Raw genomic sequence first — 40,711 nt, forward strand, 5'->3', positions numbered from 1 at the left:
CTATAATGTCCCGTTGCACATGATTGGTGACCTCGTCGCTCCCCACACGGGAGCGTGGACTGCTTCTGCTCTTTCTGTTTTTTACACTTCACGATCCACCGCTTTTTTTCGTGATCTACCTTTTCTGCAGACTCAGCGATATTCTGGACGTACATGTCGCGCGGAAAGCAAAAATAACCATATCCGTTATCCTGTGGATCGGGGAAAAGGGCCGGGTGTATACACAGATTTTGATGTTACAGCCACCAAGCGGAAAAACCATGAATCAACATAGAAAAAAGGCCGTAAAAGCGGCCTTTCCCATTGTAAAATATTGTCTTGTACGGCGGCCGTCAGGCCGTTTTCTTTTTATAAACGCTATTCCCTGGGCTTGATTTTCAGATAAAGGCTGAGCGCGATTCCAAGCAGTATGCACAAAGCGGCTGTAAGCATTCCAACAACATAGACGGGCATCTGATTCCCGATAATATAAACATTCCTGCCGCCGTAGCCGGCTGCATTGGGCTGGGCAGCCGTCGGCGCCGCCTGCGGCTGAGCCTGATTTTCCGCTTCCGCAGCCGCCGAAAAACCGTCTTCCTCCCGCGCCGTCGTCTCCGCCGTTCCCTTTTCGGACAGTTTTGCCTGATTGGAAGCCGTTTTTTCCTGCCCGGATGCCTTTCCAGCGGAACGCGGCGGGTCCGAGCTGAGCCCTACAGCCCCGGCGGGCTTTTCGGCCCGGCTGACGAGGACGACATACTGCACCTGATTTGTTTTATCGGCGGAAGTGACCGTCGCGACAATGGGCGTATCCGTGCCGGGCCTGAAAAGGGATTTCCGATTGATTTTGACCGTCCCGCCTTCTTCCGCGCGGGCGTAAAATTCCACTGACTCCACCGCGTAACCGACGGACAGCCGGTATCGATAGACGTCGGGGGAAAATTCCGGCACCAGTTCGCCGTTATACGGGGCCAAACGGGAAAGCGCCGCCTCGTCGGAGGGCTCTTCCTCCGGCGGCTCGATGGAAACGGTCAGGTTTTCCTCAATATCCACATCCAGCTGCTTCGCCGCATAATTGCAGACTTCGTCGATATGCGCGTCGATCACTGTATCGCCCGAAGAAGCGCCGTCCCTGACCTGAAACACAAAGGAAATGATATTCCCGGAAAGCTGCGGCGCGGCGCCCTGATCCACATTGCACACATATACGCTGCAGATCGGGTTCGACACGCTGTTTGTGACCATCGTCCCGCTTTTGATCTGCGAGGACGTCTCGGTACGGACAAAGCTGAGCGCTTCGGCGTGATACCTAATCCGCATCCGGAATCCGGCCGCGGTGTCGGGAACCTGTCCCGCGTTGATCTGCAGCTTGACCAGTTCCCCGCGCGCGGCGGAGGGCTTGTCCACGCTGTATGTAAAATAGGGTACGGTAGCGGCATACGCAGGAATCCGTAAAAGGACCGGAAGCAGAAGCAAAAGCAAAAAAGCGCGAAAATTCTGTTTTTTCACGGACGGCTCCCCCCAACGGCAGATAGACAAAAACCAGCTGAGCTGGTTTTCCGGCAAAGCTGATTTTTAAAAAGCATTTGGTTTGTCAAGCGGTAACGGTCTGCCCCACTCCGTTCGCGCGCAGATCGCGTAAGAGTTTTTTACGCAGGATCTGCAGCCGGAAACGGTTGTACCGCTGGATGATGGCAAAGGGCAGGTTCCCGAGCATAATCAAAAAGGAAAATACGATTCCCACCAAAAAAGGGTTGATCAGCATGGTAACGACAATACAGATACAGTTTTTCAGATGTACCCACTCGCCCCTGCAGGTTTCAAAAATAAACTCGTCGACGTAATCAATGGAAATATCCGTAAGATGCTCTTTGGAAAAGCCGTCTTTGCCGATATGCTGCGGCACCCTGTCCTTCCAAAGCTGGATCTTCAATTTATCCCTGTACCAACGCCCGCCGTGTTCCCATTCCTTCGGCGCGTAACGCTCCTTCCGGGAAATGGAATGGGGAAGCTTGACACCGGCCAGAAAGACCGTCAAATGCCAGACGCCGATAATAAAAAGATTCCATAGAAACATGTTGAGAAATGACAGATTTTTCAGCATTTGTAATCCCTCCCCTGCAAAAATGAAAGTCCGGTCAATCATAATATGCATGTGATAATATTAACATATACATATTATAATACAATTTACAGGCATGTGCAAGATGAAAGCCGGTCAGCGCTCCCTGTATTTTTTGACAATCATGTTCGCGCATTTGTAAACGTCGCCGCCGCCCAGGGTAAGGATCAGATCGCCGTCCTCCGCGTTGGCGGTCACGTACTCCGTGATTTCCTCAAAGGTTTTAAACCATATGCTGCCCGGGATTTTGTCGGCCAGATCCTTTGCGTAAATATGGTAGGTGTTCTCCTCGCGCACCGCGAGGATTTCGGAAAGGACAACCCTGTCCGGGATGGAAAGCGCCTTTGCGAATTCGTCCAGAAGCAGGTAGGTCCTGGAATAGGTGTGGGGCTGGAAAACCGCCCACACGCGCCGGAAATTCATTTTCATGGCGGCGGAAAGGGTCGCCGTCAGCTCCGTGGGGTGGTGCGCAAAGTCGTCGGCGACCGTAATCCCGCCAAACGTGCCGAGGATTTCAAAACGCCTGTGGACGCCGGTAAACTGGTGCAGGCTTTCCGCGATGATGTCTGCCTTCACGCCCATGCTGTCCGCCGCGGCAAACGAAGCCAGCGCGTTGTAGATATTGTGCTTTCCGGGGATACTCAGCGTTACATCCGCGAGCTTTTCCCCGTTTTTCATCACCGAGAAGCATTCCCTCGCCCCTTTTGTGTCCGCGATATGGTCGGCGTAATACTCGTTGGACGGGTTCAGGCCGAACGTAACGACGGACGCATTTTTTATGCCCTCCACCGCCTTCATGGTGTTGGCGTCGTCGCCGTTGACAATGAGCGTCTTTGACGTCTGGAGCGCAAACTGGTGAAAGGATTTAATGATATTCTCCACCGTTCCGAAATAATCCAGATGGTCGGCGTCTATGTTGAGGATGATCGACGTTTCGGGGTTCAGCTGCAAAAAGGTGTCCACATATTCGCACGCCTCGCAGACGATGGTGCCGGATTTGCCCACACGCCCGTTCCCGCCGATCAGCGGGAGTTTTCCGCCGATCACGGCCGAGGGGTCTTTTCCCGCGTGAAGCAGAATCTGGGTGATCATCGCGGTCGTGGTCGTCTTGCCGTGCGTGCCGGAAACCGCCACCGGGTGCGGATAGCGGCGCGTCACCATGCCGAGCATGACGGAGCGCTCCACGACCGGGATTCCCTTTTCGCGGGCGGCGGCAAGCTCCGGGTTGTCGGCCTTGACGGCCGCCGTGTACACGAGCATTTCGGCGTCGCCTATGTTTTCCGGCCTGTGACCCATTGAGACGGGAATTCCGTAGGAACGGATCCTGGCGAGCGTATCGGACTCGCTGGTGTCCGACCCGGTCAGTTCATAGCCGCGGTGGTACAGGATTTCAGCGATCGGGCACATGCCGGAACCGCCGATTCCCACAAAATGTATTTTCTTAACCTTGGATAAAGTATCTTGATAATCCATGCTTGTTGAGCTCCTTAAAATGAGATAATGTGACAGCGTTTCCAATTCAGCCGCAGCGTTTTTGGTTAAATCGCTCCCCACCTTCCGTGGGGAAAAAACCGTTCGGTCCCGTGACCCGGCGCAAAGGAAACCGCCGCAAAATATGGATCCTCTCTATTATATTGCCATACCTGTTTATAATAAACATTTTTTCGGATATTTGCAATAAAAAATAAAATCAAAACGGAAAACCGAGCAATCACAACGGGCGTTCCATCTCCATAATATGGGGAAAGAAGTTTATGGAGGTTTGTACAATGGTCGATATCAACAGTTTCGGCGTACTGGGCGGCGACAAACGCCAGATTGCGCTGGCCGAATCCATCGCGTCGGACGGGTACACCGTCTATGTCTACGGATTTGACAGCATTGAATTTTCCAAGGACGTAAAAAAAGCGGATCTTGAGGAAATGATCCTCCGGTGTGAAAATATTATCCTTCCGCTGCCGGTCACGGCGGACGGCAGTCATCTGAATATGGTTTACAGCGAAAACAGCATCGAGCTGAACGACAGCTTTGCGGAACGGATGAGGAACAAACAGGTTTACGGAGGAATGATGGGAAAGCTTTACCCGACCAGCGACGTGTGGGATTCCATCGACACCTACGATTATTATACCCGGGAGGAATTCGCCGTACACAACGCCGTTCCCGCCGCGGAAGGCGCGATCGAGATCGCGATGCGCGAATACCCCGGCACCGTCAGCCAGAGCAGATGCCTTGTCGTCGGCTACGGAAGAATCGGAAAGATCCTGGCGATGATGCTGCGCGGGCTGGGCGCCACGGTGACGGTGAGCGCCCGCAGATATTCCGATATCGCCTGGATCGAATCCTTCGGGTATTCCTCCGCCCTGACGGACAAAATCTGCGACAAGGATCAGTACGACGTTATTTTCAACACGGCGCCCGCTCTGATATTCAACCGGCGCATGCTTTCGAAGATGCGCTCCAAACCGCTGATCATCGACCTTTCGTCCCCGCCCGGCGGCGTCGATTACGATGCCGCGCAGAAATTCGGCATCAGGGCGATCCACGCTCTTTCCCTGCCCGGAAAGGTCGCTCCGAAAACCGCCGGTGAAATCATCAAAAATACCATTTATAATATGATGGAGGAGTGAAAGATGAAAAGCCTTACTTTCGGTTACGCCCTCTGCGGTTCCTTCTGCACCTTCGACAAGTCGATCGAGCAAATCCGCGTCCTTGTGGACGCGGGATACGACATTCTGCCGATCATGTCGCAGAACGCCGTGACGACGGACACCCGCTTTGGAAAAGCGGACGATTTTATCTGGGAGATCGAAGACCTCTGCGGTAAAAAAATCATCAAAAGCATGGTGGAGGCGGAACCCATCGGGCCGAAAAAGATGGTCGACCTGATGATCGTCGCTCCCTGCACCGGCAACACGCTGGCCAAAATCGCGAACGGGATCACCGACACCACCGTGACTATGGCGGTGAAGTCCAGCCTGCGCATCGCCAGGCCGGTGCTGCTGGCTCCCGCCACGAACGACGCGCTCGCCGCGTCGGCGCAGAATATCGCAAAATTACTCAATACCAAAAATATCTATTTCGTTCCTATGAAGCAGGATGATCCGGGTAAAAAGCCGGCCTCCGTGGTCGCGGACTTCAGCCTGATCCAGCCCGCGGCGCTTGCCGCGCTGGAGGGAAGGCAGCTTCAGCCCATCCTGCTGTGAGGATGGATATTCATAAATATTTATGCGGATTTCTTGTAAGTTAGTCAATAAATGTGATATGATAAAACAATGAAACAGAGGTGAGAGGAATGCTGTACTGCCCTAAGTGCCAACTGCTCATCGACAGCGACGCCGACCGCTGCGCCGCGTGCGGTTCCAAAAAGCTGCGGGAGCCCGGACCGGACGACCCGGTGCTTTTGCTGACGACGGACGAAACGAATACCACCATGATCCGGTCCGTCTTTCAGGAAAACGGAATCGTATTTGTCGAGCAGGACAGCGGCTTCGGTTCGCCCCCCTCCATATTGCTTGGAAGCAGGCCGTTTTACGGGAACCGCAATATTTTTGTGGCTTTCCGGGACCTGGATACCGCCAAAGAGCTGCTGAACGGGATCGGAATCGCGGACGCGCAGGACGCGAAGCTGGAAAGCGGCTCCCCTGCGCCGGAAGAAGAGCCCGAACCGGAAGAAGAACCGATGAGTTCCCGCAAGCGCTTTTTCTGGCGGATCGTTTCGGCAATGATGTTTATTCTGATCGTTTGGGGCGTTGTGGCGGCGGCCGACTTTCTGGCCAACGCGCTGAAAGCGTTCTTCACAAAAGGCGGATTTTAAAGTGAAAGGAAAATTCCATTGAACCATTACCATCTTGATACGGACTGCATCCACGCGGGCTACGAACCGGGAGACGGAGAACCGCGCGTACTGCCCATTGTGCAGAGCACAACCTTTAAATACGACAGCGCGGAAACACTCGGCGAGCTGTTCGACCTGAAGGCCGACGGATTCTTTTACACCCGCCTGGGCAACCCGACCATTGACGCGGTGGAAAAAAAGATCGCCGCCCTGGAAGGCGGCGTCGGCGCGCTGCTGACCTCCTCCGGTCAGGCGGCTTCCCTGATATCGGTGCTCAACATCTGCCCCGCGGGCGGCCACGTGGTCTGCTCCAGCGCAATTTACGGCGGCACCTTCAACCTGTTTGACAAAACCATGCGCGAAATGGGACTGGAATTCACGTTCCTTGCCCCCGGCTGCACGAAGGAAGAGCTGAACGCCGCTTTCCGGCCGAACACGCGCTGCGTATTCGCGGAGACGCTGACCAATCCTTCGCTCGTCGTAACCGATCTGGAGCTGTTTGCGAAAGCGGCGCACGCGCACGGCGTCCCCCTGATTGTAGACAACACCTTCCCCACTCCCATCAACTGCCGCCCGTTCGCTTTCGGCGCCGACATCGTCACCCATTCCACCACGAAATACATGGACGGCCACGCCGTTCAGGTCGGCGGAGCGATTGTGGACAGCGGGAATTTCAACTGGGAAAACGGAAAGTTCCCCGGCCTAACCGAGCCGGACGAATCCTATCACGGAATCGTCTACACAAAGCAGTTCGGCAAAGCGGCTTACATTGTCAAAGCCCGCACGCATCTGATGCGGGACCTTGGCGCGCAGTCGAGCCCGAACAACGCGTTCCTGCTCAACCTGGGGCTGGAAACGCTCGCGCTCAGAATGGAACGGCACTGTTCCAACGCGCTCGCCGTGGCGGCGCATCTGGAGCAGAACGACAAAATCGCGTGGATCAACTATCCCGGCCTGAAAAGCAGCCAATATTACGAGCTTGCGAAAAAATATATGCCAAACGGCACCTGCGGCGTGATTTCCTTCGGGATAAAGGGCGGGCGCGAAGCCGCCGCCAGATTTATGGAAGGCTTAAAGCTCGCGTCCATCGTCACCCACGTGGCGGATCTGCGCACCTGCGTGCTCCACCCGGCCAGCACGACCCACCGCCAGCTGAGCGACGAGCAGCTCCGGGAGGCGGGCGTCGCCCCCGACCTGATCCGGCTGTCGGTCGGCATCGAAAACCTCGCGGATATCCTTGAGGATATCGACCAGTCGCTGAATAACCTGTAAATCATAACATACGAAAAGGCGGGGCAGCTGCTCCGCCTTTCTATATTTAACCAAATTTGCTGAATCGGGAACTCCCTCAGCAAATTCCCGCCTTCCCCCGTACGTTCGTCAATGAAAACCACGAAGGTACCGTGCCACATAGAGACATTTTGGGGATACCCCGGGGGTCCGGGGGGATTTTATGGAACCCTCCCGCCGTTACTTAGAACGACGGAATTAGCGATCCATTCATCTTTTTGCTTGCAGTCGAGTCCGCCGTAGGCGCTTCCCGACCGGTAGGTCCGGCAGCCTGCGCTTCAGTTAAATGTATAGAGCGATTGATACGGGTTCTTCGTATTGGGCGTTAATACATAGAAGCTTTTGGAAAGCACTTCCCGCTTATCGATATGGAAAATACCGCAGAACTCGTCGAGATAGCCGTCGATTGCCGCCATGTCCTCCGGGGAGGCGGGGGCCGCCTGCACCTGCTTCGGCAGATCCTCCGGAAGCGCCTCGCAGCGGAGGTAAATTTTTCCGCCGTGCATTCCTGTTCCGCAAAGGCTGCCCACGGGCACCTTCTTTTCGGAGCCCAGGCCCAGCACGACGATGGTGCCGCCCGCCTGGTACTCGCCCAGAAAGCTGCCGGTCTCGCCGCCGATCATGATCAGCGGCTGGTGCGTCTGATACGCCTTCATATGGATGCCCGCGCGGTACCCCGCGCTGCCCCGCACGAGGATTTTCCCTCCGCGCATCGCGTAGCCGGTGGCGTCGCCGCTGGAACCGCTGATGATGATGGTCCCCTCGTTCATGGTGTCGCCGGTGGCGTCCTGCGCGTTGCCGTTTACCCGGATGGTGGCGCCGTTCAGATAGCAGCCCAGGTCGTTGCCCGGCACCCCGTTGATCGTGATGTTTTTTCCGCTCATGCCGGAGCCGATGTAGCGCTGCCCAAGGCAGTTTTCCACCGTGATCTCCGTTTCCGAGGAGACACGGATTTCGTTGTTCAGGTCTTTGAAATGTTGATGGTCCGCATTGATTTTCATTCTTTGACACCTCCGAGCTTAACGGCCCTTTCCGACGCGGTAAACGCCATGAGCTGCGGTTTTTCCTTAATCAGTTCGTAATCGACGGTGTCGAGCGGAGTCCTTTCGCGGATCAGCGAAGTGTAGATTCCCGCCCTGGCGACGTCGCCGATCAGGATGAAGCCCTTTAACAGATTGTCTTTCGAGACCAGCTTTTTATAGGTCCGTTCGGTCCGCACCACATAGGCTTCTCCGTCGTAGCTTCCGGCGGTGATGATATGCAGCCCGAAAAATCCGATCGCGTTCATCGGGATAGCCTTGTCGTAGACCTTTTCCCCGCCCGCCATATTGATGCCCGCGGCCTCTCCCTGCATATACGCGTTGGGCAGAAGGGCGAGCACGCGGTACTGGCCGGAGGTGATGTCGTAGCTTTCACTGCAGTCGCCCGCCGCGTAAACGCCGTCCAGATTCGTGGCGCAGTGGATGTCGGAAACGATTCCCTTATTGACCCTGCAGCCGATGTCCGCGGCAAGCTTCGTTTCCGGGCGGACGCCAACCGCGACAATCAGGACGTCGAACTCCAGCTTTCCGCCGCTTTTCAGCAGAGCGGAATTTTTGGTAAACTGCGCGACGCTGTCGCTGAGGATAAAGGTTACCCCCTGCCCCTCAATATGCTTCTGCACGATTTCGGAGCCTTCTTCGTCGAGGATGCTCGGCAGGATGCGGGGCGCCAGGTCCACAACGGTAATCTGCTTTACCCTGCCGCGGATCCCCTCCGCGCATTTCAGGCCGATCAGGCCCGCGCCGATAATCAGCACGCGGCTTTCCTGATCGATGACCTTCTGCAGGGCCGCCGCGTCGTCCAGCTTCATAAAGCTGAACGAATGCTCCACTTCCTCCAGCCCCGCCATGGGCGGAACAAAAGGGGAGGAACCGGTCGCGAAAAGCAGCCTGTCAAACGCGACCCTGTCCCCGCTGTCCAAAAGGACTTTTTTATTTTCGTAATCCACACCGGTAACCGTAACCCCTAAAAGCGGGGTCACCCGGTTTTCTTCATAGAAGCTGTCCGGGCGGTACTTCATGCGCTGCCGGTCGGTTTTTCCGTAAAGGAGGTAGGAAATCAGCGGACGCGAATAAACATGATGCGGCTCTTTGGAAATCACCGTGATGTTTCCGGCCTGATCCACGGAGCGGATTCCTTCGACGCAGCCGACCGCCGCGGCCGAGTTGCCGATAATGACATAATTCATTCTGCTCACCTCTCCTCAAAAACGATCGCCTTGTTCGGGCAGCCCCGCACGCACGCCGGCTCTCCGAAGCTGTTGTTCGTGCAAAGCTCGCATTTCTGAATGACGCTGCCGTCGTTCCCCGGCATGATCGCGCCGTAGGGGCATATCATAATGCAGGTGTAACAGCCCACGCATTTGTCCTTATCGACCTCAATGACGCCGTTATCCACGCTGAGCGCGCCGGTAATACAGCTTTTCACGCAGAGCGGCTCCGTACAGTGACGGCAGGAAACGGCAAAGCTGATCCCCTGGTTTTCCTCGATCCGTATCCTCGGGTTGATATGAATATCCTTGAGCGCCTTGACCATATCGTCGCTGCCGGAATTGGCAAAAGCGCAGTTGTATTCGCAAAGATGGCACCCGAGACACCATTTCTCATTTACATAGATCCTTTTCATCGCTTATTCCCCCGCGTGCTTGATCCCAAGAATCTCAAGCTCTTTCCCGTTTAATCCGATTCCGCGAAGCATCAGGCGGTTGCCCTTGAGCGCTTCGATCGAATTGATTCCCATGCCGCCCATCATTTCCTTGATCTCGTGCTGCCACGCGGTGACAAGGTTGACGAGGCGCTGATAGCCGATATCGGGGTTCAGCCGTTTGACGAGGTCCGGCCGCTGGGTCGCGATGCCCCAGTTGCATTTGCCCGTCTGGCAGCTGCGGCAGAGGTGACAGCCGAGCGCCAGAAGCGCCGCCGTCGCGATATACACCGCGTCCGCGCCCAGAGCGATGGCCTTGACGATATCCGCGGAGTTGCGGATGCTGCCGCCGACGACAAGGGAAACGTTGTTGCGGATTTTCTCCTGGCGGAGCCGCTCGTCCACAGCCGCGAGCGCAAGCTCGATCGGGATACCGACGTTGTCACGGATTCTGGTCGGGGCGGCGCCGGTGCCGCCGCGGTAGCCGTCGATGGCGATGATGTCCGCCCCGCTGCGGGCAATGCCGCTGGCGATGGCGGCGACATTGTGCACCGCCGCGATTTTTACAATGACCGGCTTTTGATAGTTGGTGGCCTCTTTCAGGGAGTAAACCAGCTGGCGGAGGTCCTCGATCGAATAGATGTCGTGGTGGGGCGCGGGGGAAATCGCGTCCGAGCCCTCCGGGATCATTCTGGTGCGGGAAACGTCGCCGACGATCTTCGCTCCGGGCAGATGCCCGCCGATTCCCGGCTTCGCGCCCTGACCGATCTTGATTTCAATTGCCGCGCCGGCTTCCAGATAGTCCTTATGTACCCCGAAGCGTCCGGACGCAACCTGCACGATGGTGTTCGCGCCGTACCGGTAAAAGTCCTCGTGCAGCCCGCCCTCGCCGGTATTGTAGTAAATGCCCAGCTCCTGAGCGGCCCTCGCAAGGCTTTCGTGCGCGTTGTAGCTGAGGGAGCCGTAGCTCATCGCGGAAAACATCACCGGCACGGAAAGCTCCAGATTCGGGGGCAGGTTTTCCGTGTTGAGGCTGCCGTCCGCGTTGCGCTCCAGCTTTTCCGGCCGCTTGCCCAGGAAGGTTTTGGTTTCCATCGGCTCGCGCAGCGGGTCGATGGACGGGTTCGTCACCTGCGACGCGTTGATCAGGATCTTATCCCAGTAAACCGGATACGGCTTCGGGTTGCCCATGGAGGAAAGCAGCATGCCGCCCGTCCCGGCCTGGCGGTATACCTCGCCGATGACCTCGTTCGTCCAGTTGGCGTTCGTCTTGAAGGTGTGATCGGACTTTACGATTTTCAGGGCCCTTGTCGGGCAAAGCGCCACACAGCGGTGGCAGTCGACGCACCTGGACTCGTCGCTCTTCATCAGATTCAGCTCCGCGTCGTAGGAATGCACCTCGTTGGCGCACTGCCGTTCGCACACGCGGCAGGCAATGCAGCGCTGCGGATTGCGGATCACTTCATATTCAGGATATAAAAAATCGACAGGCATTACGCATCCACCCCCTCGTTCAACGTGATGACGACCGGTTCTCCGCCTCTGGGGGCGAAGGTTCTGTCCGGGTCCGGCTCAATCGCGCGGATCGCGCATTCCTCGCTCGCCACATAGGCCATGCCGCCCTTTTCGGCGACGACCATGGAGCGCAGCTTCAGACGGTCGTTCAGCGCCATCATGCCGCCGCTGAAGCCCAGCAGAATGGAGAACGGGCCGGTAATCAGCAGGCTGGAAAACACGTTTCTCAGGTAGGTGAACTTTTTGCGCTCCGCCGCCGGCATCCGGTCGATCTCACTCCAGAACGGGGCGGCGATGACGTCCGCGGCCTCTTTCAGGCTGAGCCCCTGTTTCCGGTTCAGGTAATCGATAATATAGGTAATCACTTCGGTATCGGTCAGAAGCGTACATTGGTAGCCGAACATCTCAATGAAGCGGCGGTTCGCGTCGTAGGAGGAAATTTCACCGTTATGTACAACGGAATAGTCCAGCAGGGCGAACGGGTGCGCCCCGCCCCACCAGCCCGGCGTGTTGGTCGGGTAACGCCCGTGCGCCGTCCAGCAGTAGCCCTCGTAGTTTTCCAGACAGTAGTATCTTCCCACATCCTCCGGGAAGCCGACCGCCTTGAACACGCCCATGTTCTTTCCGCTGGAAAACACATAGGCGTCCCTGATCTGCGTGTTGATCTTTACCACGCAGCGCGCGACGAATTCCCTTTCGTCCAGCTGCGTATCCTTGAGCAGCTTTTCAAACGGCAGGCCGAAATAGCGCCATATTGCGGGTTCATCCGTAATTTCCGGCATTTTTCGGGTCGGGATCTTTTCCGCGACCGTCACGTCGAAGTTCGCCATGATCTCTTTTTCGCATTCCTCTTTGGCGCGGACGCTGCCGTAGAAGACATGGAACGCGTACAGCTCCCTGTTCTGCGGATAAATTCCGTAGGCCGCAAAGCCTCCGCCCAATCCATTGCTGCGGTCGTGCATGGCGGCAATGGAGCGAATGATGGCCTCGCCATTCATTTTCTTTCCGCTGCGCGAAAAAATTCCCGATATGGCGCAGCCCGAAGGTATCCTTACATCTCCCTCTGATTGCATAAAAACTGACCTCCCTGCAATTTCGTACTCCGACGCATTTTATGCCCCGTCGGCAAAAATTGCGAAATTCACAGCTTTCGGCTGTTTACTGAATTTGCGTTTTTTTATAATATAATGTTTAGGCTGTAATGTCAATAGATTTTGCATAATTATGGTATTAAAGTTGCAGGTTATTACGATTTTTCATAAAAACTCATTCCGATCAGGATGGTTATGCATTTAATATTATGAAATCCTGCAAATTTTTATTTTTTTATTGACATTCCGCCCCGGCTGTCATATAATAAGCACATAGCAGCAAAGGCGCTGTAGGGATTTGCCCTATAGCGCCTTCTTTTTGTAATTTATGTAGGGAGTGATTTTCATGAGCAATATTCCTGAAATGTTCGGCAGCATGGTTTTCAACGATACAGTCATGAAGGAAAGACTGCCAAAGGACACTTATAAGGCTCTGAGAAAGACCAGGGAACAGGGAAAGCCGCTGGATCTGCAGGTCGCGAACGTCGTTGCAAATTCGATGAAGGAATGGGCGGTGGAAAAGGGCGCGACCCACTTCACCCACTGGTTCCAGCCGATGACGGGGATCACTGCGGAAAAGCACGACAGCTTTATCTACCCGGTGGAAAACGGCAAGGTCATTATGGAATTTTCGGGGAAGGAACTGATCAAGGGCGAACCCGACGCTTCCAGCTTTCCGTCCGGCGGGCTGAGAGCGACCTTTGAGGCAAGGGGCTACACGGCCTGGGACCCTACCAGCAATGCGTTCATCAAAGACGGCTCCCTCTGCATCCCCACCGCGTTTTGCTCCTACGGCGGCGAGGCGCTCGATAAAAAGACCCCCCTGCTGCGTTCCATGGAAGCGATCGACAGGCAGGCGATGAGGATCTTAAAGCTGTTCGGCAACACGGAGGCTCACCGGGTCATCACCACGGTAGGGCCGGAACAGGAATATTTCCTCATTGACAAGGCGATGTACGAAAAAAGAAAAGACCTGATCTACACCGGCAGAACGCTGTTCGGCGCGAAGCCCCCGAAAGGGCAGGAGCTTGAGGACCACTATTTCGGCGTGATCAAGCCGAGAGTGTCCGCGTACATGAAAGAACTGGACGAAGAACTCTGGAAGCTCGGCATTTTCGCCAAGACAAAACATAACGAAGTCGCTCCTTCCCAGCATGAACTCGCTCCCATTTTCACTACAAGCAACGTAGCTTCCGACCAGAACCAGCTCACCATGGAGATCATGAAGAAGGTCGCCACAAAGCACGGCCTGACCTGCCTGCTCCATGAGAAGCCTTTCGCGGGCATCAACGGAAGCGGCAAGCACAACAACTGGAGCATCTCGACCGACACCGGCGTAAACCTCCTTGAGCCGGGCGATTCTCCCCGCGAGAACGCGCAGTTCCTCCTTTTCCTCGCCGCGATCATCCGGGCGGTCGACGAGCATCAGGACCTGCTGCGCATCTCCGTCGCAAGCGCGGGGAACGACCACCGCCTGGGCGCGAACGAAGCTCCCCCGGCGATCGTCTCCATGTTCCTGGGCGACGAGCTGGCCAGCGTGCTGAAGTCCATTGAGGACGGTTCCTCCTATCATCAGCAGGACAAAGTTTCCATGAAAATCGGCGTCGACGTTCTGCCCGGTTTTCCAAAGGACTCCACGGACCGCAACCGCACTTCCCCGTTTGCCTTTACCGGCAACAAGTTCGAGTTTCGCATGCTCGGCTCCACCGTTTCCATCGCGTGCCCGAACATCATGCTCAACACGATCATTGCCGACGCCCTGTGCGCCTTTGCGGACGAGCTGGAAAAGGCCGGCGATTTCAACTCCAAGCTGACTGAGCTCATCAGGGATACGGTCAAAAATCACGGCCGCATTATCTTCAACGGCAACAACTATTCCGAAGAGTGGGTGAAGGAAGCGGAAAAACGCGGCCTGCTGAACCTGCGCTCCACCGCGGACGCGCTGCCGTACTATATCAGCGACGCCAATATCGCCTTATTTGAGAAATACAACGTGCTGACGAAAACGGAAGTTCATTCCCGCTATGAAATCCAGCTGGAAAACTACTGCAAACAGCTCCACATCGAAGCGCTGACCATGGTGGATATGATCAAAAAAGACATTCTTCCGGCGGCCTGCTCCTATATGAAGGACATCAGCAAGGAGGCCATCAACAAGAAACAGCTCTGTGCGGACATCTGCTGCGAACTGGAAGAGACTCTGCTGAAAAAGCTTTCCGACCTCAGCTCCGACCTGTACAAGAAAATGCTTGTTCTGGAAGAGACCGTCGTACCGGAGAAAGAATTCAAGGATGTTCTGGAACAGGCAAAATACTACCGCAATACGGTTTTCGAGGAGATGGAAGCGACCCGTGTCATCGCGGATGAAATCGAAAGCCTGGTCGGCGCGAAATACTGGCCGTACCCGACCTACGGCGACCTGCTTTTTAGCGTGATGTAAAAAGCGGGTACGGCATTGGCTTGCGGGGGTATATTAAAAACCGGATCAATTGATGCACAAAGGCGTGTATTCTGTTTTAGCTTGCAGAATACACGCTAATTTTTTAGAGGAGGCAACACGCATGGCTCAAGTATTCTCTTCCGTTGATACAATCTGGGTACTGCTCGGCGCGGCCCTTGTGTTCTTTATGCAGGCGGGCTTCGCAATGGTCGAAACCGGCTTTACGAGGGCAAAAAACGCCGGCAATATCATCATGAAAAACCTGATGGACTTCTGCATCGGCACTCCTATTTACTGGCTTTTCGGTTTCGGTCTGATGTTTGCCGGAACGGCGCCTTTCATCGGCGGGTTTGATTTCCTGACAAGGGGCGATTACGCCGCCAGCCTTGGGCTGACCATTCCCACTGCGGCCTACATCATCTTTCAGACCGTTTTCTGTGCGACGTCCGCAACCATTGTTTCGGGCGCGATGGCGGAAAGAACGAAATTTATTTCCTACTGCATTTACAGCGCGTGTATCAGCGCGTTTGTCTACCCCGTTTCCGGGCACTGGATCTGGGGCGGCGGCTGGCTGGCGCAGCTCGGCTTCCACGATTTTGCGGGCTCGACCGCAGTCCATATGGTGGGCGGCCTTGCGGCGCTGATCGGAGCTAAAATGCTCGGCCCCCGTATCGGCAAATATGATAAGGACGGCAACCCAAAGGCGATTCCCGGCCACAGTCTGACCCTTGGCGCTCTCGGCGTATTCATTCTCTGGTTCTGCTGGTTCGGCTTTAACGGCTGTTCCACCATTTCCATGACCGGCGACGATATCCTTGCCTCCGCCGGCGGCATCTTTGTCACCACCAACCTCGCGGCGGCGGTCGCGACCGTAACAGTGATGATGATTACCTGGATCCGTTATAAAAAGCCCGATGTGTCCATGACCCTGAACGGCTCTCTGGCGGGCCTTGTGGCGATTACCGCGGGCTGCGACGCGGTCTCCCCCGTCGGCGCGTTCTTTATCGGGCTGATTGCCGGCTTTATCGTTGTATTCGGCATTGAATTTATCGACAAGGTTTTAAAAATAGACGACCCGGTCGGCGCGGTCGGCGTGCATTTTCTGAACGGAGCGAGCGGCACCATTTTAACCGGCTTCTTCGCGGTGGACGGCGGTCTGCTTTACGGCGGCGGCTTCCGGCTCCTTGGCACACAGATTTTGGGCGTACTCGCCGTGTGCGCATGGGTTACCGTCACGATGCTGATTATTTTCACCGTGATCAAAAGGACAGTCGGTCTTCGTGTGGATCCGGAAGAAGAAATCATGGGTCTGGATATCAGGGAACACGGCATCGTCAGCGCATATGCCGACTTTCTTCCGATGGACGGTCATGCTTTATTCAGCGAGGCGGATTTTCTTCCTGTTGATGAAAGCGTTCCGGTTTCGCATTATCCTGCAGCGCCCGCCGTTTCTTCCACTGTCACCGGTAAAAAGATGACAAAAGTCGTGATGATTTTCAACAAGGGCAAGTTTGAAGCGATGAAGGAAGCAATGAACGAAATCGGCATCATGGGGATGACCGTCACCAATGTTCTTGGGTGCGGCACACAAAAAGGAAATACGGAATATTACCGCGGCGTCAAGATAAAAGAGATCAACCTCCTGCCGAAAATCAAGCTGGAAATCGTCGTCAGCGCCATTCCGGCAGAAACAGTGGTGGACACTGCGAAAAAGGTTCTGTATACCGGAAAGATCGGCGACGGAAAAATCTTTGTCTACGATGTGGAAAATGTAATCAAGGTCCGCACGGGCGAAGAGGGATACGACGCCTTACAGGGCGAATATTAATTCAGAGTACAAGATCTTTACATATCTTCCTATATAAAGCGGGCGGTCTGTCATTCCGGCAGGCTGCCCGCTTTATATTGCCTTGATTTTATGAACATTCTTTGAACTCTTTGTATTATCCGGTCTATTTTATACAAAATATGTTATAATTTTAATCAAATGCGTATTCTCACCATGAATGGATGACTGGCTGGTTTGAAAGCTGAAAATATAACATGAATGAAAGGAAGTTGAGAATGAATGGAGTAATGACCGAAAAACTGAAAGAATCCGTGCAATCCGTCCTGCCTGTCGGCATCATCGTTTTTCTGCTGAACATTACAATCGCGCCCATGCCCACAGGCACTCTGATGATGTTCCTCACCGGAATGGTCCTGCTGATCGTTGGGATGAGCATTTTCACCCTGGGCGCGGAAATATCGATGATCCCCATGGGAGAAACCATCGGCTCGGTGCTGACCAAGTCGCGGAAGCTCTGGCTGATGGTGGTAAGCAGCTTTGTCCTGGGCGTCGTGGTGACGGTGGCGGAGCCGGACCTGCAGGTGCTGACCAAACAGGTGCCCGCCGTGCCGGACGCCGCTTTGATCGCGTCTGTCGCGTGCGGGGTGGGCATTTTCCTGGTGCTTGCGCTTCTGCGCATCCTGTTCCAGATGAATCTTTCCCACGTTTTGATCGTCTCGTATGTTTTTGTATTCGTAATAGCCGCGCTGACGGCCCCGGACTATCTGGCTGTCAGCTTCGATTCCGGCGGCGTGACCACCGGGCCGATCACCGTACCCTTTATTCTGGCGCTGGGCTCGGGCATTTCCGCGGTGCGCGGCGGCAGTACTGCGGAGGAGGACAGCTTCGGGCTGTGCGCCCTGTGTTCCATCGGCCCTATTCTGGCGGTGCTGATCACGGGGATGTTTTTCGACCCCTCGGGAACGGGGTTCGCGTTTGAGTCCGCCGCCACCGTAGACAGCGTCGGCGAGCTGATCGCGCTGTTTGCAAACGGCTTTCTTCAGTTTTTCAAGGAAGTCTGTATTGTTCTGCTTCCCATTATCGTGATTTTCGTATTCCTCCAGTTGATCCATCTCAAGCTCCCGAAGACCAAGCTGATCCGCATTATGGTCGGGATTGTGTACACGCTCGTCGGGCTTTCGGTCTTTCTGACCGGCGTCAACATCGGCTTTATGCCCGCCGGCACCTACCTGGGGCGTTCCATTGCGTCCCTGCCCTACCGCTGGATCCTCATTCCGCTGAGCGCGGCGATCGGGTGCTGCGTCGTCTTTGCGGAGCCCGCGGTTCATGTTCTGAACAATCAGGTGGAGGACATCACCAGCGGCGCGATCTCCGGAAGGATGATGATGGTCGGCCTTTCCATCGGCGTTGGGCTTGCGCTTGCCATGGCCATGATCCGCATCATGGCGCAAATCCCCATCTGGTTCTTCCTGCTTCCGGGTTATGCCGTTGCGCTGGCAATGACCTTTTTCAGCCCGAAAATTTTCACCGCCATTGCTTTCGACTCCGGCGGCGTCGCGGCCGGGACCATGGCCGCGGCGTTTCTGCTCCCGTTTGCCTCCGGCGCGTGTGAAGCCATGGGCGGCAATATTATGACGGACGCCTTCGGCATTATCGCCATGGTGGCCATGATGCCGATCATCACCGTACAGGCAATCGGTATTATTTACCGGATCAAGCTCGACCGCGCGGAAAAGGCGGAGGAAGCGGACGGCGCCCTGCCGGAGGAAGAGGTCCCATCGCCCGAATTCCCGGAGGAAAATCCGGAATTCCCCAAAGAATCGGAGGAAAATAAGGGAAAAATGGAAAACCCTATTGCAAATTCCGAGGAAACCAGCGAAAATAGAACAGATGGCGACAATTCGTTGGAAAGGGAGGAATGAAATGACGCAGACAAATACCGGATCGGAATCGACCGTACTGATGATCACGATTCTTAACCGGGGAAACGGCAAAAAAATTGCAGGTCTGTTTTCCGGCAGAGGTGTGCGCCTGAATTTCCTGGCTTTGGGAAAAGGAACCGCGGATTCAAAAATCCTGTCCTACTGGGGCCTTGGCGAAACGGAAAAAGACGTTCTGTTCAGTGTGATGCCCGAGAAAACAGCCGAAAGCTTTATGGAAGAACTGAATGAAAAAATAGGCAGGCCCGGAAGCGGCATTGCCATGACCATACCGATCAGCGGTGCCGCGGGATGCAGGGAAGAGACTCTCTGCCATACCGTATTACAGAAAACAGGAGGGAGCTTTATGGACCAGTCCTTTGAACACGCGCTCATCGTTGCGATCGCCAATCAGGGTTTTTCAGATGAGGTGATGGATGCCGCAAAAGCCGCGAAAGCGACCGGGGGTACCGTGATCCACGCGCGGGGCGCCAGTGTGAAAGATGCCGAAAAATTCTTCGGCATTACGATTCAGCCGGAAAAGGAATTGATTCTGATTTTAACAAAAAGCGAGCACCGTGAAGAAATCATGCAGGCGATTACACGCGAGAAGGGCCTTCATACGGACGCCAAGGCCATTGCGTTTTCCCTGCCGGTCAACGGGGTAGCGGGGCTGCCTGCCTTATAGTCGCCATAAAAACCAGTCGTACCGGCAGGAAGCCTCCCGGACAGACGGCCGAATCCGGCGGAATTCCGGCGTTTTCGCCGCAGTAACAGTATTTTTTATTGTAAATTATACAGTTTGTATCATTTCAATGCGCAATCAAAGGCAAAAAGACGAAAACCTGCTGAAACAGCGGGTTTTCGTCTTTTTGATGCGACCAGGCCTGTAAGCCGAGTTCTGTCGTGAACAGCCATCTATCTTGGCCGGATGTTGCCATCGCGGCTCAGTGCCACCTTCTCGGGACGCGCCGGGCCGGCGCATAAGTCCCTCTGCGGTGTTGCTCCGAATAGGGTTTGCAGAGCCGCGCGGTCTCCCGCGCGCTGGTGAGCTCTTACCTCGCCTTTCCACCCTTACCGTTACCGGCGGTATATCTCTGTTGCACTTTCCCTGGGGTCGCCCCCGGCGGCCGTTAGCCGTTATTCCGCCCTGTGGAGCTCGGACTTTCCTCGGGCACGTCCTTTCGGACTGTGTCCGCAGCTGTTCAGCCTGCTCGCTAAACTATTTTAATCGATGGAGGGCCGTCTGTCAACTGCAGATTATGGAAGCGGCCTTCCGCCGGCTGAAAAACGAATCCGATGCCGGCCGCCGTTAAAAGCTGTGCTCGGAAATCAGGCGGTTTTTCTCGTCCCAAAGCTTCTGCGATAAATCCACATAATACTGGTGCGGATTTTCAAAACGCTTCACTTCGTCCCAGAGCGTGTCTACCTGCTGCAGGCAGTATTCCTTGATTTCGTTCAGGTCGCGCGGCTTTGTCAGGCTCTTTCCGTTTTCAAACAGCTTCTGGCGCAGTTCCACCGCGCGGAAATTTTTGACGATTTTCCGCTTCCAGATATGCTCGGGGTCAAACAGCTCGTACGGCTTGGTGTCGTCGATCACTTCTCCGTGCAGAGTAATCAGGTCGGCAATCGCCTTGCCGCTTTCCCGATCGAACAGCCTCCAGAGGTTTTTAAAGCAGGGAATGGTAATTTTTGCCACGTTCTCGCTGATTTTAATCTTCGGAATGACATTCCCCCGCGCGTCCTCAACTCCGCTCAGCTTGTAAACGCCGCCGAAAACGGGCTCGCTGGCCGCGGTAATCAGGCGCTCGCCCACGCCGAAGCTGTCCACACAGGCACCTTGCATCAGCATGTCGCGTATTATATACTCATCGAGGGAATTCGACGCGCAGATCTTGCAGTCCTCAAATCCGGCGGCGTCCAGCATTTTTCTCGCTTTTCGGGAAAGATAAGTAATGTCGCCGCTGTCAATGCGGATTCCCGCGGGGCGGAACCCGAGGGGGAGAAGCTCCTCGTTGAACACGCGGATCGCGTTGGGAATGCCCGATTTCAGAACATTGTAGGTATCGACCAGCAGGGTGCACTGGCTCGGATATTCCCGGGCATAGGCGCGGAAAGCCTCCAGCTCGCTGTCAAACAGCTGGACCCAGCTGTGCGCCATGGTGCCCAGCGCCTTTACGCCGTAATCCCGTTCACAGAGGGTGCAGGCGGTCCCGCAGCACCCGCCGATATAGGCCGCCCTGGCCCCGAGAACGGCTCCGTCCGGTCCCTGCGCGCGGCGGGAACCGAATTCCATGACCGCTCTTCCCTGCGCCGCGCGGACAATCCTGTTGGCCTTGGTGGCAATCAGGCTCTGGTGGTTAATGCAGAGCAGGATCATGGTTTCAATGAACTGCGCCTGGATCACCGGCCCGCGCACCGTAACGATGGGCTCGGTCGGAAAGATGGGGGTTCCTTCCGGGACCGCCCACACGTCGCAGGCAAACCGGAAGTTCTGCAGATAGCGGATAAAATCCTCGTTGAAAATTTTGCAGTCCCTCAGATACTGAATGTCCTCTTCGGTAAACTTCAGGTTTTCCAGATACTCCACGGCCTGCTGGACGCCCGCCATGATCGCGTAACCGCCGTCGTTCGGCACGCGCCGGAAAAACATGTCGAAATAGACGACGGTGTCCTGATAGCCGTTTGTAAAATAGCCGTTGGCCATGGTGATTTCATAAAAATCGGTCAGCATGGTCAGGTTGGTTTTGAATCCGTTCTGTTCATTCATCCTGTTCAGCTCCAATAAATTATTAAATTTTGCTGTAACTCCACCTGTGCTGGTTATCATATTATAGAACAGCAGTAAAGCGACGGATACCGTAACGGCATCCCGGGTTTATAGAAAAATCTCTTTCTGAAAATTACAATAAATTATAAGCCATATGAAGAATATTATAACAAGGTTAAGGCAAAATAACAATTAAGAAATGCAAATATGATGAAATCATAACTATTTTGAAAAATATTGGTTCATTATGTGAAAATTTTTTATATTTTATTGCATTATAGACAATAAAATATTATACTATATGACATTAACAGAGTTTACGCTGGTAAATTTCCAATGTTTTGTAAATTTCCAGGAAATTTTGTTACAGGCGCTGTGCAGATGGAATATGTATGTGCGTAAAAAATATTTCGTGGGGAGATGAATTCAGTGAGATTACGCAAACAGGCACTTGGAACCCGTAATTTAGTCGGTGCGCGTGTGGAGATGGCACGCAAAAACCAGGGGATGAAGCAGAAAGAGCTGTTGGCTCAGCTTCAGGTTAATGGTGTCGATATGAACGCCTCCGGCTTGTCTAAATTGGAAGGCCAGATCCGCTATGTAACGGATTTTGAACTTTCCGCTTTAGCTAATATTTTAAATGTTTCAGTCGACTGGCTTTTAGGCCGCGAAAAATAATCGTATTTGAATAACGGGGCAGGTTGAGGCGCTTCGCGTTGAGCGGGGCGCTCTTTTTTTGCTTTCTTTTTTGCAAAAGATCGAATATAATGTTATCATATTACTATTTTGGAAGGCAAAAGGCAAGGAGGATATGATTTTGTTTGACAGGCGACAGCTTACCCGGTTAAAGCCGCTGCTGGTTTTTTTCGTAGGGTTTACTTTGCTTTTCTATTTTTTCGCGCTTACGCTGAAATTCACGTTCCCTTTTCTGGCGGGATTTCTGCTGGCCCTGATCGTACAGCCCGTCATCCGCCAGCTGAAAAAACGGATGCATTTCAACCCTTCGGCGGCCGCGGCGCTTTCCACGCTTCTGGTTTTTGCGGTGGTGTTCGGCCTTTTATTCCTGCTGGGTTACTGGCTGATTTATGAAATCAGCAACCTGCTGAACAATCTGACCGCGGACGTAGGCGCCCTGACCGCGCCGATCAACAGCCTGATCAGCATGGCGGGGGAGTATGTCAACCAGATCAATTCCAAATATATCGAGCAGAATCAGCAGCAGATTCTGAATATCGCCCAGTCCGGCGCCGGAATCGTAAAAACGGTCCTGGCGAGCGTGCTCACCTTTCTGACCTCCCTGCCGGCCATTTTCACCATGTTCATCGTCATGATTCTTTCCACTTACTTTTTTTCAAAGGACATGACTTCCATCAAATCGCACGTCATGTCGCTGTTTTCCCAGACCACCGCGCTCCACATCCGCTCCGCGTCGCGCCACGGAATGAATATGAGCGGAAAATACGTCGGCTCCTATCTGCTGATTTATTTCATCACCTTTGTGGAAACGCTGATCGTCTTTTCCGCGCTGGGGGTCCCGTACCCGCTCGTGCTGAGCATTGTGACCGGCATCGCCGACATTCTGCCCGTGCTCGGCCCCGGAACCATTTATATCCCCCTGACGCTGCTCTACCTTGTGAGCGGCAACTTTTTCAAAGCGGGCGCGCTCCTCATCTGCTGGCTGCTGATTACCGCCATCCGCCAGATCATCGAGCCGAAACTGATTTCCTCGTCGATCGATATCCATCCGCTGACCATGCTCGCGGCGATCTATTTCGCGCTGGTGGCTCAGAATTTTCTGATTCTGATCTACTTCTCCGCGCTTTTGATCCTTTACAAGATCCTCACTCAGATCGGCGCGCTTCCCACCCTGTTTGAAGCGAAGCCCGCCGCCGGCGAGGCCTCAAAATCCGCGCCGAAAAACGATCCGCCGCCACCGGAAATATAGCAGGTTTTTCTCCGCTGTTTTTCTATTATTGACATTTTTGTAATGATTATTGACTTGAGGAAGGTTGCATGTTATAGTCTAACTGTACTAACCTTAATAATACAGAAAATACAGAAGAGGTGAGGATGGTGTTCACACTCGATTATAAGAGCCGGCTGCCGATTTACGAGCAGCTGTACAGAAGCATACGGCGCATGGCCGCCGTGGGCGCTGTGGACCGGCGGGAGCCGCTTCCGAGCGTAAGGGCGCTGGCGCAGGAGCTGGGGGTCAACCCGAACACGGTGCAAAAGGCCTACCGGATGCTTGAACACGACGGCATTATCTGTTCCGTTCCGGGGAAAGGGTCCTTTCTTTCCGAGGACCTCTCCGCCATTTCCCAGCAGCGGGAAATCGCGCTGGAAAAGCTGGACGACGCGATCCGGTCCGCCGCGGATCTTGGAATCACAAAAAATCAAATCATTGTAAGGGTGGAAAGCATTATAAGCGGGAGAGGTGAGTGAGCGATGATAGAAGCAAAAAAACTAACGAAGAAATTCGGCGCGACCACCGCGCTGGATGAGATCTCTTTTTCCATCGGGCCGGGTTCGGTGTTCGGGCTGGTCGGTTCCAACGGCGCCGGAAAATCCACATTTCTGCGCACGCTCGCGGGAATCTACAAGCCGGACGGCGGCGAGGTGCTTCTGAACGGAGAGGCGCCGTTCGAAAACTCGGAGGTCAAGTCGCAGATTTTCTTCATATCGGATTTTCCGTATTTTCTGCCGCAGGCCACGCTGCGGGAAATGGCGGGTTTTTTCTCCCGCGTTTACCCCGGCTGGAGCCAGAAGCGGTTTGAAGAGCTGTGCGGGCTGTTCCCGATCGACAGCAAGAGCAAAATCGTCAATATGTCGAAGGGGATGCAGCGGCAGGCGGCCATTATCTGTGCGATCGCGACCCAGCCGGGCTGCCTGCTTCTGGACGAGGTGTTCGACGGCCTTGACCCGGTGATGCGCCAGCTTTTAAAGCGCATTGTTTCGGGGGAAGTCGCCCAGCGCGGCATGACGGTGATCATCGCCTCGCACAATCTGCGGGAGCTGGAGGATTTCTGCGACCATGTGGGGCTGTTCCACAAAGGCGGCGTCGTGTTCGAGCGCGACCTCGACGAGCTGAAGCTCGGCATCAACAAGGTGCAGGCGGTGTTCAAGCCCATGCCCGAAATCAGCGCCTTCGCGCCGCTGGAAATCATTAAGACCGAAACGCGCGGTTCGCTGATCAATCTGGTGGTCCGCGGTTCGAAAGATGAGATTCTGGAAAAGATAAACGGGTTGGACCCTGTTTTCGCGGAAGTGCTTCCGCTCACCCTGGAAGAAGTATTTATCAGTGAAATGGAGGTGGCCGGTTATGACCTCGAAAACATCCTCAACTAGGCGCAAAAAAGAATTTTGGGAAACATACTTATGGTCGCTGAAGAAAAGCCGCGGTATGACGGCGCTTCTTGCTCTTCTGATGTTTATCGCGCTGCCCATGATCCTGATGATCCTGATGGCGAACACGCAGAATCGGATAACCGCCGAGGTTTACACGCCCGCAATGTGGACGCAGGCCTATCTGAGCGGCGTTACAAAGCTGACCGCTCTGCTCGTCACCCCGATTTCCCTGATTTTCGTTCTGGTGGTCTCGGTTTCCCTGTTCGGATATATGCATCAAAAGCGCAGCGTAGATTTGTTCCACGCGCTGCCGGTCGGCAGGACGCCCATGATTCTGGGGCGGCTGCTTTCCGGACTGACCGCGCTTTACGCTCCTGTTTTACTGAATTTCGCCCTCATATTCCTTGTGGGTGCGGCCTACCCCGTACAGCTCCAGCGCTGCTGGAGCACCGTATTTTCCTATCTGCTGTGGCTGCTGCTGATCTGTGCGGCGGCGCTGTGCCTTTCCGCCTTTCTGGCGGTCTGTACCGGAACGACCGCCGACATGATCCTGTCCCTGCTGGGCATTAACGCGGCGTATCCCCTTCTGGTTTTTCTGGGCGACCAGTTTGCCTCCTCGCTTTTGCCCGGCCTGAATACCGGGTTAACGGCAGACTCTCTGATCCTGACCGCGGTTTCTCCTTTTATGGCCGCTTTCATGCCGTACCTTGTGCGCGGAAGCCAAACTTACGACGGGATTCTGGCCGTGGATATGAGCTTTTATATCTGGTGGACCGCGTTTACCCTTGTGCTTCTTGCGGGCACCGTCCTTCTCTACCGGAAACGCCGCAGCGAATGCGCCGAAAACAGCTTTGCCTTTTCCCTTCCCAAAAACGGGATCCGCTTCATGATCACCGCCGTGATGGGCCTCGGCCTGGGGCTGCTGCTTCAGGGCGAAACGGAAAGCTCCGGGAATTTTTTCATCGGCCTGATCGCCGGGTCCCTCGCCGCGCATATTGTGACGGAAGCCATTTATTCCCGCGGGTTTAAGCAGCTGAAAAGGAGCTTTGCCGGATACGGCGTTTTCGTGGCCGTGTTTGTGGCCGCTTACGCTTTTCTCGCCACGGGCGCTCTGGGCTACGACACCCGCGTCCCTCGGGCGGAGGACGTGGCAGGCGTCACGATCCAGGACCCCTATACGAACGGCGGCGGACAGATCGTAGACGGAAATCACCGCGTGCTTGCCTCCATTACGCCGACGCTGACGGAAGAGGCCAATATCGGGAAGGTGACCGACTTCCATAAAAAAATCACGCAGGACAAAAGGGAGCATTCTTATCCTTATTGCCTGAACAGCAGGAACGGCACTCCCTTCACCCTGATCTATCGCCTGAAAAACGGCGGCACCGTAAACAGAACCTATTATCTGGAATACAAGAATGACGGACAGGGAAACCCGATCTCTCCGTTGGGCGAAATCGCCGATACCAGAGAATACAAAGAAACGCAGAACCTTCTGTTTTATGTCGAGCCGGAGTACATCAAAAGCGTCGATCTGGATAAGCAGGGCGGGGAAAACAGCACCACCTTCGCGCCGGATCTGAACACCAAAAAAGAGCTGCTGGACGCAATGAGGCAGGATTGCCTGGACGGCAGGCTGAACGACGGCAAAAACCTCGACGTGGATTCCACCTATCTGGTGATCGAATACAAGACCCCCCTTCAGGTGAAGGACGGCAGGCTGAAGACCCTGCTGAACGGATACGAAGGCGATGTTTACCTGTACGTAAACAGCTACATCATTTCGAATCAATCCAAAACCGGAGAACTGGTGGAAAAACTCGGCTGGAATCAATAACAAGCTGCATAATCACGCAAATACAGCATATCAATACAGGAAGGCGGCCGGCTTACGGACCGGCCGCCCTTTCTATCCGGAGATACCGCCGTGCGCTTTTCCGGGCCGCGCTGTGCCGGTTAAGAACCGATCCTGAAAAATGGAGGAATCTGAAATCAGAAACACTGAAAATCAAAAGGAATACGAAGAGAAAAGAAAAATCACCGGCATCGTTTCCGTTTCCGTGCTGCTCCTTTTGTTCGCGGCGGCCACCGCGCTGCTTTGGAGGCCGCTGGTCGACACCATCTCCGACCCGGAGCAGTTCCGCGTGTGGGTCGACCTGCACGGCGTGGCGGGAAGATTCGCCTTTGTCGGCATGATGGTTCTGCAGATCATCTTTGCCGTCATCCCCGGCGAACCGATGGAGGTCGGCGCGGGCTATGCCTTCGGCACGCTGGAGGGTACCCTGCTGTGCCTGGCCGGGGCGGCCGTCGGCTCGTCCGTTATCTTCCTGTTTACCAAGCTTTTGGGGAACAGATTGGCGGAAGCGTTTATCAGCCGGGAAAAAATCCGTTCCCTGCGCTTTATGAAATACAGCAGGAATCTGAATTTCATCGTATTTTTCGCGTTCCTGATTCCGGGAACCCCGAAGGACCTTATGACCTATTTTATCGGTCTTACGTCCATGAAGCTGAAAACCTTTTTAATCCTGACCAGCCTTGCGCGGATTCCCTCCGTGATCACCTCTACGATCACGGGCAACGCGTTGGGGACGCAGGATTACAGGATCGCGGCCATCATTTATTCCATCACGGCGGCCGTCAGCCTGATCGGCGCGATTGCCTGCCGCAAAATTTCCAAACGGTACCGGCAGGGCAAAAAAGAAAAATCCGGGAGCGACTGACAAATCAGCGCTCCCGGATTTATTTTTTTACTTCATGTTGGATACGATTTCTTTCGCGTATGCCCGTATGGCCGTCAGGTCTTCCTCCGTAGGACTGAAAAGAACGCGGAAGCCTTCCCCGACAAACCGGAATTTCAGGTGTTCCATCCGGGATTTCATCATCGGAACGGCTTCGCCGCTCCAGCCGTAAGCGCCGAACGCCCCGGCCGGTTTTTGTCTGGTATTGATCGCGTCCACGCTGGCAAGGATATCCCAGATCACTTTCGGTGCGTCGCGGTTAATGGTGCAGGAACCGATCAGCAGAGCGTCCGCCTCATTCACAAGCTTCGCTGCCTCTTCAAGCGGCGTAAAGACGACATTGATTAGCTTCGCATCCAGCCTCTCGTCTTTTTTCAGTTCGTCATAGGCCGCCTCGGCCAGCTTCGCGGTACATCCGTAAGCGGAAGCGTAAAGGATACCGACCGTTTTTTTCTCACGCGGGACGGGCGTGCTCCACTCCCGGTAAAGCTCCCCGCATTTCTGAATGCTTTCGGTAAGGCAGGGGCCGTGACTGGGGCAGACCAAGGTAACCGGAAGGTCCTTTATCTTGTCGAGTCCGGCCAGAACATACGGCTTGAACGGCCCGAAAATACAATTGTAATAATGCTTGAATTGCTCGCTGTACTTGTCCGGATAATGGACGGTCGTATCAAGCATAGTGGGCTCACAGTAATGCGTCCCCAGAAAGTCGCAGGTAAACAGCGTTTTTTGCGAACCCATGTAGACAAACATGGAATCCGGCCAGTGAAGAAGAGGCGCTACGATAAACTCGAGCTCTTCCCCCCCGATCGGAAGCTTGTCCCCCTGTTTTACAGTGACGCATGGAAAGTCCCGGTTGGTAATGGCGGAAAGATACTTCTTTGCCGCCGCCGTACAGTAAACCGTAATATTGGGATTCATTTCGAGCAGCTTTCCGACGCTGCCGGAATGGTCCGGTTCCGTGTGGTCCATAATCAGGTAATCAATTTTTGAAATATCGATGACGCTTTGAATGTTATCCAGGTATTCGTCGAAAAACGGAGCGTGTACCGTATCGATCAGAACGTTCTTTTCACCCGTAATGAGGTACGCGTTATAGCTGGTGCCGTAACGCGACTCCATGATGATGTCAAAAACACGTAGGGACGGATTCAGCACACCGACTGAATACACATTGCTTTTGAGTTTGATTGCACCCATTCTAATGACATTCTTCCTTTTCAGTTATTCCGGAGAAAACATATCCTTGCCGACCCCGCACATAGGGCAGGTCCAGTCGTCGGGCAGATCCTCGAATTTTGTTCCGGGCGCGATACCGTTGTCCGGGTCGCCCACCGCGGGGTCGTATACATAGCCGCATGCATTGCAAACATATTTCATAAACTTTACTCCTTTGGTTGAATTTGTCATTAGTATAGAATAGCACAGCTTTTTTGTCAATCGGAATTGGCCTCAAATTCAAAGTCCTCGATGATTTCGTTTAAATTGATCGGAAAAACCGAACCCCTCTGCAGCTGCTGCGCCACACTCATTGCCGTCCCCAAATCATGTGACACTATCTGGTCAGCTTTTTCTACACGGGTCACAATGATTTCTACCCCGAAGCCCGTGCTGCGGCTACCATAAACATAATATTTCAGATGATTGCCGCACAGCTCAATATTTCCTACGCATTTTCTCATTTTTCCCCTCCTTTTTGTGTGAAATATAACCACAATCTGATTTAATGATAATTCAAATTTACCGGATATGCAAGACGAAAACATCCTCTTTCTTTACGAAAATTGTATTTCCGCAATATCTTTGGCCCGTCCGGACTTTTCAGGCATATCTTGTATATTGGATTTTAGAACTATTTAATTTCCTTTATACAGGGAGCAAATAAGCCGGGCACATAATACGCCCAGTATTGCCCCCGCAAAAACATCCGACGGGTAATGTACAAATAAAAAAACGCGGGAAAGGGCAATCAGCAGCGCAAGACAAAAAGAAGGGGCCGTGAATTTACGGTTTGCCCTGCGCAGGATGGACGCCGCCGCAAAAGAAGAACCGGCGTGGCCCGACGGAAAGGAATACCCGCGCGGTGCGGCGATCAGCAGCCTGTATCCGGGGGTGACGCTGAACGGGCGCGGGCGGGCGAAAAGCGGCTTCAGGATTCCTTCCCCGACCGTATGCGTCAGCATCAGGGCGGCCAGAAGCAGCACTCCGTACGGACGGTATTTTTTGGAGCAGAGCAGGCAGACGCCGGCCACAACCCATAGAAAGCCCGCGTTTCCCAGCACGGTGACGGCTGGAAAAAAGAAATCCGTAAAGCCGTTGTGAAAATGGCTCTGTATAAAATTCAGGATCAAAAAATCCGGATTCATCCTCTCTTTTCCTCCTTTCCGCCTGCCCGTCCTGAAAACGGGAACGGATTATCGTTGGACGATACTACCATATTTTGAGAAACCCACGAATATACTTAACCATAACAGGGGGTTGATACGATTGGATTGGCAGAGTCTTACAAAAGAAGAATGTGCAAAAAAACTTGGCACCAATATAAAGACGGGCCTGTCGCCGTCCCAGGCGGAAGAACGCCGGAACAGGTACGGCCCGAACGAGCTGGAGCAGCCGAAAAAGAAGAGCGTCCTGCTGCGGTTTTTCGCGCAGTTTTCAGATTTTATGGTCATCATCCTGCTGGTGGCGGCCGGCATTTCGTTTGTGACTTCCTTTTTGCAGAAGGACAACGATTATATCGATTCCATTATCATTCTGGCAATCGTCACGGTAAACGCGATGACGGGCCTGATACAGGAAAGCAGGGCGGAAAAATCGATCGAAGCGCTCAAAAAGATGTCCAGCCCGCACGCCCACGTGGTGCGCGCGGGTACGGAAGCGCTGATCGAGGCAAAGAACCTGGTCCCCGGCGATCTTGTCCTTCTGAACGCGGGCGATCTTGTTCCCGCCGATCTGCGGTTGACCGAAGCCGTCAACCTGAAGGCGGAGGAAAGCGCCCTGACCGGGGAAAGCCTGCCGAGCAGAAAGCGCGCGGACATGACCTGCTCCGCCAACACCCCTCTCGGCGACCGCCACAATCTGCTGTTTTCCTCAAGCTCCATCGCGTCGGGGCACGGCGCCGGCATCGTTACGGCGATCGGGATGGAAACACAGGTGGGGAAAATCGCGCATATGATCAGCACCCAGTCGGCTCCCCAGACCCCGCTGCAGCGCAAGCTGGCCCAGACGGGGCGCTGGCTTGGAATCGGCGCCCTGGCCATTTGCTTTGTCATCTTTATTATGGGCCTGTTTCAGCACGTTCAACCGCTGGAAATGTTTTTAATTGCCATCAGCCTGGCTGTGGCGGCGATTCCGGAGGGCCTTCCCGCGGTCGTCACCATTGTGCTGGCGATCGGCGTGCGCCGCATGGCGGCGAAAAGGAGTATCGTGCGGCGTATGCCCGCTGTGGAAACGCTCGGCAGCGCCAGCGTGATCTGCTCCGATAAGACCGGCACCCTGACGCAGAACCGGATGACCGTGGTAGAGCTGAGAAGCTCCGGCGGAGCCGTCCCGATCCACTCGGCGCAGGGAGATTTTCTTCTGAGCCTTGCGTCGCTCTGCTGCAACTGTACGGTCAGCGGGAGCGCGATCCACGGCGACCCGACCGAAACGGCGATCGTCTCCGCCGCCCCCACCGAAAAGAAGCGGCTCGACGAGCAGTATCCCCGCGTGATGGAAATCCCGTTCAGCTCCGAGCGCAAGATGATGACGACCGTACACCGCCTGGGCGGAGGGCGTTACCGGATCATCACCAAGGGCGCGCCCGACATCCTGTTCACGCACTGTACGGGCGGAGCGCCCCGGCAGAACGAGGAGATGGCCTCGCGCGCGCTGCGCGTCATCGGCGTCGCCTACCGGGACATCGACTTTCTGCCGGACCCGGACGAGGAGATTGAACACGGCCTGACCTTCTGCGGCCTGATCGGCATGATCGACCCGCCCCGCCCGCAGGTAAAGCCCGCTGTGGATCTATGCCGCAAGGCCGGCATCCGGCCCATTATGATCACGGGGGATCACGCCGCCACCGCGGCGGCGATCGCGAAGCAGCTCGGCATTATGGACGGAAAAAGCCGCGTGATCACCGGCGCGGAGCTGGACCGGCTCAGCCAGCAGGAGCTTGAAAGAAGCATCTACGACTACGCCGTGTTTGCCCGCGTTTCCCCGGAACACAAGGTGCGCATCGTACGCGCGTTCCAGTCCCGCGGCGAGGTCGTCGCCATGACGGGGGACGGCGTAAACGACGCCCCCGCGCTGCGCGCCGCGGACATCGGCTGCGCAATGGGCATTTCGGGCACCGACGTAGCCAAGGCGGCGTCGGACATGGTCCTGACGGATGATAACTTCGCAACGATCGTGGCCGCTGTGCGCGAAGGCAGGGGCATCTACGAGAACATCCGGAAAACCGTGCATTTCCTGCTCAGCTGCAACATCGGGGAAATTCTGACCGTGTTTGTCAGCTTTCTGCTGCGCCTGCCCACCCCCCTGCTGGCCATCCAGCTGCTGTGGGTAAACCTTGTGACGGATTCCCTGCCCGCGCTTGCGCTGGGCGTTGAGCCGATAGACAAAGACATCATGGACCGCAAGCCGGTAAAACCGAACGAAAGCGTTTTTTCCGGCGGCATGGGATACAATATTATCGTGGAAGGGTGCCTGATCGGCGCTATTTCGCTTCTGGCCTACAGCATCGGCCGCATTTATTTCGACGTCGACCCTTCGGCCCCGTATGTCGGCCGCACCATGGCGTTTGCGGTCCTCAGCCTCTCCCAGATCGTACATACCTTTAACATGCGGTCGCCGCACTCCGTGTTTAAAGCCGGCATTTTCGCCAACCCCAAGCTTGTGATGGCGGGGATGATCTGCACGGCGCTCCAGGCAATGGTGATCGTCTTTGAACCGCTGGCCGTAATTTTCAAAACCGCGGTGCTGAACGGCCGCCAATGGCTGATCGTAGCGCTGCTGTCCCTGATTCCCCTTGCGGTGGTAGAGCTTGAAAAGGCGGTCACGGCGCGCAAATCCCGGCGCAAGCCCACACAAAGCGGACATAAAAAGTCCGCCGTGGCACCAAAGAAATCGTTCCAGGGGAAAGGAAAGGCATTTCTTAACCGGTGAGGATACCGGGTTAAGAGGAGAGCAGAGAAGCGGACCCGGAACAATCTGTTCCGGGTCCGCTTCCACTACCGACAGCTAATTTGAAATAGACTATTTGTTATAAATTTTGTTTGCAAAACGCTTTCAAACGGTCCGTTTCCGTCTGTTCGTCTTCCCCTTCGATGGTAAAGGTAAGTCTGTCGTTTTCTTTGGCGCACAAGCTCATGATGGAAAACAGGCGTTTGGCATCGGCTGTCGTGCCATTGGCCAGCACACTGATTTTACAGCCGGAGCCCTGCGCGATTTTCACCAGCATCCCCGCCGGTCTCGCATGTAATCCAAGTTTATCCTGAATCGTGTAATCAAATTTTATCATAGTACATCCTTTTTTAATCTCTTGTCCGTCAGGCCGTGGGAGAAGCTTTCCGCTTTTTCAATTCTTCGACATACCACGAGGTAATGATCTCCGGTCGGGTGATCGCCGTTCCCACAACAATGCTGTGGCAGCCCAGCTCCAGAATTTTAAGCGCCTCTTCTTTGGTGTGGATCCTGCCTTCTGCGATGATCGGTTTTGCGAGATGACGGACAAGCTGTTCCACCAGCTCATAGCTGAATCCGTTTATATGGCTCGTCTGGGGAGTGTATCCGCAAAGCGTGGTTGACACGATATCCGCGCCACAGTCACTTGCGTAAACACCCTCTTCAAAGGTTGAAATATCCGCCATAACCAATATATCCGGGTAATTTTTATGGATACCCTGAATAATGGAAGTGAGCGTTTCGCCGTTCGGCCTTTCTCTTTTTGTCCCGTCCAGTGCAACAATGGAGGCACCGGCCTCAATCACTTTTTGGGCGCTTTCAAAATCCGGCGTGATAAAAACACGTTTATCCTGATCCCATATTTTACGAATCCCGATAATCGGAAGCTTTACTTTCCGGGAAATGGCGCGAATATCCTCTTCGCCGTTTGCTCTGATTCCCACTGCGCCTCCCTCTTCAGCGGCTTTTGCGAAGGCCGCCATAATATCGCTGCCCCGCATCGCCCAGCCTTCCCGGGCCTGACAGGAGACAATGAGACCGTTTTTGATCTGGTTTAAAACAGTTTCCTGTTTCGACGTCATCCAACCATTCCTTTCAACAGAGAACTTTAAAGTATCCCAAACAGTTTTCCGAAAATACCGATCACAAAACTTAAAACAATACAAATATAATTGCCTTTTTGTGATTTGTTTAAGATTTTATAATAAATGAGAGTGACCGCAACGGGAAGCAGTCCGGGCAGAATCTGATCCAAAAGCTCTTGCACCACGACTTTTTTGCCGGCGGAAATAAACTGCAGGGCAATGGGCAGCTTGACAAAGCTGACAACCATTGCGGCGGTGACCATCAAACCCACAATAGTGGCCGCCTGAACAAACTTATCGATCAGATTTGATTCATTGATTTTACTGACAAGCTTGATTCCGAACCGATAGCCATACTTGATAAAGTACCACCGCGAAAAAACATTCAGCAAAACATTCGGAACGATGAACACAATGGGCCCCAGAAAATTCCCGTTCAAACTCATTCCGGCGCCGATCGCCGCAAAAATGGTCATAAAGGTCGCTTTGAAAAGAGAATCCCCAATTCCGGACAGCGGTCCCATCAACGCGGCTTTTGTGGAAGAGATGATTTCCGGAGCCATTTGCTGATTCCTCGATTTTTCTTCCTCCAGTGCCAGGGTCACCCCAATGACTGCATTTCCGGTGTAGGGATGGCAATTGAAAAACTCGTTGTTTCTCGCAAGCGCTTCCTTATATTCCTCTTCGTTTTTATAGAACTTCTTCAAAGCCGGGATCATGGCATAGCAGAAACCAAGGTTGCAGTACCGTTCATAGTTGATCGATGTCATGGAGAAGAAAGATCGGAAGAATACTTTTTTCAGGTCTTTCCTGTCCAACAGGGTTTCCCGGTTTTCACCGTTATCATTATCCGCAAAGATGTTTTCTCCGTCCTCCCGCTTGCTCAGAGAAAAGACTCCGGCGGCAATCGCCAAACCCATCAGCGAGATCGCAAGTACGTCAAGCTTCAGATACTCCGCTAACACGAAGCCCAAAAGCAGAAATGCCCAATATTTTTTTGCGTCCATCATCTTGATCAGCATTGCCATACCTACCGCAGGAAGGATGGTGGAAGTCGCTTTCAGCCCCGTATTCAGCCATGCCGGCAGAGACGCGACCAAGTTTGATACCCATTCGCTTCCGAACCGCAATGCAAAAAATGTAGCGATAAAGAAAATGACGAAGAACACGATCAGCCCGGTCAAATGGGTTCTCTCCACTTTTTTTGTATTGCCTTCCGATATGTATTTATCCGCCCGATGTACAAGATAGATATTGACATTCCAAGCGAGCATAATCAGGAATTGCGCCAGAATTCCTACCGGCATCGCAAGAACAATGCCGATTTCCGGTTTTCCCCCCGATAAAATAGCAAAGGCCGTGCCGATCAGACCGGCGATCTGTGCGTTCGGCGGCACGGAGCCTCCGATCGGCAGAACACCCATAAACATCAATTCAACACTGCCGCCGACAAGCAGGCCGGTGTTCAAGTCCCCCATCAGAAGGCCCAAAATTGCCCCGCCTACCACCGGGCGGCTAATCATCCAATAACCATATCCGTAATTTTCCAAAATAAGCAGTGCGATAAAAGCGCTTAATCCCAAGGCGCTAAGAGTAGACATGGTATCAATCCCTTTCTATCTTTTTTATTTCTTTGTCAGCATAAATGGTACAGATCAAGAGATTTATCACTTGGAGCAGTCCTGATTTCACACTCTACTCCTTGTTCCTGAAGCTTTCTGAAGGTCCGGATGTCTTCGTCATCCACGTAAACCGTTTTGGACAGCTGCTTCTTCCCCTCTTTAAAATACATTCCGCCGACATTTATGCTTTTTACCGCCACGCCTCCTTCCACCAGCTTTAAATATGCCTCCGGCCCTTTTGCCACTAAAAAGATTTTTTGATGGAGATCCTTTTCACTTTTAAAGTACTGTATCGTTTCGTCCACTGAAAAGACATAACCGGTCTTTCCTTTCGGCACCGCCATCCCGATCAGCATTTTCTGCATTTGGTCTTTTGCGCAGATATCGTCCACAACAATAATGGTGTCCACCTGATATGCTACGCTCCAGCTATAGGCTATTTGACCGTGAACCAGCCTTTCGTCTATTCTTGCCACTGCAATTGCCATTTTTCTCCCTCCTCATTCTTTACTCATTCCATCTTTGTACACATAGCCCTTCGATTCTTTTCTTTTAAATCGCCATACAGGAAGTATTTTCCTGTGAGCTCAGTCCCGGTGACTCAGATTTTCGGGCGCTAAATGGAAAAGCGTCGTTTTTCCCGTCTCCACCGCGTTTTTTATCGCCTGATCCAAAGGAGCATCCTGATCGTTCACCAATGAAAGCAGCAGCGGCAAATTGAAGCCCGCGATGATCTCAAGGTGCGGCTTTCCCTGCTTTACCGCAAACGCGGCATTAAAGGGCGTCCCGCTCATCAGGTCGGCAAGAATGATATATTCGCACTCCTCTTTTGTCTTTTCCCCGATTCTTGCGGTAAAGCTTTCCAAAGATTCATCTTCCTGCAGGCACAGATAGTCGACTGCATCCATATCACCCATGATCAGTGTAGCAACGTGTACCATCGCCTCCGCGATTTTTCCATGGCTTACAATTAAAATTCTTCGCTTCTTTTTCTTATCACCCATAGAACCCCCCCCTTAGAATTGACAAAAGTATATAATACTCCAATTAAAAAGTCAATAAAATTTTAAGAATTATTGTATAAATTATAAAATTTTATTTCAAAACATTTACAAAACAGCTTTTAAATTAAGAATATTGAAAAACCAGTTTTAAAATATCATCTCGCATTTTCCTGTATTTTAAATAGAATTTATAAAATTTAATTTTATTATTTAAGGATATGTATTGAATTTTTATTTTAAATGTTTATAATTAAATTACTAAGAATAACCTTGGAAGTCAGCAACAGTCCCAAACGAACTTTCGCTTGCCGGTTATTCATTGAAAAAGCATGGAACGACGCACGGAAACCAAATTTCCCACACACTACAACATTTTAAGGGAGATATGCAAAATGATCACAAATCTTGATATACTTGAAACAGAGCAAAAGAACGAAGAAAGCCGTGAGATCGATGTAATGAGCACAATCGAAATGCTTGAAGTAATCAATTCCGAAGATAAAAAGGTTGCTTTTGCCGTAGAAAAAGTGCTGCCCACTATTCAGGAGCTGGTAGATGAAGCGCACAATCGCATGATGCGCGGCGGCAGAGTCGTCTACATCGGCGCGGGCACTTCGGGCAGGCTGGGTGTCTTGGACGCCAGCGAATGTCCTCCGACCTTCGGTGTGGAACCCACGCTGATCCAGGGCGTCATCGCCGGCGGATTTGAGGCGCTGATCAGGGCGAAGGAAGGGGCAGAGGATGATTTCTCCCTCGCAAAGCAGGATTTAACGCGCATTTCTCTGAACAGCAGCGATACCGTTATCGGTCTGGCGGCAAGCGGGAGAACGCCGTACGTGATCGGCGGGCTGGATTACGCAAAAGAGACCGGCGCTTACACCGGGGCGATCAGCTGCGTGAGCAACGCTGAAATCTCAATGCATGCTCAAACCAAAATCGAAGTGCTTGTCGGACCGGAAGTCATTACCGGCTCCACACGCATGAAATCCGGGACCGCACAAAAAATGATTTTGAATATGATTTCCACCGCACTTATGGTACAATATGGAAAGGTGTACAAAAATCTGATGGTAGACGTACAGCCGACAAACGAAAAGCTGATCGAGAGGGCAAAACGGATTATCCTGTCAAGCACCGGGTGCAGCTACGAAGAAGCCGAAAAATATCTGAAATCCAGCGGTTCCGACGTAAAGGTGGCGATCTGCATGGCGCTGACCGGTCTTTCCAGAAGCAATTGTGAAACCATGCTGAACGATAACCTGGGCAATATATCGATGGCAATCCGCTCGCTTAAAAGCAGAGACGCCGTACTCCCCAAAAACTGAATTCAGAAAAGGAAGCGTTTACACATGAGTTGCATTTACAAAATACGGGAAGGAGCCTCCAGCTACACGGATACGGAAAAGAAGCTGGCGGATTACATCCTTAACCATATTGACGAAGTCCCCTTAAACTCATCACAGACTTTAGGGGAACGCGTCGGTGTTTCTGCCGCCGCAGTGATACGCTTTTCTAAAAAACTGGGTTACAACGGCTTTACCGCTCTGAAAGTCGATCTGGCCAAGGACAGAGCTGCTGAAATCACAAATTACGACGACATGATTCAGGAACAGGATTCGATGGATACCGTCCTGAAAAAGGCGGAAAATCTGAATACCATGCTGCAGAATCAGGCATACCGGCTTATCAACACCGCAAGCCTTGAAAAAGCGGTCGACCTGCTGCTTCACTGTGACACGGTCTATCTTTTCGGGGTCGGCGGGTCGGGGATCGTGTGTATGGACTTTATGCAGAAGCTGACGCGGATAAATCGCAGGGTCGTGTTTCAAAGCGATTTTCATTATCAGCTGCCTGCCGCCGCTCACATGACGGACCGGGATGCGGCGATCGCCGTTAGCTACAGCGGGACAACACGCGAGGTCAACACTGCCGTACAGCTTGCGAAAGAGCTGGGGACGCCCGTTATCAGCATTACTCAGTTCAAAAAAAGTCCTTTGGTAAAGCTTTCAGACATCCTGCTCTATATTCCCTCCTCGGAGAGAGAGTTGAGGCTGGGCGCAATTGCTTCGCGCAACGCCTCTCTCATCGTCACGGACCTGCTGTATTTGGGCCTTGCAAAAAACGACATAGGGATGATAAAGGAATATCTGGTCAGGACCAAGGAAGCGATCAAGCGTTTAAAATAGCCGTTAAGATTCGTCATGCAGTCGGATATAAAGGTTATTCACATTATAAAATAACGGAGGAAGCAATGCTTCCTCCGTAAAAGCCCAACGGTCGTTGGGCTTTTTTGTTATAGAAATCTTATTACGATCATTGTTTTTCCAATTCGTCCGGCGCCTGCACATGGTAGCGTTTTTGCGCGACATAAGCGAAAACGCCGCCGAACAGGATATTGAAATAATAGGTAATGATTCTCCACAGAAGGATCGCGGGGATGATCGCGGTCTTAAAGAACATGCCGAAAAACAGGTAGAAGCTGCCCTCCGCGCCGCCGGAGGCTCCCGGCAGCGGCACAAACGCGCTGACCATGGCTACGAACACCTGGGCCGCCACCATGGTTGTGACCGACGCGGAGCCGATGTTGAAGCTGCGGTAAATGAAATAGGGGATCAGGCTGTTCAGCGTGATCTGAACAACGGTGAACGCCATCACGACGGCATACAGCCTGACCGATCTTCCCATCAGCTTCGTAGCGCCGTGAAAAATTTCGAGCTGGCTGTGGATTTTCTCATAACGCTCTTTGGGATGTCTGCAAAGCTTCACTTTATGAAGAAAACGGATTACGCCCGCCACGATTTTATCCGTGGCGGCCTCGCTGATCATGAACAGGGCGACCAGGGTGATAAAGGTGCTGTTGCTGATCAGCCCGATAATCGTTACAAAGGAAAAATTGCTGACGCTCGTCTGGAAAAAATGCAGCTTCAGGGCAACCAGTACGAGGGAATACAGCACCATGACCACCTGATAAGTCAGGGTCTTGACCGCGATAATGGAGCCGGCCTTCCCCGTGTCCATGCCCAATTTCCTCATGGAATAAATCTGCATCGGCTGGCCGCCGGTCGAAAACGGCGTAACCGCGCTGTACAAAAAGCCGATCATGCCTACGCAAAAAGAACGCCCGAAGCTCCATTCGGGATACAGATGGACGCAGAGCAGGTTCAGGACGAAGCCCTCCGAAATCCAGCAGAGCACCGCGCCCGCAACGGACAAAAACAGCCACCCGGGCTTCAGCTTCAGGATAATTTCCCCCAGCGCGACGATCCCGTCCGTGGTGAACAAAAAGTAAAGCAGGATTCCGGCGGAAAGAAGCAGTGTCAGAATGACAAAAAGATTTTTGCGGATTCCTTTTTTTAAACTACCTGCCATTTTTTTCTCCATATATCGTAAATTGGCCTTACGCCTGGAATATTCCTATATTCTATCTCAAACAGCAAAATTATACAAGACCGTTTCCCAAATCAGGGGATTCCCCGCGCGGGAAAATTCCACGGGGCCCGGCGTTTACGGGCGCTTTCAGCGGAGCGGCGGATTGCACGCGCTTGGGGAATTCTGCATACTATATTATCGGATAAGCCCGATGTGTCGAGACGTATCAGAAAGGAGAAATACAATGAACGACATGAAAATCGTGGAAGGGGAATCGTGCCTGCTGAATCCCCCGCCGTTGCCCGCAGCGACCGTCGTGGCAATGGCATACGTTCCTTTCCAGCAGTTCGGCGCGGTATACGAGCCGGAAACGGGTCTGCGCAGCGGCACCATATTCCCGGATCTTGACAAACCTTTTTTAGGTAAACGAGGTGTAATGAAATGACCGAACAGGAAGCTTTAATGACGAGAATCCGCTCCTACCAGTTCGCAATGTGGGAGCTTCATATTTTTTTAGATACCCATCCCGGCGACTGCAAAGCGGCGCAGAAGCTGGAAGAATACAGAAAAGCAACAAATGAAATGACCGCGAAATATGAAGCGGCCTACGGGCCGGTCAACGTGAGCGCCCAGAACACCAGCCGCTGGGCGTGGGTCGCCGACCCCTGGCCGTGGGACGGCACGGCAGCCGGAAACAGCATGAATGTACAGGGAATGTCAAAGCAGAAGGAAAACACGATGCCGTGGGCAAACAACGCAATGCCGTGGCAAAGCATGAATTCCGCCGGGAATACGGCGGTGCAGGGCGCCAACACGCAGCAGAACAGCGCCATGCCATGGATGAACATGCCGATGGCACAGAACGCTCCAAACGCGAATACGGCGGTGCAGGGCGCCAACACGCAGCAGAACAGCGCCATGCCATGGATGAACATGCCGATGGC

38 protein-coding genes and 1 other RNA gene are annotated in these 40,711 nt (G+C 53.5%); 19 read left to right on the forward strand and 20 right to left on the reverse strand.

Annotation, left to right across the window (positions count from 1 at the left end; genetic code table 11):
- Positions 1-357: 357 nt before the first annotated feature.
- The 3 genes from ACQGQ5_RS14760 to murC all read right to left on the reverse strand — a co-directional run bounded on the left by ACQGQ5_RS14760 (position 358) and on the right by murC (position 3,571).
- The gene (locus ACQGQ5_RS14760; RefSeq protein ID WP_455737257.1) at positions 358-1,485 is read right to left on the reverse strand and encodes a cadherin-like beta sandwich domain-containing protein; all 1,128 of its coding nucleotides are present in this window, start codon (positions 1,483-1,485) and stop codon (positions 358-360) included.
- 85 nt (positions 1,486-1,570) lie between these two features.
- Positions 1,571-2,080: a glycosyl-4,4'-diaponeurosporenoate acyltransferase CrtO family protein gene (locus ACQGQ5_RS14765; RefSeq protein WP_455737258.1), complete on the reverse strand. Its 510-nt coding sequence runs from the start codon at positions 2,078-2,080 to the stop codon at positions 1,571-1,573.
- Positions 2,081-2,194: 114 nt separating this feature from the next.
- The gene (gene murC / locus ACQGQ5_RS14770) at positions 2,195-3,571 is read right to left on the reverse strand and encodes a UDP-N-acetylmuramate--L-alanine ligase (RefSeq protein WP_455737259.1); all 1,377 of its coding nucleotides are present in this window, start codon (positions 3,569-3,571) and stop codon (positions 2,195-2,197) included.
- Between the two features lie 296 nt (positions 3,572-3,867).
- Here murC and dpsA point away from each other — a divergent pair, with 296 nt between their 5' ends.
- From dpsA to ACQGQ5_RS14790, 4 genes are all read left to right on the forward strand, one after another.
- Positions 3,868-4,728 (forward strand): dipicolinate synthase subunit DpsA, encoded by an 861-nt coding sequence (dpsA, locus tag ACQGQ5_RS14775; protein WP_455737260.1) that lies wholly within the window; start codon positions 3,868-3,870, stop codon positions 4,726-4,728.
- Between the two features lie 3 nt (positions 4,729-4,731).
- Positions 4,732-5,304 (forward strand): dipicolinate synthase subunit B, encoded by a 573-nt coding sequence (locus tag ACQGQ5_RS14780; RefSeq protein ID WP_455737261.1) that lies wholly within the window; start codon positions 4,732-4,734, stop codon positions 5,302-5,304.
- Between the two features lie 89 nt (positions 5,305-5,393).
- On the forward strand, positions 5,394-5,915 hold the full coding sequence (locus ACQGQ5_RS14785; RefSeq protein ID WP_455737262.1) for a hypothetical protein: 522 nt from the start codon (positions 5,394-5,396) through the stop codon (positions 5,913-5,915).
- Positions 5,916-5,933: 18 nt separating this feature from the next.
- The gene (locus tag ACQGQ5_RS14790; RefSeq protein WP_455737263.1) at positions 5,934-7,208 is read left to right on the forward strand and encodes an O-acetylhomoserine aminocarboxypropyltransferase/cysteine synthase family protein; all 1,275 of its coding nucleotides are present in this window, start codon (positions 5,934-5,936) and stop codon (positions 7,206-7,208) included.
- Between the two features lie 296 nt (positions 7,209-7,504).
- Here ACQGQ5_RS14790 and ACQGQ5_RS14795 read toward each other — a convergent pair whose 3' ends face one another.
- From ACQGQ5_RS14795 to ACQGQ5_RS14815, 5 genes are read right to left on the reverse strand one after another with little or no spacing between them, the layout of a single operon-like run.
- Positions 7,505-8,227, reverse strand: a complete 723-nt coding sequence (locus tag ACQGQ5_RS14795; protein WP_455737264.1) for a GltB/FmdC/FwdC-like GXGXG domain-containing protein — start codon at positions 8,225-8,227, stop codon at positions 7,505-7,507.
- The gene (locus ACQGQ5_RS14800) at positions 8,224-9,456 is read right to left on the reverse strand and encodes an NAD(P)/FAD-dependent oxidoreductase (protein ID WP_455737265.1); all 1,233 of its coding nucleotides are present in this window, start codon (positions 9,454-9,456) and stop codon (positions 8,224-8,226) included. Before ACQGQ5_RS14800 ends, ACQGQ5_RS14795 begins: the two co-directional genes overlap by 4 nt.
- Before the next feature lie 5 nt (positions 9,457-9,461).
- A complete protein-coding gene (locus ACQGQ5_RS14805; RefSeq protein WP_455737266.1) occupies positions 9,462-9,893 on the reverse strand; it encodes a 4Fe-4S dicluster domain-containing protein in 432 nt (143 codons plus the stop codon).
- 3 nt (positions 9,894-9,896) lie between these two features.
- Positions 9,897-11,405 (reverse strand): glutamate synthase-related protein, encoded by a 1,509-nt coding sequence (locus ACQGQ5_RS14810; RefSeq protein WP_455737267.1) that lies wholly within the window; start codon positions 11,403-11,405, stop codon positions 9,897-9,899.
- A complete protein-coding gene (locus ACQGQ5_RS14815; RefSeq protein ID WP_455737268.1) occupies positions 11,405-12,499 on the reverse strand; it encodes a class II glutamine amidotransferase in 1,095 nt (364 codons plus the stop codon). The genes ACQGQ5_RS14810 and ACQGQ5_RS14815 overlap by 1 nt, the downstream gene beginning before the upstream one ends.
- 364 nt (positions 12,500-12,863) lie before the next feature.
- On the opposite strand from ACQGQ5_RS14815, the gene ACQGQ5_RS14820 reads away from it, so the two are divergent.
- The 4 genes from ACQGQ5_RS14820 (at position 12,864) to ACQGQ5_RS14835 (ending at position 19,353) form a co-directional block, all read left to right on the forward strand.
- Positions 12,864-14,957: a glutamine synthetase III family protein gene (locus ACQGQ5_RS14820; RefSeq protein WP_455737269.1), complete on the forward strand. Its 2,094-nt coding sequence runs from the start codon at positions 12,864-12,866 to the stop codon at positions 14,955-14,957.
- Positions 14,958-15,078: 121 nt separating this feature from the next.
- Entirely contained in the window at positions 15,079-16,785 is a 1,707-nt protein-coding gene (locus tag ACQGQ5_RS14825) for an ammonium transporter (protein ID WP_455737270.1), read from the forward strand.
- Between the two features lie 236 nt (positions 16,786-17,021).
- On the forward strand, positions 17,022-18,668 hold the full coding sequence (locus ACQGQ5_RS14830; protein WP_455737271.1) for a DUF1538 domain-containing protein: 1,647 nt from the start codon (positions 17,022-17,024) through the stop codon (positions 18,666-18,668).
- A gap of 1 nt (position 18,669) precedes the next feature.
- On the forward strand, positions 18,670-19,353 hold the full coding sequence (locus tag ACQGQ5_RS14835) for a P-II family nitrogen regulator (RefSeq protein ID WP_455737272.1): 684 nt from the start codon (positions 18,670-18,672) through the stop codon (positions 19,351-19,353).
- 186 nt (positions 19,354-19,539) lie between these two features.
- Here ACQGQ5_RS14835 and rnpB read toward each other — a convergent pair.
- Positions 19,540-19,882, reverse strand: an RNA gene (gene rnpB / locus ACQGQ5_RS14840) — RNase P RNA component class A.
- A 95-nt stretch (positions 19,883-19,977) separates the two neighbouring features.
- Positions 19,978-21,435, reverse strand: a complete 1,458-nt coding sequence (locus ACQGQ5_RS14845) for a nicotinate phosphoribosyltransferase (protein WP_455737273.1) — start codon at positions 21,433-21,435, stop codon at positions 19,978-19,980.
- A gap of 420 nt (positions 21,436-21,855) precedes the next feature.
- On the opposite strand from ACQGQ5_RS14845, the gene ACQGQ5_RS14850 reads away from it, so the two are divergent.
- The 6 genes from ACQGQ5_RS14850 (at position 21,856) to ACQGQ5_RS14875 (ending at position 27,503) form a co-directional block, all read left to right on the forward strand.
- Positions 21,856-22,113: a helix-turn-helix domain-containing protein gene (locus ACQGQ5_RS14850; protein ID WP_038325855.1), complete on the forward strand. Its 258-nt coding sequence runs from the start codon at positions 21,856-21,858 to the stop codon at positions 22,111-22,113.
- 139 nt (positions 22,114-22,252) lie between these two features.
- Positions 22,253-23,380 carry a sporulation integral membrane protein YtvI gene (gene ytvI / locus ACQGQ5_RS14855; RefSeq protein ID WP_455737274.1) on the forward strand — a complete coding sequence of 376 codons (1,128 nt, stop codon included), beginning with the start codon at positions 22,253-22,255 and terminating at the stop codon, positions 23,378-23,380.
- A gap of 125 nt (positions 23,381-23,505) precedes the next feature.
- On the forward strand, positions 23,506-23,880 hold the full coding sequence (locus tag ACQGQ5_RS14860; protein WP_455737275.1) for a GntR family transcriptional regulator: 375 nt from the start codon (positions 23,506-23,508) through the stop codon (positions 23,878-23,880).
- Between the two features lie 3 nt (positions 23,881-23,883).
- Positions 23,884-24,783: an ABC transporter ATP-binding protein gene (locus tag ACQGQ5_RS14865; RefSeq protein ID WP_455737276.1), complete on the forward strand. Its 900-nt coding sequence runs from the start codon at positions 23,884-23,886 to the stop codon at positions 24,781-24,783.
- Positions 24,758-26,620 carry a hypothetical protein gene (locus ACQGQ5_RS14870; protein WP_455737277.1) on the forward strand — a complete coding sequence of 621 codons (1,863 nt, stop codon included), beginning with the start codon at positions 24,758-24,760 and terminating at the stop codon, positions 26,618-26,620. Before ACQGQ5_RS14865 ends, ACQGQ5_RS14870 begins: the two co-directional genes overlap by 26 nt.
- Before the next feature lie 139 nt (positions 26,621-26,759).
- On the forward strand, positions 26,760-27,503 hold the full coding sequence (locus ACQGQ5_RS14875) for a TVP38/TMEM64 family protein (protein ID WP_455737278.1): 744 nt from the start codon (positions 26,760-26,762) through the stop codon (positions 27,501-27,503).
- Positions 27,504-27,530: 27 nt separating this feature from the next.
- Here the strand turns inward: ACQGQ5_RS14875 and ACQGQ5_RS14880 are convergent, their stop codons facing one another.
- From ACQGQ5_RS14880 to ACQGQ5_RS14895, 4 genes are all read right to left on the reverse strand, one after another.
- Positions 27,531-28,721, reverse strand: coding sequence for an FprA family A-type flavoprotein (locus tag ACQGQ5_RS14880; RefSeq protein ID WP_455737279.1), 1,191 nt, complete (start codon positions 28,719-28,721; stop codon positions 27,531-27,533).
- 24 nt (positions 28,722-28,745) lie between these two features.
- The gene (rd, locus tag ACQGQ5_RS14885) at positions 28,746-28,901 is read right to left on the reverse strand and encodes a rubredoxin (RefSeq protein WP_081928396.1); all 156 of its coding nucleotides are present in this window, start codon (positions 28,899-28,901) and stop codon (positions 28,746-28,748) included.
- 56 nt (positions 28,902-28,957) lie between these two features.
- The gene (locus tag ACQGQ5_RS14890) at positions 28,958-29,203 is read right to left on the reverse strand and encodes a hypothetical protein (protein WP_455737280.1); all 246 of its coding nucleotides are present in this window, start codon (positions 29,201-29,203) and stop codon (positions 28,958-28,960) included.
- A gap of 174 nt (positions 29,204-29,377) precedes the next feature.
- On the reverse strand, positions 29,378-29,887 hold the full coding sequence (locus ACQGQ5_RS14895) for a phosphatase PAP2 family protein (RefSeq protein WP_455737281.1): 510 nt from the start codon (positions 29,885-29,887) through the stop codon (positions 29,378-29,380).
- A gap of 121 nt (positions 29,888-30,008) precedes the next feature.
- Here ACQGQ5_RS14895 and ACQGQ5_RS14900 point away from each other — a divergent pair, with 121 nt between their 5' ends.
- Positions 30,009-32,669, forward strand: a complete 2,661-nt coding sequence (locus tag ACQGQ5_RS14900) for a calcium-translocating P-type ATPase, PMCA-type (RefSeq protein WP_455737282.1) — start codon at positions 30,009-30,011, stop codon at positions 32,667-32,669.
- A 97-nt stretch (positions 32,670-32,766) separates the two neighbouring features.
- Here ACQGQ5_RS14900 and ACQGQ5_RS14905 read toward each other — a convergent pair whose 3' ends face one another.
- The 5 genes from ACQGQ5_RS14905 to ACQGQ5_RS14925 form a co-directional block, all read right to left on the reverse strand.
- Complete coding sequence (locus ACQGQ5_RS14905) at positions 32,767-33,024, reverse strand: HPr family phosphocarrier protein (RefSeq protein WP_141826347.1); 258 nt, start codon at positions 33,022-33,024, stop codon at positions 32,767-32,769.
- Positions 33,025-33,052: 28 nt separating this feature from the next.
- Positions 33,053-33,769, reverse strand: coding sequence for an N-acetylmannosamine-6-phosphate 2-epimerase (locus ACQGQ5_RS14910; protein WP_455737283.1), 717 nt, complete (start codon positions 33,767-33,769; stop codon positions 33,053-33,055).
- A gap of 26 nt (positions 33,770-33,795) precedes the next feature.
- The gene (locus tag ACQGQ5_RS14915) at positions 33,796-35,373 is read right to left on the reverse strand and encodes a PTS system mannose/fructose/sorbose family transporter subunit IID (RefSeq protein ID WP_275713447.1); all 1,578 of its coding nucleotides are present in this window, start codon (positions 35,371-35,373) and stop codon (positions 33,796-33,798) included.
- A 35-nt stretch (positions 35,374-35,408) separates the two neighbouring features.
- Positions 35,409-35,882 carry a PTS system mannose/fructose/N-acetylgalactosamine-transporter subunit IIB gene (locus ACQGQ5_RS14920; RefSeq protein WP_275713445.1) on the reverse strand — a complete coding sequence of 158 codons (474 nt, stop codon included), beginning with the start codon at positions 35,880-35,882 and terminating at the stop codon, positions 35,409-35,411.
- A 99-nt stretch (positions 35,883-35,981) separates the two neighbouring features.
- Positions 35,982-36,398, reverse strand: a complete 417-nt coding sequence (locus ACQGQ5_RS14925; RefSeq protein WP_455737284.1) for a PTS sugar transporter subunit IIA — start codon at positions 36,396-36,398, stop codon at positions 35,982-35,984.
- A 395-nt stretch (positions 36,399-36,793) separates the two neighbouring features.
- Here ACQGQ5_RS14925 and murQ point away from each other — a divergent pair, with 395 nt between their 5' ends.
- Together murQ and ACQGQ5_RS14935 are read left to right on the forward strand one after the other, a co-directional pair.
- Complete coding sequence (murQ, locus tag ACQGQ5_RS14930; protein ID WP_455737288.1) at positions 36,794-37,723, forward strand: N-acetylmuramic acid 6-phosphate etherase; 930 nt, start codon at positions 36,794-36,796, stop codon at positions 37,721-37,723.
- A gap of 24 nt (positions 37,724-37,747) precedes the next feature.
- Positions 37,748-38,584: a MurR/RpiR family transcriptional regulator gene (locus ACQGQ5_RS14935; RefSeq protein WP_275713442.1), complete on the forward strand. Its 837-nt coding sequence runs from the start codon at positions 37,748-37,750 to the stop codon at positions 38,582-38,584.
- A 127-nt stretch (positions 38,585-38,711) separates the two neighbouring features.
- On the opposite strand, the gene ACQGQ5_RS14940 is transcribed toward ACQGQ5_RS14935, so the two are convergent.
- A complete protein-coding gene (locus ACQGQ5_RS14940) occupies positions 38,712-39,767 on the reverse strand; it encodes a lysylphosphatidylglycerol synthase transmembrane domain-containing protein (RefSeq protein WP_455737285.1) in 1,056 nt (351 codons plus the stop codon).
- Positions 39,768-40,011: 244 nt separating this feature from the next.
- On the opposite strand from ACQGQ5_RS14940, the gene ACQGQ5_RS14945 reads away from it, so the two are divergent.
- Together ACQGQ5_RS14945 and ACQGQ5_RS14950 are read left to right on the forward strand one after the other, a co-directional pair.
- Complete coding sequence (locus ACQGQ5_RS14945) at positions 40,012-40,212, forward strand: spore coat associated protein CotJA (RefSeq protein WP_455737286.1); 201 nt, start codon at positions 40,012-40,014, stop codon at positions 40,210-40,212.
- On the forward strand, positions 40,209-40,711 hold a 503-nt coding region (locus ACQGQ5_RS14950), incomplete at its 3' end, for a spore coat protein CotJB (protein WP_455737287.1). The genes ACQGQ5_RS14945 and ACQGQ5_RS14950, both read left to right, overlap by 4 nt.

The sequence above is a fragment of the Caproiciproducens sp. genome, from assembly GCF_053840905.1.

Coding starts and splice junctions, on each gene's coding strand:
- ACQGQ5_RS14765 (WP_455737258.1), bottom strand. CDS start 2,080: ATGCTGAAAAATCTGTCATTTCTCAACATGTTTCTATGGAATCTTTTT.
- murC (WP_455737259.1), bottom strand. CDS start 3,571: ATGGATTATCAAGATACTTTATCCAAGGTTAAGAAAATACATTTTGTG.
- dpsA (WP_455737260.1), top strand. CDS start 3,868: ATGGTCGATATCAACAGTTTCGGCGTACTGGGCGGCGACAAACGCCAG.
- ACQGQ5_RS14780 (WP_455737261.1), top strand. CDS start 4,732: ATGAAAAGCCTTACTTTCGGTTACGCCCTCTGCGGTTCCTTCTGCACC.
- ACQGQ5_RS14785 (WP_455737262.1), top strand. CDS start 5,394: ATGCTGTACTGCCCTAAGTGCCAACTGCTCATCGACAGCGACGCCGAC.
- ACQGQ5_RS14795 (WP_455737264.1), bottom strand. CDS start 8,227: ATGAAAATCAATGCGGACCATCAACATTTCAAAGACCTGAACAACGAA.
- ACQGQ5_RS14800 (WP_455737265.1), bottom strand. CDS start 9,456: ATGAATTATGTCATTATCGGCAACTCGGCCGCGGCGGTCGGCTGCGTC.
- ACQGQ5_RS14805 (WP_455737266.1), bottom strand. CDS start 9,893: ATGAAAAGGATCTATGTAAATGAGAAATGGTGTCTCGGGTGCCATCTT.
- ACQGQ5_RS14810 (WP_455737267.1), bottom strand. CDS start 11,405: ATGCCTGTCGATTTTTTATATCCTGAATATGAAGTGATCCGCAATCCG.
- ACQGQ5_RS14815 (WP_455737268.1), bottom strand. CDS start 12,499: ATGCAATCAGAGGGAGATGTAAGGATACCTTCGGGCTGCGCCATATCG.
- ACQGQ5_RS14820 (WP_455737269.1), top strand. CDS start 12,864: ATGAGCAATATTCCTGAAATGTTCGGCAGCATGGTTTTCAACGATACA.
- ACQGQ5_RS14825 (WP_455737270.1), top strand. CDS start 15,079: ATGGCTCAAGTATTCTCTTCCGTTGATACAATCTGGGTACTGCTCGGC.
- ACQGQ5_RS14830 (WP_455737271.1), top strand. CDS start 17,022: ATGAATGGAGTAATGACCGAAAAACTGAAAGAATCCGTGCAATCCGTC.
- ACQGQ5_RS14835 (WP_455737272.1), top strand. CDS start 18,670: ATGACGCAGACAAATACCGGATCGGAATCGACCGTACTGATGATCACG.
- ACQGQ5_RS14845 (WP_455737273.1), bottom strand. CDS start 21,435: ATGAATGAACAGAACGGATTCAAAACCAACCTGACCATGCTGACCGAT.
- ACQGQ5_RS14850 (WP_038325855.1), top strand. CDS start 21,856: ATGAATTCAGTGAGATTACGCAAACAGGCACTTGGAACCCGTAATTTA.
- ACQGQ5_RS14860 (WP_455737275.1), top strand. CDS start 23,506: ATGGTGTTCACACTCGATTATAAGAGCCGGCTGCCGATTTACGAGCAG.
- ACQGQ5_RS14865 (WP_455737276.1), top strand. CDS start 23,884: ATGATAGAAGCAAAAAAACTAACGAAGAAATTCGGCGCGACCACCGCG.
- ACQGQ5_RS14870 (WP_455737277.1), top strand. CDS start 24,758: ATGACCTCGAAAACATCCTCAACTAGGCGCAAAAAAGAATTTTGGGAA.
- ACQGQ5_RS14875 (WP_455737278.1), top strand. CDS start 26,760: ATGGAGGAATCTGAAATCAGAAACACTGAAAATCAAAAGGAATACGAA.
- ACQGQ5_RS14880 (WP_455737279.1), bottom strand. CDS start 28,721: ATGGGTGCAATCAAACTCAAAAGCAATGTGTATTCAGTCGGTGTGCTG.
- rd (WP_081928396.1), bottom strand. CDS start 28,901: ATGAAATATGTTTGCAATGCATGCGGCTATGTATACGACCCCGCGGTG.
- ACQGQ5_RS14890 (WP_455737280.1), bottom strand. CDS start 29,203: ATGAGAAAATGCGTAGGAAATATTGAGCTGTGCGGCAATCATCTGAAA.
- ACQGQ5_RS14895 (WP_455737281.1), bottom strand. CDS start 29,887: ATGAATCCGGATTTTTTGATCCTGAATTTTATACAGAGCCATTTTCAC.
- ACQGQ5_RS14905 (WP_141826347.1), bottom strand. CDS start 33,024: ATGATAAAATTTGATTACACGATTCAGGATAAACTTGGATTACATGCG.
- ACQGQ5_RS14910 (WP_455737283.1), bottom strand. CDS start 33,769: ATGACGTCGAAACAGGAAACTGTTTTAAACCAGATCAAAAACGGTCTC.
- ACQGQ5_RS14915 (WP_275713447.1), bottom strand. CDS start 35,373: ATGTCTACTCTTAGCGCCTTGGGATTAAGCGCTTTTATCGCACTGCTT.
- ACQGQ5_RS14920 (WP_275713445.1), bottom strand. CDS start 35,882: ATGGCAATTGCAGTGGCAAGAATAGACGAAAGGCTGGTTCACGGTCAA.
- ACQGQ5_RS14925 (WP_455737284.1), bottom strand. CDS start 36,398: ATGGGTGATAAGAAAAAGAAGCGAAGAATTTTAATTGTAAGCCATGGA.
- ACQGQ5_RS14935 (WP_275713442.1), top strand. CDS start 37,748: ATGAGTTGCATTTACAAAATACGGGAAGGAGCCTCCAGCTACACGGAT.
- ACQGQ5_RS14940 (WP_455737285.1), bottom strand. CDS start 39,767: ATGGCAGGTAGTTTAAAAAAAGGAATCCGCAAAAATCTTTTTGTCATT.
- ACQGQ5_RS14945 (WP_455737286.1), top strand. CDS start 40,012: ATGAACGACATGAAAATCGTGGAAGGGGAATCGTGCCTGCTGAATCCC.